62 protein-coding genes, 2 tRNA genes and 1 other RNA gene (2 of these 65 cut by a window edge) are annotated in these 57,671 nt (G+C 43.6%); 52 read left to right on the top strand and 13 right to left on the bottom strand.

The genetic code is table 11. The features are described from left to right. The 20 genes from HY960_02365 to HY960_02270 all read left to right on the top strand — a co-directional run. Nucleotides 1-256, top strand: partial view of a hypothetical protein gene (locus tag HY960_02365; protein ID MBI5214576.1) — the final stretch only. The gene continues 281 nt to the left of window position 1, outside the view; only the last 256 of its 537 coding nucleotides appear in the window; its start codon lies off the left edge, out of view; its stop codon occupies nucleotides 254-256. 57 nt (nucleotides 257-313) lie between these two features. Next, nucleotides 314-877 carry a hypothetical protein gene (locus HY960_02360; protein ID MBI5214575.1) on the top strand — a complete coding sequence of 188 codons (564 nt, stop codon included), beginning with the start codon at nucleotides 314-316 and terminating at the stop codon, nucleotides 875-877. 37 nt (nucleotides 878-914) lie between these two features. Beyond that, complete coding sequence (locus HY960_02355; GenBank protein ID MBI5214574.1) at nucleotides 915-1,952, top strand: hypothetical protein; 1,038 nt, start codon at nucleotides 915-917, stop codon at nucleotides 1,950-1,952. A 215-nt stretch (nucleotides 1,953-2,167) separates the two neighbouring features. Then, on the top strand, nucleotides 2,168-2,608 hold the full coding sequence (locus HY960_02350) for an NADH-quinone oxidoreductase subunit A (protein ID MBI5214573.1): 441 nt from the start codon (nucleotides 2,168-2,170) through the stop codon (nucleotides 2,606-2,608). 4 nt (nucleotides 2,609-2,612) lie between these two features. Continuing rightward, nucleotides 2,613-3,104: an NADH-quinone oxidoreductase subunit NuoB gene (nuoB, locus tag HY960_02345; protein ID MBI5214572.1), complete on the top strand. Its 492-nt coding sequence runs from the start codon at nucleotides 2,613-2,615 to the stop codon at nucleotides 3,102-3,104. A gap of 114 nt (nucleotides 3,105-3,218) precedes the next feature. After that, nucleotides 3,219-3,470 (top strand): hypothetical protein, encoded by a 252-nt coding sequence (locus tag HY960_02340; protein MBI5214571.1) that lies wholly within the window; start codon nucleotides 3,219-3,221, stop codon nucleotides 3,468-3,470. Beyond that, a complete protein-coding gene (locus HY960_02335; GenBank protein MBI5214570.1) occupies nucleotides 3,439-3,663 on the top strand; it encodes a type II toxin-antitoxin system HicA family toxin in 225 nt (74 codons plus the stop codon). Before HY960_02340 ends, HY960_02335 begins: the two co-directional genes overlap by 32 nt. An 11-nt stretch (nucleotides 3,664-3,674) precedes the next feature. Continuing rightward, complete coding sequence (locus HY960_02330; GenBank protein MBI5214569.1) at nucleotides 3,675-4,154, top strand: NADH-quinone oxidoreductase subunit C; 480 nt, start codon at nucleotides 3,675-3,677, stop codon at nucleotides 4,152-4,154. Nucleotides 4,155-4,165: 11 nt separating this feature from the next. Next, the gene (locus HY960_02325; protein MBI5214568.1) at nucleotides 4,166-5,326 is read left to right on the top strand and encodes an NADH-quinone oxidoreductase subunit D; all 1,161 of its coding nucleotides are present in this window, start codon (nucleotides 4,166-4,168) and stop codon (nucleotides 5,324-5,326) included. Beyond that, nucleotides 5,271-6,347, top strand: coding sequence for an NADH-quinone oxidoreductase subunit NuoH (nuoH, locus tag HY960_02320; protein MBI5214567.1), 1,077 nt, complete (start codon nucleotides 5,271-5,273; stop codon nucleotides 6,345-6,347). The genes HY960_02325 and nuoH overlap by 56 nt, the downstream gene beginning before the upstream one ends. A gap of 5 nt (nucleotides 6,348-6,352) precedes the next feature. Continuing rightward, nucleotides 6,353-6,640, top strand: coding sequence for a DUF2442 domain-containing protein (locus HY960_02315; protein MBI5214566.1), 288 nt, complete (start codon nucleotides 6,353-6,355; stop codon nucleotides 6,638-6,640). Then, nucleotides 6,624-6,884, top strand: a complete 261-nt coding sequence (locus HY960_02310) for a DUF4160 domain-containing protein (GenBank protein ID MBI5214565.1) — start codon at nucleotides 6,624-6,626, stop codon at nucleotides 6,882-6,884. The genes HY960_02315 and HY960_02310 overlap by 17 nt, the downstream gene beginning before the upstream one ends. A gap of 3 nt (nucleotides 6,885-6,887) precedes the next feature. Beyond that, a complete protein-coding gene (locus tag HY960_02305; GenBank protein MBI5214564.1) occupies nucleotides 6,888-7,571 on the top strand; it encodes an NADH-quinone oxidoreductase subunit I in 684 nt (227 codons plus the stop codon). Between the two features lies 1 nt (nucleotide 7,572). Continuing rightward, nucleotides 7,573-8,070, top strand: a complete 498-nt coding sequence (locus HY960_02300) for an NADH-quinone oxidoreductase subunit J (GenBank protein MBI5214563.1) — start codon at nucleotides 7,573-7,575, stop codon at nucleotides 8,068-8,070. A gap of 64 nt (nucleotides 8,071-8,134) precedes the next feature. Further along, the gene (nuoK, locus tag HY960_02295; GenBank protein ID MBI5214562.1) at nucleotides 8,135-8,443 is read left to right on the top strand and encodes an NADH-quinone oxidoreductase subunit NuoK; all 309 of its coding nucleotides are present in this window, start codon (nucleotides 8,135-8,137) and stop codon (nucleotides 8,441-8,443) included. A gap of 21 nt (nucleotides 8,444-8,464) precedes the next feature. After that, complete coding sequence (nuoL, locus tag HY960_02290; GenBank protein MBI5214561.1) at nucleotides 8,465-10,720, top strand: NADH-quinone oxidoreductase subunit L; 2,256 nt, start codon at nucleotides 8,465-8,467, stop codon at nucleotides 10,718-10,720. A 1-nt stretch (nucleotide 10,721) separates the two neighbouring features. Continuing rightward, nucleotides 10,722-11,120, top strand: a complete 399-nt coding sequence (locus HY960_02285; protein MBI5214560.1) for a retroviral-like aspartic protease — start codon at nucleotides 10,722-10,724, stop codon at nucleotides 11,118-11,120. A gap of 53 nt (nucleotides 11,121-11,173) precedes the next feature. Then, nucleotides 11,174-12,757: an NADH-quinone oxidoreductase subunit M gene (locus tag HY960_02280; GenBank protein ID MBI5214559.1), complete on the top strand. Its 1,584-nt coding sequence runs from the start codon at nucleotides 11,174-11,176 to the stop codon at nucleotides 12,755-12,757. A gap of 35 nt (nucleotides 12,758-12,792) precedes the next feature. Continuing rightward, complete coding sequence (locus tag HY960_02275; protein MBI5214558.1) at nucleotides 12,793-14,289, top strand: NADH-quinone oxidoreductase subunit N; 1,497 nt, start codon at nucleotides 12,793-12,795, stop codon at nucleotides 14,287-14,289. Between the two features lie 114 nt (nucleotides 14,290-14,403). Continuing rightward, entirely contained in the window at nucleotides 14,404-15,129 is a 726-nt protein-coding gene (locus HY960_02270) for a response regulator transcription factor (protein ID MBI5214557.1), read from the top strand. On the opposite strand, the gene HY960_02265 is transcribed toward HY960_02270, so the two are convergent. After that, on the bottom strand, nucleotides 15,130-15,906 hold the full coding sequence (locus tag HY960_02265; GenBank protein ID MBI5214556.1) for a type III pantothenate kinase: 777 nt from the start codon (nucleotides 15,904-15,906) through the stop codon (nucleotides 15,130-15,132). Next, a complete protein-coding gene (locus HY960_02260; protein ID MBI5214555.1) occupies nucleotides 15,903-16,592 on the bottom strand; it encodes a biotin--[acetyl-CoA-carboxylase] ligase in 690 nt (229 codons plus the stop codon). Before HY960_02260 ends, HY960_02265 begins: the two co-directional genes overlap by 4 nt. Nucleotides 16,593-16,836: 244 nt before the next feature. On the opposite strand from HY960_02260, the gene HY960_02255 reads away from it, so the two are divergent. From HY960_02255 to HY960_02200, 12 genes are all read left to right on the top strand, one after another. Further along, on the top strand, nucleotides 16,837-17,499 hold the full coding sequence (locus tag HY960_02255) for a response regulator (protein ID MBI5214554.1): 663 nt from the start codon (nucleotides 16,837-16,839) through the stop codon (nucleotides 17,497-17,499). A 209-nt stretch (nucleotides 17,500-17,708) separates the two neighbouring features. Beyond that, nucleotides 17,709-18,821, top strand: a complete 1,113-nt coding sequence (locus tag HY960_02250; protein ID MBI5214553.1) for a Nif3-like dinuclear metal center hexameric protein — start codon at nucleotides 17,709-17,711, stop codon at nucleotides 18,819-18,821. An 11-nt stretch (nucleotides 18,822-18,832) separates the two neighbouring features. Continuing rightward, nucleotides 18,833-19,564, top strand: a complete 732-nt coding sequence (locus tag HY960_02245) for a hypothetical protein (protein ID MBI5214552.1) — start codon at nucleotides 18,833-18,835, stop codon at nucleotides 19,562-19,564. Nucleotides 19,565-19,684: 120 nt separating this feature from the next. After that, nucleotides 19,685-20,109, top strand: an RNA gene (gene rnpB, locus HY960_02240) — RNase P RNA component class A. Between the two features lie 95 nt (nucleotides 20,110-20,204). Next, a complete protein-coding gene (gene recJ, locus HY960_02235; protein MBI5214551.1) occupies nucleotides 20,205-21,947 on the top strand; it encodes a single-stranded-DNA-specific exonuclease RecJ in 1,743 nt (580 codons plus the stop codon). A gap of 2 nt (nucleotides 21,948-21,949) precedes the next feature. Next, nucleotides 21,950-22,699, top strand: a complete 750-nt coding sequence (locus HY960_02230; protein MBI5214550.1) for a YebC/PmpR family DNA-binding transcriptional regulator — start codon at nucleotides 21,950-21,952, stop codon at nucleotides 22,697-22,699. A gap of 140 nt (nucleotides 22,700-22,839) precedes the next feature. Continuing rightward, a complete protein-coding gene (gene ruvC, locus HY960_02225; protein ID MBI5214549.1) occupies nucleotides 22,840-23,397 on the top strand; it encodes a crossover junction endodeoxyribonuclease RuvC in 558 nt (185 codons plus the stop codon). After that, nucleotides 23,394-23,993 (top strand): Holliday junction branch migration protein RuvA, encoded by a 600-nt coding sequence (gene ruvA, locus HY960_02220; protein ID MBI5214548.1) that lies wholly within the window; start codon nucleotides 23,394-23,396, stop codon nucleotides 23,991-23,993. The genes ruvC and ruvA overlap by 4 nt, the downstream gene beginning before the upstream one ends. Nucleotides 23,994-24,209: 216 nt before the next feature. Further along, the gene (gene ruvB / locus HY960_02215) at nucleotides 24,210-25,262 is read left to right on the top strand and encodes a Holliday junction branch migration DNA helicase RuvB (GenBank protein MBI5214547.1); all 1,053 of its coding nucleotides are present in this window, start codon (nucleotides 24,210-24,212) and stop codon (nucleotides 25,260-25,262) included. 10 nt (nucleotides 25,263-25,272) lie between these two features. Further along, on the top strand, nucleotides 25,273-25,695 hold the full coding sequence (locus HY960_02210; protein ID MBI5214546.1) for a DNA-binding protein: 423 nt from the start codon (nucleotides 25,273-25,275) through the stop codon (nucleotides 25,693-25,695). A 34-nt stretch (nucleotides 25,696-25,729) separates the two neighbouring features. Continuing rightward, entirely contained in the window at nucleotides 25,730-27,379 is a 1,650-nt protein-coding gene (locus tag HY960_02205; GenBank protein ID MBI5214545.1) for an acetaldehyde dehydrogenase (acetylating), read from the top strand. A 3-nt stretch (nucleotides 27,380-27,382) separates the two neighbouring features. Continuing rightward, nucleotides 27,383-28,012 carry a DNA-3-methyladenine glycosylase gene (locus HY960_02200; GenBank protein ID MBI5214544.1) on the top strand — a complete coding sequence of 210 codons (630 nt, stop codon included), beginning with the start codon at nucleotides 27,383-27,385 and terminating at the stop codon, nucleotides 28,010-28,012. Between the two features lie 92 nt (nucleotides 28,013-28,104). Here HY960_02200 and uvrA read toward each other — a convergent pair whose 3' ends face one another. From uvrA to dnaK, 7 genes are all read right to left on the bottom strand, one after another. Beyond that, nucleotides 28,105-30,978, bottom strand: coding sequence for an excinuclease ABC subunit UvrA (gene uvrA, locus HY960_02195; GenBank protein ID MBI5214543.1), 2,874 nt, complete (start codon nucleotides 30,976-30,978; stop codon nucleotides 28,105-28,107). A gap of 146 nt (nucleotides 30,979-31,124) precedes the next feature. Continuing rightward, on the bottom strand, nucleotides 31,125-31,967 hold the full coding sequence (locus HY960_02190) for a DUF58 domain-containing protein (GenBank protein MBI5214542.1): 843 nt from the start codon (nucleotides 31,965-31,967) through the stop codon (nucleotides 31,125-31,127). Nucleotides 31,968-32,029: 62 nt separating this feature from the next. Then, nucleotides 32,030-32,536: a tetratricopeptide repeat protein gene (locus HY960_02185; protein ID MBI5214541.1), complete on the bottom strand. Its 507-nt coding sequence runs from the start codon at nucleotides 32,534-32,536 to the stop codon at nucleotides 32,030-32,032. 69 nt (nucleotides 32,537-32,605) lie between these two features. Next, entirely contained in the window at nucleotides 32,606-33,940 is a 1,335-nt protein-coding gene (locus tag HY960_02180) for a class I SAM-dependent methyltransferase (protein ID MBI5214540.1), read from the bottom strand. Beyond that, nucleotides 33,937-34,845, bottom strand: a complete 909-nt coding sequence (locus tag HY960_02175; GenBank protein ID MBI5214539.1) for an isoaspartyl peptidase/L-asparaginase — start codon at nucleotides 34,843-34,845, stop codon at nucleotides 33,937-33,939. Before HY960_02175 ends, HY960_02180 begins: the two co-directional genes overlap by 4 nt. Nucleotides 34,846-34,999: 154 nt before the next feature. Next, nucleotides 35,000-37,624 (bottom strand): ATP-dependent chaperone ClpB, encoded by a 2,625-nt coding sequence (gene clpB / locus HY960_02170; protein ID MBI5214538.1) that lies wholly within the window; start codon nucleotides 37,622-37,624, stop codon nucleotides 35,000-35,002. Nucleotides 37,625-37,937: 313 nt separating this feature from the next. Continuing rightward, entirely contained in the window at nucleotides 37,938-39,872 is a 1,935-nt protein-coding gene (gene dnaK, locus HY960_02165) for a molecular chaperone DnaK (protein MBI5214537.1), read from the bottom strand. A 355-nt stretch (nucleotides 39,873-40,227) separates the two neighbouring features. On the opposite strand from dnaK, the gene HY960_02160 reads away from it, so the two are divergent. The 5 genes from HY960_02160 (at nucleotide 40,228) to HY960_02140 (ending at nucleotide 42,797) form a co-directional block, all read left to right on the top strand. Then, complete coding sequence (locus HY960_02160) at nucleotides 40,228-41,391, top strand: pyridoxal phosphate-dependent aminotransferase (GenBank protein MBI5214536.1); 1,164 nt, start codon at nucleotides 40,228-40,230, stop codon at nucleotides 41,389-41,391. 98 nt (nucleotides 41,392-41,489) lie between these two features. Further along, nucleotides 41,490-41,906, top strand: a complete 417-nt coding sequence (locus HY960_02155) for a nucleotidyltransferase substrate binding protein (GenBank protein ID MBI5214535.1) — start codon at nucleotides 41,490-41,492, stop codon at nucleotides 41,904-41,906. 68 nt (nucleotides 41,907-41,974) lie between these two features. Beyond that, nucleotides 41,975-42,223 (top strand): nucleotidyltransferase domain-containing protein, encoded by a 249-nt coding sequence (locus tag HY960_02150; GenBank protein ID MBI5214534.1) that lies wholly within the window; start codon nucleotides 41,975-41,977, stop codon nucleotides 42,221-42,223. A gap of 137 nt (nucleotides 42,224-42,360) precedes the next feature. Beyond that, nucleotides 42,361-42,537, top strand: a complete 177-nt coding sequence (locus HY960_02145; protein MBI5214533.1) for a hypothetical protein — start codon at nucleotides 42,361-42,363, stop codon at nucleotides 42,535-42,537. Further along, on the top strand, nucleotides 42,534-42,797 hold the full coding sequence (locus HY960_02140) for a type II toxin-antitoxin system RelE/ParE family toxin (protein MBI5214532.1): 264 nt from the start codon (nucleotides 42,534-42,536) through the stop codon (nucleotides 42,795-42,797). Before HY960_02145 ends, HY960_02140 begins: the two co-directional genes overlap by 4 nt. A 97-nt stretch (nucleotides 42,798-42,894) precedes the next feature. Here HY960_02140 and HY960_02135 read toward each other — a convergent pair whose 3' ends face one another. Then, nucleotides 42,895-43,269 carry a hypothetical protein gene (locus HY960_02135; protein ID MBI5214531.1) on the bottom strand — a complete coding sequence of 125 codons (375 nt, stop codon included), beginning with the start codon at nucleotides 43,267-43,269 and terminating at the stop codon, nucleotides 42,895-42,897. Between the two features lie 102 nt (nucleotides 43,270-43,371). On the opposite strand from HY960_02135, the gene HY960_02130 reads away from it, so the two are divergent. The 11 genes from HY960_02130 (at nucleotide 43,372) to nuoF (ending at nucleotide 51,680) form a co-directional block, all read left to right on the top strand. Beyond that, nucleotides 43,372-43,605 (top strand): hypothetical protein, encoded by a 234-nt coding sequence (locus HY960_02130; protein ID MBI5214530.1) that lies wholly within the window; start codon nucleotides 43,372-43,374, stop codon nucleotides 43,603-43,605. Nucleotides 43,606-43,887: 282 nt separating this feature from the next. Then, nucleotides 43,888-44,160 (top strand): hypothetical protein, encoded by a 273-nt coding sequence (locus HY960_02125; GenBank protein MBI5214529.1) that lies wholly within the window; start codon nucleotides 43,888-43,890, stop codon nucleotides 44,158-44,160. 105 nt (nucleotides 44,161-44,265) lie between these two features. Further along, on the top strand, nucleotides 44,266-45,228 hold the full coding sequence (locus tag HY960_02120; protein ID MBI5214528.1) for a hypothetical protein: 963 nt from the start codon (nucleotides 44,266-44,268) through the stop codon (nucleotides 45,226-45,228). A 1,017-nt stretch (nucleotides 45,229-46,245) separates the two neighbouring features. Then, nucleotides 46,246-46,677 carry an IS200/IS605 family transposase gene (tnpA, locus tag HY960_02115; protein MBI5214527.1) on the top strand — a complete coding sequence of 144 codons (432 nt, stop codon included), beginning with the start codon at nucleotides 46,246-46,248 and terminating at the stop codon, nucleotides 46,675-46,677. Between the two features lie 71 nt (nucleotides 46,678-46,748). Further along, nucleotides 46,749-46,835: transfer RNA gene (locus HY960_02110), tRNA-Ser, on the top strand. A gap of 100 nt (nucleotides 46,836-46,935) precedes the next feature. Continuing rightward, nucleotides 46,936-47,340: an NADH-quinone oxidoreductase subunit A gene (gene ndhC / locus HY960_02105; GenBank protein MBI5214526.1), complete on the top strand. Its 405-nt coding sequence runs from the start codon at nucleotides 46,936-46,938 to the stop codon at nucleotides 47,338-47,340. Between the two features lie 4 nt (nucleotides 47,341-47,344). Further along, nucleotides 47,345-47,848: an NADH-quinone oxidoreductase subunit B gene (locus tag HY960_02100; GenBank protein ID MBI5214525.1), complete on the top strand. Its 504-nt coding sequence runs from the start codon at nucleotides 47,345-47,347 to the stop codon at nucleotides 47,846-47,848. Then, nucleotides 47,848-48,333, top strand: a complete 486-nt coding sequence (locus HY960_02095) for an NADH-quinone oxidoreductase subunit C (GenBank protein MBI5214524.1) — start codon at nucleotides 47,848-47,850, stop codon at nucleotides 48,331-48,333. The genes HY960_02100 and HY960_02095 overlap by 1 nt, the downstream gene beginning before the upstream one ends. A 161-nt stretch (nucleotides 48,334-48,494) precedes the next feature. Further along, on the top strand, nucleotides 48,495-49,745 hold the full coding sequence (nuoD, locus tag HY960_02090) for an NADH dehydrogenase (quinone) subunit D (GenBank protein ID MBI5214523.1): 1,251 nt from the start codon (nucleotides 48,495-48,497) through the stop codon (nucleotides 49,743-49,745). Nucleotides 49,746-49,817: 72 nt separating this feature from the next. Next, a complete protein-coding gene (nuoE, locus tag HY960_02085) occupies nucleotides 49,818-50,282 on the top strand; it encodes an NADH-quinone oxidoreductase subunit NuoE (GenBank protein MBI5214522.1) in 465 nt (154 codons plus the stop codon). 87 nt (nucleotides 50,283-50,369) lie between these two features. Beyond that, nucleotides 50,370-51,680, top strand: coding sequence for an NADH-quinone oxidoreductase subunit NuoF (gene nuoF / locus HY960_02080; GenBank protein MBI5214521.1), 1,311 nt, complete (start codon nucleotides 50,370-50,372; stop codon nucleotides 51,678-51,680). A gap of 11 nt (nucleotides 51,681-51,691) precedes the next feature. Here the strand turns inward: nuoF and HY960_02075 are convergent, their stop codons facing one another. From HY960_02075 to HY960_02065, 3 genes are all read right to left on the bottom strand, one after another. Then, complete coding sequence (locus HY960_02075) at nucleotides 51,692-51,928, bottom strand: hypothetical protein (protein ID MBI5214520.1); 237 nt, start codon at nucleotides 51,926-51,928, stop codon at nucleotides 51,692-51,694. Nucleotides 51,929-52,021: 93 nt separating this feature from the next. Next, the gene (locus HY960_02070) at nucleotides 52,022-52,459 is read right to left on the bottom strand and encodes a hypothetical protein (protein MBI5214519.1); all 438 of its coding nucleotides are present in this window, start codon (nucleotides 52,457-52,459) and stop codon (nucleotides 52,022-52,024) included. Nucleotides 52,460-52,466: 7 nt separating this feature from the next. Then, nucleotides 52,467-54,971: a SpoIIE family protein phosphatase gene (locus HY960_02065; protein MBI5214518.1), complete on the bottom strand. Its 2,505-nt coding sequence runs from the start codon at nucleotides 54,969-54,971 to the stop codon at nucleotides 52,467-52,469. 142 nt (nucleotides 54,972-55,113) lie between these two features. Between HY960_02065 and HY960_02060 the strand changes: the two genes are divergently transcribed. The 4 genes from HY960_02060 to HY960_02045 all read left to right on the top strand — a co-directional run. Further along, a tRNA-Ala gene (locus HY960_02060) sits at nucleotides 55,114-55,186 on the top strand. 228 nt (nucleotides 55,187-55,414) lie between these two features. Continuing rightward, entirely contained in the window at nucleotides 55,415-55,759 is a 345-nt protein-coding gene (locus HY960_02055) for a carboxymuconolactone decarboxylase family protein (GenBank protein MBI5214517.1), read from the top strand. Beyond that, a complete protein-coding gene (locus tag HY960_02050; GenBank protein MBI5214516.1) occupies nucleotides 55,760-57,127 on the top strand; it encodes a PAS domain S-box protein in 1,368 nt (455 codons plus the stop codon). It begins immediately after the preceding gene. A gap of 195 nt (nucleotides 57,128-57,322) precedes the next feature. Continuing rightward, a protein-coding gene (locus HY960_02045) for an aspartate kinase (protein ID MBI5214515.1) crosses the window boundary here: on the top strand, nucleotides 57,323-57,671 show its 5' end (the start). It continues 1,043 nt past the right edge of the window; the window shows 349 of its 1,392 coding nt (coding positions 1-349); its start codon is at nucleotides 57,323-57,325; its stop codon lies off the right edge, out of view.

Here is a 57,671-nt window from a genome sequence, read left to right as displayed (position 1 = left end):
TGTAGGTCCCACGTTTCGCTCAATTAAGTATTATAATGACATAGACGATTATGATGGATATCGTCGAATTGTTTCTACACCTAAAATGGGAAATTTTACCCTTCTTGTTGATATATATTATGTGTCTGAAATTTATCCTGACCAATTATCGAAGGATGCAACATTTCATAAAAAAATTGTTGTGAGTGTTTCACACCTCAATCTTGCTAAGTCTCTATACTTATCGGATATATCTGTGTACAGGCGGTATTTCTAAATTCATCATGAAAATAAAGGCAATCATAAAAACAAGAGAAAGTCGAAAGGGATAACTATGTCCACCATGTTTGATATTATTGGCTCAGTCATCGCGTTGGGAATCATCACGTTAATGATTACAACGATGAACATTGGCTTGACGAAAGAAACGTACAAAACCAACAACACAATGCAACTTCAGTTTGAAGCAATACAACTTGCACGCATTATTGAATTTGATGTTTATAAAGTTGGATATCGTTCCGGGAAACAAAAAATAATAAATGCCGATTCTATAAGTTTTAAATTCAGAGCAAATTTATTCGATGCAACTGGTGATACGGATGTTGTCGAATACAAAGTAGCGGATCCTGAATTCAAGCCCGAAAAAGGACCAATATACAAGCGATTAATTCGCAAAGTGAACAATGATACACTCGCGATTAACAACAACGTACTGAGATTTACCTTATCGTATTTCACTTCGAAGGATTCACAGTTGTCTGTTCCTGTTTCAGGTGCATGGAAAGATAGTATCAAATCGGTAAAAGTGTATTTAACGCTGGAATCGTTTGATGCACTTGACTCAACGTTTATCGGCGCATTTTATAGTAAATGGATTTATCCAAGAAATTTATGATCAAGATAAATTATTGTTTTTTTGAAAGGAATACAGTATGGGTAAACTTGCTCTCTTAATGGTAATGGCTGTTGGTCTTGCAGTCGGCGTGGTTGGATACACAATTAACGGTTCGAAAATGAGTGTCATTTCTCGAGTTGCAGGATTTCATAAATACACGAGCGCCCGGAATATTGCACACTCTGCAGTGAATATGACACTTCGGGCTTTTGACAGGAATGATACTTCTGTTATTAATCCTCTTGAAAAGGGAAAACAAGTAACAATCAAACGTGCAATGATGGACGGTCAATCTTCGGTAACAATTTCCCTTCCTGCATCGCTTAAACGAGATACACTCGATTTGATAAGTCAATCCACTTTTATGGATAGTGTTTATCGGATGAAACTACGATTACGAAGAACTCCTAAACCATTTCCAATGGTGAACGCATGTGTTGGTTTTGCTTCAGCCGGAATAGTGTACGCAACGGATGGCAAACCACATTCGATTTCAGGCTTGAATTACAACATGGATGGTACGCGTGGAAATACTGCGCTTGATACTAATGGAATTGCAACAAAGACTTCGGCTGATAGTGCAACGGTAGCATTCGATGCCCCATTCATACAAGGTGATCCATACAAAATCAAAGTAGAACCTCCGGACGACCCATCATCGTATGTGGGCGAATATATTAACATGGCTGATTATGTTTTCCCGGATGGAAGTAGCAACAACGGAACGTATGGTACTCCTTCGGCGCCAATCATTGCCTATGCAAAAGGAAATGTTAAGTTGGGTGGAAACGGAAAATTGTATGGTGTTTTAATTGTTAATGGCTCATTGGATTTTAACGGGACATTCAACATCTATGGTCTTGTGCTTTGTTATGGAAGTGATATTGTAATTTCGGTTTCAACTTCTGCCGGTAATCCATCGCTTTATGGTGGTTTAATTATGAGCGGCGCAACCGGAAGTAAGTTTACACTCAAGGGAACTCCTCAAATGTATTATAGTTATGAAGCGTTGGAGATGGCAAAGTATATAGGAAAGATGCAAGCCTACCAGGTGGTGTGGTGGTATTATGAATAAGTAAGAAACAACTATACTCCTTCGAAGCCATGCAACTTACACTTACGGGTTGCATGGCTTTTTCATTTTAATAAAGAGTAATTTGTATGAAAAATTGCTTTGGTTTTCTATTTGATTCTTTCTATATTTGCAACCGCATTTATGAAGTCATGCATCCGTCTTGGTTACAATGACCAAACGTACTCACAATTTTTCTCCAGAATTCCTCATCAATTATGCTAACAGAATTCGGACGAGTTTTTATTTTCTTTATTGTCGGAGCTATCTTTGTTTTAGGTGGACTTGTGTTTGCCTGGATTATCCGACCTCATCGTTGGTATCCGAACAAATTAACAACGTATGAATGTGGCGAAGAAGCCGTTGGTAGCCCATGGGTGAAATTCAACATTCGCTTCTACGTTACCGCTCTTATCTTTTTAATTTTTGATGTTGAAGTCGTGTTTTTATTTCCTTGGGCAGTTGTTTATAAAAACCTCGGTATGTTTGCCTTTGTAGAAATGATGATTTTCCTGTCAATACTCATTGTCGGGTACGCCTATGTTTGGGGAAAAGGCGATTTAGAATGGGATAAACCGGTTCCTGAAATACCAACTTCTCCAAAACAACAACTTACTAAGCAACCAATCGTTTCATTTTCCGAAGAAGTTACCGCTTAATTTTATGGGTTTATTAGATAAACAATTCAACGACAGCAATGTTATCATTACTTCCATGGACAGCTTGCTGAACTGGGCAAGACTTTCTTCTCTCTGGGGAATGCAATTCGGTCTTGCCTGTTGCGCTATTGAAATGATGGCGACAGGCGCTTCACACTACGACCTTGACAGATTCGGAATTTTCTTTCGTGGGACCCCGCGCCAATCAGATGTGATGATTGTCGCCGGAACTGTTACATTGAAAATGGCAAGCCGTATCAAACGGTTGTACGACCAAATGTCGGAGCCGCGCTATGTAATTTCGATGGGAAGTTGTTCCAACTGTGGCGGTCCGTATTGGGAACATGGTTACCATGTTTTAAAAGGTGTAGATAGAATTATTCCGGTTGATGTGTATGTTCCCGGTTGTCCGCCTCGACCTGAAGCCTTAATTGAAGGATTGATGAAACTTCAGGAAAAAATTCGAAAAGAAAGTTTAGCAAAGAAGAGTGCGTAGATGAGTAGGGTCGTGAGAGCAAAAGGGAAAACCCCGATACATTCGTTCAAAAGAATTGAACGAATTTTTCCACCTTTGCTTACTGTGTATATTCTTCAAGATGAAAACCGATTCATGGCTAAGTGTACTGAACTGGATTTAATAACCGAGATGGACGATAAAGAAAAAGCCCTTGATGCAATGTTAGAAGTCATTTCTGAATATGCAAATGATTATAATAAAAGAAAGCAAGTATTTTCTTCGAGTCCGAATCGTGCACATCATCTTCCTTACATTGATGTAATCTCGAAATGCAAATCAAAATGGGATCTACTCGAAATGGTAAACGTAAAGTATGGCCACATACAATTACAAGCAGTTGCGTAAAGCGCTCAGGAAAGCAGGATTTCAAATGATTCGTTCCGAGAAACATGAGACGTGGGAAAAAATTGTCGAGAATGGAGATATTCTTCAAGTGCGTGTAAGCCATAAAGGACATCGCGATATTCCAAAAGGAACATTCTATGAAATGCTCAGACAAATGGGCATTAATGAAATAGAATTTCGTGAATTGATTTAAAACAAATATAAATGACTCCTCAAGAAATTATAGAAAAACTCAAATCAACATTTGGTGAAATCATCACCGATGCGAAAGCAGAAGGTGTTGTTGAGCCGTTTGTAAAAGTCAAAGCGGAATCAATGAAAGATGTGGCGCTTTTTCTTCGCGATGATACAGACTTGCAATTAGATTTTTTAATGTGCCTGAGTGGCATTGATTTGGGGAAGGGCAATCTCGGAGTTGTATATAATCTTGCTTCGATGAACAAAAAGCACAAGATGACAATCAAGGTAGAAGTACCAAGAGACAAAGCAGAAGTTCCATCGGTTGAATCGGTCTGGAAGACGGCGAACTGGCACGAGCGTGAAGCATACGATCTGGTTGGAATTACATTTACCGGTCATCCCGATTTGCGCCGCATACTTCTTCCGACAGATTGGGAAGGACATCCGCTCAGAAAAGATTACAAAGTACCTGAGTATTATCAAGGAATGAAAGTTCCATACTGATTGAGAAATAAATGTTTGAAACCGGAAGCGACATACTGAAAACTTCAACCGGGCGAACACTTCGCTCGGAAGAAATGATTATCAACATGGGACCGCAACACCCGTCAACGCACGGTGTGCTACGGCTTGAGTTGGTGGTTGATGGAGAAATTGTAGTTGATGTAATTCCCCAACTCGGATATTTGCATCGCTGTTTCGAGAAACATTCGGAAGCGATGAACAACTATCAGCAAGTGATTCCCTATTGTGACCGGCTAGATTATCTCGCCTCAATGAATATGGATTGGGCGTACGCTCTAACCGCAGAAAAACTCCTGAACCTCCAGGTTCCGGAGCGAGTGGAATATATTCGCGTTATTATGGCGGAGTTGCAACGTATCGCTTCACACTTAGTTGCGCTTGGAACATACGGCCTGGACATCGGAGCGTTCACACCGTTCCTGTACATGTTCCGCGACCGGGAGTTAATTCTCGATTTGTTTGAAATGACATGTGGAGCGAGATTGCTTTACAATTATATTTGGGTTGGCGGTGTCTCACACGATTTACCCCCCAACTTCATTCAAAAAACAAAAGAATTCTGCACGTACTTCAAACCGCAAATCAAAGAATACAACGACCTTCTTACCTATAACGAAATTTTTATCAAGCGAACAGCAAACGTCGGTGTTCTTCCTGCTGATGTTGCAGTTTCGTACGCCTGTTCCGGTCCGATGCTTCGCGGTTCAGGTGTTGATTTCGATTTGAGACGTGATGACCCCTATGGAATTTACAATCGTTTTCAGTGGGATGTGTGTGTCGGCAAAGGCGAAGTCGGAACAATCGGTGATTGTTGGGATAGATATATCGTTCGCATGAGAGAGATGGAACAGAGTGTCAGGATTATCGAGCAAGCGCTTGAACAAATTTCCGAAGGCGATGTTATGTCGGCAATTCCGAAGCGTATCCGACCGAATGCCGGCGATTGTTATGTGAGAACAGAATCGCCGCGTGGTGAGATTGGTTTTTATCTTGTGAGCGATGGCTCCGGCACTCCGTATCGTGTGAAAGCGCGTTCACCGGCATTTGTCAATCTCAGCGTTTGCCCCGAAATTTGCCGCGGCTATATGATTGCCGATGTTGTGGCAATTCTCGGAAGCATTGATATTGTACTTGGAGAAGTGGACAGGTAACATGGACCAACTCTTAAAAAGTTTTCTCGACAACGAAATTTTAGTCTATACAATCATGGCATTCGTGCCGTTGTTGTGGATTGTTCCGTACGCGCTCTTTGCCGTTTATCTTGAGCGAAAAGTTTCAGCGCACATGCAAGACCGTCTCGGTCCGATGTACACCGGAGGATGGCATGGATGGGCGCAAACTATCGCCGACATTCTGAAACTCATTCAAAAAGAAGACATCGTTCCCGCGGCGGCTGATAAGAAGTTGCATTTACTCGCGCCGTATGTTGTCTTCATCGGTTCGTATGCGGCTTTTGCGACGATTCCTTTCAGCAGTGCCTACATTGGAAGCAACATCAACATCGGGTTGTTTTATGTTATTGCAGTTTCGTCGGTGGTAGTTGCAGGGTTGTTGATGGCGGGTTGGTCATCGAACAACAAGTGGTCGCTGTTCGGTGCGATGCGTTCAGCCGCGCAAATCATCAGTTATGAAATTCCAACGGCGATTGCAATTCTTGTCGTTGTGATGATTGCCGGTTCACTGAATCTGCAGGAAATCAATCAACAACAATCTGGCTGGTTCTGGAATTGGTTTGTCTTTAAATATCCGCCGTTCGTGTTTGTCGCATTCCTGATTTATTTTGTCGCATCGCTTGCTGAAACGAACCGCACGCCGTTCGATATTCCCGAAGCGGAATCCGAACTCGTCGCCGGTTACCACACGGAATACAGCGGAATGAAGTTCGCGCTCTTCTTCCTTGCTGAGTATGCGAACATGTTTGCCGTCTCGGCAATTGCCGCAACATTATTCTTCGGCGGATGGAACAGCCCGTTCGGAGATTTTCTCGGCGGACCGATTTGGGGCGTCTTTTGGTTTTTATCAAAAGGAATGTTCTTTATTTTTCTTCAGATGTGGTTACGATGGACCTTGCCCCGGCTTCGTGTTGACCAACTGATGTACGTCTCATGGAAAGTGTTAATCCCTTGGGCGTTTGTTTGTGTTGTTGGTGTTGGATTGTGGACGTTACTATGAACGAGATGCCAAGACCACTTCAAGTTCGAGCAATGCCAAATTATTATATTTGGTTAGCATACGATGATGGAACTCAAGGTGAAGTTAATCTTTCTCATCTTTCGGGGAAAGGTGTCTTTAACGCATGGCAAAAAGAAGTGGATTTTCAAAACGTCTATATTGACAAAGAAACAGATGCTATTGCTTGGAATGAAACTTTGGAATTGTGTCCGAATTCTCTTTACTTGAAAATAAAGGGGATGACGTTTGAAGAATGGAAAGAAGTGCAATTAGTTCATGCCACAGATTTCTAGATTTTTCGGAATAATTATAACAATGTATTACGATGACCATAACCCACCACATTTTCATGCAAGGTACGGTGAGTATACAGCAGAAATTGGTATTCGAGACTGCTCAGTTATTGAAGGCAATCTTCCGCCACGAGTGCTTGGGCTTGTAACGGAATGGGCTTCGTTACATCGAAATGCGTTAATCGAAAATTGGGAACGACTGAAGAAAGACCAAGAATTATTATCTATTGAGCCGTTAAAGTAGTATATGCAACAATATTTTCGCGACATCTTCGTTTCAGTTTGGACTATCTTGATAGGCATGAAAATTACGTTCATGCACATGTTCAAACCGACGGTAACGATTCAATATCCTGACGTGCGCCGACCAATTCCGGAACGCTCGCGCAATCGTCTCTATGTTAACATGGATGATTGCATAGGCTGTCTGCAATGCGACCTCGCCTGCCCGGTGAATTGCTTCGACATCGAAACAGTAAAATCGCTTCCTACAGAAGACCTTGGTACGACATCAACCGGGCAGAAGAAAAAATTGTGGGTAACGAAATTTACTATTGACATCGGCAAATGCTGTTACTGCGGGCTGTGCACGTATCCATGTCCGACCGAATGTATCAAGATGACAGACGTGTATGAGTTTTCTGAATACAAACGTCATGATTTGATTTACAATTACGTAACGCTCACGCAAGGTGAAATTGCCGATGTGAAAGCAAAAGCAGCAGAGATGGAAAAAGAAGCCGCGGCAAAGAAAGCCGCCGCCGCTGCAGCCGCGAAAGCCGCTCCGCCAGCAGGTGCAACTCCCGTTGCCGCAAAACCTGCAACTCCTGTTGCAACCGCCACCCCGAAACCTGTGACTACTCCAGTACCAACGCCTGTCGAAGTGAAAGCAGAAGCGCCAACTCCTCAACCAACTGAGACAAAAGCATAACATGTACGATCTGATTTTTTATTTCTTTGCAATCATTACGCTTGGTTCAGCCGCAATTGTTGTATTCTCGAAGAACATTATTTACTCGGCGTTCTCGCTCCTCTTCACGTTTTTTGGCGTTGCAGGAATTTATGTTCTGCTCAATGCAGATTTTCTCGCTGTAACTCAGTTGCTGATTTACGTTGGCGGCATTCTCGTTCTATTGTTGTTCGGAGTCATGTTGACAAACAAAGTTATTGATGTAGAACTGAAAACCGGAACGCTACAAACCGTTCCTGCTTCAATGATAGTTGCCGCAACTGCCGGAGTCTTGTGTGGCGTGTTTTACATTACCGATTGGCGGGTTCTCCCATCGTCAATGGAATTTGATGCAACAACTGCCGAACTTGGCAATATGTTCATGACAACATGGCTGTTGCCGTTTGAAATTGCCTCAGTTGTTCTCTTAGTTGCGCTCGTTGGTGCCGCGATGATTGCCCGAAAAGACAAGGCAGTGTAATAATAAATCTCAAAGCACAGAACACAAAACTCAAAACACGAAACTCAAAACACTTTGAATTGAAATGCAAGTTGGCTTAACACATTTTCTCATCGTCAGCGCGATTTTATTTTCGCTCGGATTGTACGGCGTGATTACGCGACGGAACGCAATCCTCGTTCTCATGGGTATCGAATTGATTTTGAACTCGGCGAACATCAACTTCATAGCGTTTTCAAAATACGGCGGGATGAAATTGGACGGACAAGCCGCCGCAGTTTTTGTGATAATTCTTGCCGCCGCGGAAGCCGCCGTTGCACTCGCTATTGTCCTGAACATTTATCAACGATTCAAAACGGTCAACGTTGATGAAATCAGTACGATGAAAGAATAACTTTCAACCGATTGTATTAGCATGAACGAACATTTATTAATCAATCTCTCACTTGCGATTCTGCTCTTGCCGATTGCAAGTTTTGTCATCCAAATTTTCTTTGGAAAGAAAATATCTTTCCTCAGCGATAAATTCGGAACAACGGTTCTGTTTGTTTGCCTTCTGTTTTCGGTTATCGTTCTCTATGGCAAACTACAAATCGAAGAACCGATTGTAACGACATTTCAATGGGTTGATTTTGGTAACGTACCGCTCATCGGTCCGCTCACCATGAATCTCGGATTTACGATTGACAATCTGTCGGCGATTATGCTGGTGGTGGTTACGCTTGTCAGCGCACTCGTGCATTTATTTTCCACTGGTTACATGCACGGAGATGTCCGGTACTCACGATATTTTGCCTATCTGAGTATCTTCACGTTTTCGATGCTCATCATTGTTCTCACGAGTAACTTCTTTTTGATGTATGTCGGCTGGGAACTCGTCGGGTTAAGTTCGTATTTGTTGATTGGACATTGGTACGAAAAGAAATCGGCATCGGATGCAGCAAAGAAGGCATTTGTTGTCAACCGTATCGGCGACATCGGAATGTTCACCGGCATCATGATTTTATACTACACATTCCACACCTTCGGCTTCAAAGAAATATTTGATGCAATCGGTTCAGGTCAAATTCCGATGGGGAGTGAAGCATGGCTGACTGCCGCAGGTGTTTTAATATTCTGCGGTGCGATTGGAAAATCGGCACAATTCCCGTTACATGTTTGGTTGCCTGATGCAATGGAAGGCCCGACGCCGGTCAGCGCACTTATCCACGCCGCAACGATGGTCGCCGCAGGAGTCTATCTCGTCGCACGAACATTTCCGATGATGACTGCCGATGCACTTACAGTCATTGCATACGTTGGCATGATTACGGCGTTCATCTCTGCAACAATTGCTATCGCACAGAACGACATCAAAAAAGTTCTTGCGTACTCGACTGTTTCGCAACTTGGCTTCATGGTTGTCGGACTTGGAGTCGGCGCATATACAGCGGGATTCTTTCATCTTGTAACGCACGCAATGTTCAAAGCAGGATTGTTTCTTGGTTCCGGCTCCGTCATCCATGCAATGCATCATGCCACGCACCACATGCACGACCACCACACCGACCCGCAAGACATGCGCTTCATGGGTGGATTGAAAGACAAGATGCCGATTACGTTCAAAGTGTTCCTAATTTTTACTGCGGCAATTGCAGGCGTTCCCTTGTTCTCCGGATTTTTGAGCAAAGATATGATTCTTGCCGGAACACTAGCGTTCGGTAAGACGACGGGTCACTGGCTCATTCCATTCGTGATGTTCTTTGTCGCAGGACTGACTGCGTTTTATATGATGCGCATGATATTTCTGACATTCTTCGGAAAGCATCAGGATAGTTACCGTATCGAACACATTCATGAATCACCGAAAGTGATGACGATACCGTTAATCGTTTTTGCAACGCTGAGTTTCTGGATTTTCTTTTCGTTCAATCCTTTGGATGGAGCAAGTGGTTGGCTTGCAAAAGCAGTTGAACGACCGGAATCAGTTGTTCCGGCATCAGCCGCAGCAATCGGTCCGCATGAGTTTGAAGAAGAGATGCACCACATGCATTATGTTGCGATGGGATTATCGCTTCTCGTCGCTGCTATCGGAATGTATGCCTCCTATCTGACATATTATCGAAAGAAAATTTCTGCAGATGCGGTTGCCGCGAAAATGCCCGGCTTACACAAGTTTCTCTACAACAAATGGTATTTCGATGAGTTGTACGGTTCCGTCGTCGTTGGTGGAACACTTGGCATTACAAAAGTCCTCAACTGGTTTGACAAAACAATCGTGGACGGAATGGTCAATGGTACGGCGACATGGACAAAAGCAGTCGTCTTCGGGTACCAACAAAACTGGAAAGAAAAACCAATCAACGCGAAAGTATTTATGTTTGGCGGATTGTTTGTCTCGGCAGTTGTTGCAACATACTCGTTCATCTGGTTGATGCCGGTTGATGCCGGATTTATGAATGCTGTCTGGTCCGGACTTGGAGCATTATGTGCAGGATTACTTACACTCTTTATGTTTTGGGGTGGAGCCGGCGGATTTGATAAGTTTGTCGTTGATGGAATGGTGAATGGCGTTGCATACCTCTCCGGATTCTTAGGAATTTTGTTGAGAAAAACTCAAACCGGAAAAGTTCAAACGTATATCATGCTTGCTCTTCTTGGTGTGATAATAATATTTTTTATGATGAAATAAGATGGGCGATATCATCATCAAATATCAAATTCGTTCTCATCCTGAGGAGAAACCGAAAAATGTTCGATGCTATTTCGATACCGGTTCTTCGCGGACATTTGTCAAACATTCGATAGCGTCGCATCTCGTCGGAACACGCGAACTGTCTCATCCGCGAGCGTTTTTTGGTTTCGGGAACGGAAGTTTTATAGCCACCGATATGATTGAGGTTGAGTTCAAGTTACTCAATCTTTGGGTCCCGCACCTCTGTTACGTAGTTCCGGATGAAACACTTGACCCCGATTACGATGTGCTTGTCGGGCATGATTTCATGCAAATTTATGATGTACATTTACTCTTAAAAGATAGAAAAGTGCTGATTCAAAAAAATGCTTTGAAGATGGCACTGCGTATTCGTTAATGATTTTTGATTCAAACAGGAAATAAGTCAACATGCAAATACTTGGTTTAGGAATTCTTTCTTGGATAACATTCTTGCCGGTCGTCGGCATGATTATCATCTTGCTTCTCCCGAAGGAACAGAAAAATGCAATGCGTTGGACAGCCGCGTTCGCCGCGGGATTGCAAGTGCTTCTTGCCGTCGTTATCTACATGACGTTCAATCGAAGCATGGCGGGTGTCAATACGCCGGAAGGATTTCAATTTGTCGAGAAAGCAAATTGGATAGACATTCAATCTGTTTCATGGTTTGGTCGGGTAAGCATTGATTATTTTCTCGGCATTGATGGCATTAGCGTGTTGATGGTGATACTCACGGCGCTCATTTCATTCGTCGCTGTGTTTGCCTCGTGGGGAATAGAAAAATCGGTGAAAGGGTACATGGCGCTCTTGCTTCTCCTCGATACAGGAATGATGGGCGTGTTTGTGTCGCTCGATTTCTTTCTCTTCTACATTTTCTGGGAAATCATGCTTCTCCCGATGTACTTCCTCATTGGTGTCTGGGGCGGACCGAGGAGGGAATATGCGGCGATAAAGTTTTTCCTTTATACATTATTCGGTAGCGTGTTGATGTTGCTCGCAATGTTGGCGCTCTTCTTCAGTGTCACTATGATTGACCCTGCAACCGGCGAAAAGATTCACACCTTTAACATGCTCGCAATGATGAATCCTGCCAATTTCGAACCGGGTTCAATTCTTGCAGGCGCTGGAACGTTTGCGCGGTATCTCGCCTATGTAGCGTTGTTCATCGGTTTTGCAATCAAAGTCCCCATTTTCCCGTTCCATACTTGGTTGCCCGATGCGCACGTCGAAGCGCCGACTGCTATCAGTGTTATTCTTGCAGGCGTATTGTTGAAGATGGGAACGTACGGAATTCTTCGAATCAGTTTCCCGATTTTTCCTGACGCTGCATTATACTTCCAAATACCGTTGGCGATTCTCGGATTCATTAACATTGTGTATGGAGCGCTCTGCGCAATGGCGCAGGAAGATTTCAAAAAATTGATTGCCTATTCAAGTATCAGTCACATGGGAATTGTTATTCTCGGCATGGCGGCGTTGAATACGCAAGGCGTTATTGGCGGAGTGATGCAAATGTTTAATCACGGAACGATTACCGCGATGCTCTTCTTGATTGTTGGCGTTCTCTACGACCGTGCGCATACACGCGGCTTGAATGAGTTCGGCGGCTTGATGAATCAGATGCCAAAATACTCCGGTATAATGGTGATTGCATTCTTTGCCGCACTTGGACTTCCTGGATTGAGCGGATTCATCAGCGAAGCATTTGCGTTCCTCGGCGCATTTCAATCTGAATCAATCAGAACGATTACCATCATCTCGACCGTCGGAATTGTTCTCACCGCGGCGTATATGCTCTGGACATTACAACGCTTGTTCCTCGGTTCGATACCGGAAAAATGGAAAACGCTTCCCGATATTAACGGGCGCGAATTATTCACGTTGATTCCGCTTGCAATCATCGTCATCTTCCTTGGTATCTATCCTGCTCCGATGATAAACTTAATGTCCACGTCAGTGAACGCTCTCGTTGATGTTATCAATAGAGGAGCGACCATGACAATGCTCGGACAATAATTTTTAATTTTTCATTTTGAATTTTTAATTGATACATGCTTCAGCAAATTATCGAAAGCGCGAAATTATTTCAGGCGGAAACTGCTCTCACTGTTACGTTCTGCGTTGCGTTGCTTGTTACTCTGTTTGATAAAAAAGGAACGCTCGTCGGAGGATTTTCATTTTGCGGACTTGCAATCACTGCGTTGTTCTTGGTGAAACAATCCTGTTTGGGCGAGGCATCGACCTTCCATAACATGTACGCTCTCGATGGATTTGCCGCATTTTTCAAGTTCATCATTCTCGGAAGCAGTTTATTCATCACACTCTTTTCGTTCCAATCGGGCGAACTTCTGAAATCGAAACGTGGACTTGGCGAATACTATGCTTTGTTGATTGCGATGACGCTCGGAATGTTTTTGATGGCGAGTTCGAGCAATCTCATCATGATGTATCTCGCACTGGAACTGACAAGCCTCAGTTCGTATATTCTTTCCGGCTTTACCAAAGAAGCGGATGATTCAAGTGAAGCATCACTCAAGTATGTCATTTATGGTGCGTTCTCTTCCGGGATGATGTTGTATGGTATCTCGATGATTTACGGATTGACCGGTTCACTTGATGTGTATGGAATTAATCAGGCATTGCAAGGCGGAACAGTGAGCAGTGTTGCTCTCTTCGTTGCGGGAATTCTCACGCTTGCCGGATTCGGTTACAAAATTTCCGCAGTACCGTTTCACTTCTGGACGCCAGATGTGTACGAAGGCGCGCCGATTACAATTACTGCATTTCTTTCCGTCGCTTCCAAAGCCGCGGGCTTTGCAATGATGATTCGCTTTTTCACCGTTGCATTCCTTGATGCAACAACCGGAAGCATTACGCTCGGAACATGGCAGGCATTGCAAGGATTTGATTGGTACAAACTCGTCGCAATTCTTTCCGTGCTGACGATGACGCTCGGAAATCTTGTTGCACTCTGGCAGACAAATCTTAAACGACTTCTTGCATACTCAAGCATCGCGCACGCAGGCTATATGCTTATGGGTGTTGTCGTGATGAGCAGTGACGGCATCGCATCCATCATGATTTACTTTGTCATCTATCTCTTCATGAACCTCGGAGCCTTTTATGCCATCATGCTCGTTGCCGATAAAATCGGGAGCGAGGACATGAACGATTACAAAGGTCTCGGTCATCGCACTCCATTGATTGGCATTGCGCTGACAATTTTTCTTCTCTCATTAACCGGTATTCCGCCGACAGCGGGATTCATTGGCAAGTTATATCTCTTTGCCGCGCTTGTCAATGCAAAATGGTTCTGGCTTGCCATCGTTGGCGTTCTCAACAGTGTTGTTTCGCTTTATTACTATGTAAAAGTACTGCGGAATATGTTCCTCCGGGAATCCACCGGCTCGAAAGAACCTATCAATTTTTCCCCGTTCCAGATTGCGATGTTGATGATTTTGCTCATTCCGACAGTTTTATTGGGAATTTACTTTACTCCGTTGGTTGAAGTGGCACAGGCATCTGTGAAGATGTTTGGCATACACTAAGAGTTTATCTCAAATCACATCGAAGAAAAAAAGAGAAAAATCTTCCTTTTTTTCCTTGACCTTCTAAGAAAAATTTTTTAGTTTTGGCGCGGGTCAAAACCCGAATAGTTAACAATGCCGAAACGAAATCCACCTCCAGCAGAAAAACATTCGCACCACACGCACAGCACGAAAGTGTTGGTCGTGCAGGAAGATTCACATCTTCTTGATTCGATTGCGCGTCGTCTCAGCGCCCACGGTTTTTCTGTTGATGTTTCAAAAGACGGGGAAGAAGGATACCAACTCGCTCTCACGAGAAAATATCCGATTGTTATCCTTGGAATTTTGTTACCAAAAAAAGATGGTTTGGCAATTATCCGGGATTTACGCCGTCACAAAATTGATTGTATGCTTCTTGTATTATCTTCAAAAAGTATGGTGGAAGATAGAGTAGAGGCGTTACATGCAGGCGCCGATGATTTCATGATGAAGCCGTTTGCGTTTGTTGAACTTCATGCGCGGGTTGAAGCGTTGCTGCGCCGTCATAAAATTGACCTCTCACCGATTCTCCGCGTGGCGGATGTTGAACTTGATACATTTACACGTATTGCGCGGAGAGCAAACAAAAATATTCGTCTTACCGAAAAAGAATTTCTTCTGCTGGAATATTTAATGCGGAATAAAAATCATGTCATGTCGCGCATTGATATTTCCAAACATGTGTGGGGATACGATTTTGTTCCCGAATCAAACATCATCGACGCGTACATCAAGCATCTCCGGAAAATTCTCGACAAAGGATATCCGAAGAGAATTATCTACACAATCCGCGGCGAAGGGTTTATGGTGAAGGAGGAATAATTACCGTGAATGAACCCGCTCAAAAATAATTCGAGCGCCTTCCAACGCAAGATTCGGATCGTGAATCGCGGTGATATGTTTGTTAAAGAGAGGAGTCAACAACGGGGCATACCCGCCGGTGGTAATAATATTATTTACCGTTAAATATTCCATACGAATGCGTCTTGCAAGTTCTACGCTCAACCCAACCATTCCTAAGACAACTCCCGATTGCATACAACTTTCAGTATCATTTCCCAACAGTGAGCGGGGCTTTTCTAATCTAATTAGCGGGAGAAGGGCGGTTTTCTCGCTTAATCCTTCTGCCATCATGGCGAGCCCCGGTGCAATTATTCCGCCGAGATATCCCTGTGTCGTTGACACAAGTTCGAATTTTGTTGCAGTTCCCCAATCAATGACGATTGTTTTTTGTTTATACTTTACCATAGCGGCTACGATATTACAAAATCTATCTGCGCCTAAAAGAGCAGGATTGTTATACTTAATAATCACGCCGACATTGAGGGTTGGTGTAATGACGAGCGGTTGCGTTCGGAATGTTTTGGTCAGAAGAGGTACAATGAGTTTGGTGAGACTTGGGATGACAGAAGCAATTGCAATCCCATCAATGGTAACATTGTTCGTTGCACACGTATCAATGAATTCTGTTATCGAATTATTTACCTCTGGTTTAGAAATTATCCGTGAAGTGTCAAAAACCATTTTATGCACCAGTACCTTAGCGGAGAACAACGCATACTTGATGGTCGAGTTACCAATATCCAGCACAAAAATCATGGTGTACCTTTCTTTGAAATTGTTACATCTCCCGCATAAACTTTCATCAACCCACTGTCAGTCCGAATGACCAACGCGCCATCATCAGCAATATCAGTTGCAATGCCTGTGAGTGTCGAGTTGTTTTGTTGAACGGAAATATGTTGTCCGAGCATTGTGCTATTCTTTTTCCAATCCTGTATGATGGCAGAATAATTTCCGGATTGAAACTGTTCATATCCTTTCTTCAATTCTTCAAACAGGACAGAAAGCAGATGAAGCCGGTCAATTGTTGTGTGCGTATGAAGCGATAACGATGTAGCCGTTGTTTGCAGTTCTTCCGGGAATTCCGTTTGATTGACATTGATGCCGATTCCGACAATCACACACGATGTTCCATTCGAGTCTTTCACAAGTTCAGAAAGGATGCCGCACACTTTTTTCCCGTCAAGGAGAACATCGTTGGGCCACTTGCAGGTTGTCGTCAATCCCGTCACCGATTTACTTGCTCTGACAACCGCTATTCCTGAAAGAAGCGAAAGCAAACCGAATTTCTCCGCGCCGTAGTTGGGTTTCAAGAGGAGGGAGAAGGTCAGGTTCATGTATTTTTGAGAAATCCACGAGCGGGAGAATCTTCCCCTGCCGGCGGTTTGTTCTTCGGCGAGAACAATTGTTCCTTCGTTCACATCATTGATAACGGATTTCAAATACGTGTTCGTTGAATCGACTGTATTGAGAAAAATAATATTGTTCAAGTGTCTGTATCGTAGATATTAATTTGCGTCAAATTAAAGAAGAAAAATGAGAAAGACAACTGAGTTTCAGGAAAATCGAGGATATCAAATGAGAAATTTGAAGCATGGTGAATAATGTTACTTTTCACAATTTTTTTCCAGATTTCTCTTGCAACTTTTCCAGAATTACACTATACTTAGGCACGTAAAGTAAGAAATGGAAGAAAGAAAAATAACAGCCCTTGTCGTTGATGATGACAGCAGTTTTCGAGTGTTAATCAAACACTTGCTTGAGTCGTACAACGCGCAACAGTTCGAAGTGCTTTCGGAAAGTAACGGAGAGTCTGCCCTCAATACGTTGAAGGCGAATCCGAACATCAATTTAGTGTTGATGGATTATTTACTGGGTGAAAATACCGGCATTGATATTCTCAAACGGTTCAGGGAAGAGAATATCACCGTACCGATTATTTTTCTGACGTCAAGCAGGGATTATCGAACGGCAGTCGAAGCATTTAAATACGGCGCAGTAGATTATCTTCTCAAAGATTCTGCTATGGGGATTTCTCTTCCGAAAACAATCTTGAAAGTATTAGAAAGCGCGGAAATCAAACGCCAACGGGAAGAGATTGAAAACCAGAATTTTCTTGCATTAAAGAAAGCAGAGGCGATTCGTGAACTTGTGGTGACTATGTGTCATGAGTTTAATAATCCGTTAGCAATCATAAAAATGAGTACGGCAAGTTTACAGCGTCAAAAATTTCCGGAAATGAATCAACCGTTAATTGATAAACTCAATGCGAAAGTACAACAATTAGAAGTACGGTTAAAGGTGTTGCGCGATGTAAATATCGAAGGTCATGTAGTCGAAAATCCGTAAACGGTATTCTTTTCCTGCGGTACATCAATGCCTTGTTCTTTTGCATATCTATTGAAGATTCTCTATATTTTGCCTGTATGAAAATATCAACTCACTTCATCGTTCTCATGGTTGGTGTCCGAAAAACGATTAAAGGTGAAGTGGGTGAATAGTAAGGTTTTAAAGTACGTCCCGATAATTTCGGGACATTTTTTTTCTATCTACAGGGCATGACAGTACGCGAAATCCACCAAATACTTGAACATCGGGCGCCAAAAGAATTATGCTGGCAAGGGGATAATGTAGGCTTGCAAGTTGGTTCTCCGAAACAGGAAGTGAAGAAAATTCTTCTTACACTCGATGTCACAGAAAAAGTAATTGCCGAGGCGAAGAAGAAACAGGCAAATCTTATTATCAGTCATCACCCGCTAATTTTTACTCCCCTTACATCCCTGACACCGGAACACCGAACTTCAAAATTGGTTCTGATGCTGGCGAAAGCAGATATTGCACTCATTTCCGTTCATACAAATTTAGATTTTACAAGTAACGGTGTAAGCATTGCGCTTGCGAAACGACTGGGACTGGAAAACATCAGGGTATTAGTTCCACAGAACGATGTGTTGAAAAAAATAACGGTGTTCGTTCCGGCAACTCATGTTGAGCCTGTTTTTCGGGCGATGTCGGATGCTGGCGCCGGCGCTATTGGAAATTATGATTCTTGTTCTTTTCAGATACAGGGGACAGGAACATTTCGAGGGCTTGACGGGTCGAAGCCGTTTATCGGTTCTACGGGGAAAACTGAACGTGTTGAAGAACTACGTGTAGAAATGGTAGCGTATTCTTGGAACGTGGCATCGGTGATACGGGCTATGAAAGCAACGCATCCGTATGAGGAAGTCGCGTATGATGTTCATGCACTTGAAAATGAGACACGATATTTTGGAACAGGCGCGATTGGAGATGTAAAGGTTCCTTTCAGGCTGGAAAAGTTTCTGCAACATGTTCAGAAAGAATTAGATGTTCCTGCATTACGATATTCAGGAAACTTACAATCAATAATACGGCGGGTTGCCGTATGCGGTGGAAGCGGTTCGCAACTCGTCTCTAGTGCAATTGCCGCCGGCGCCGATGCGTATGTAACCGCAGATGTGAAGTATCATACATTTCAGGAAGCAGAAGAACGGATTGCTTTGATTGATGCGGGACATTACGAAACCGAGGCTCCGATATTAGAATCGCTTGCCGCTTATTTGAAAGAAAAAAGTTTTACACGAAACGAACAACTACCGGTGACGATATCAAAGACGAACGTCAACCCGGTCAATTATTATAATTCCTAAGGAGAAATACGTTGGAAACACGATTAACACACTTATTTGCTTTACAACAAGTTGATTCTCAGTTGCAGGAAATTCATGAACTGAAAGGTGACCTTCCTCGCATCGTAGCAGAATTGCAAGGCACGTTAGATGGTTCATCGAAAAAACTGAAAGAGTTAACGGAACTTGTGATACAACTGAAAATCGAACGGGACAATACCGATGTCGAATTAATAAGTTGCACGGAAAAAATTGAAAAATATAAACAACAACAACTTCAGGTAAAATCCAATAAACAGTACGATGCGTTGTCGAGAGAAATTGAAACGATGGAATCGCAAATCGAACAAGCAAAGAGCAATTTGGAATCCTTCGAAGGGAAAATACAGGTTTCACAAGCGGATATGGAAATCCTTGGCAAAGAAATCGAAATTACTTCTGCCGAGTTGAGCGAGAAACAGGCGGAATTAGCCGAAGTGAACAAAGAACATGAAATTGAGGAAACCCGGCTTATCCATGAACGCGAAAAAGTTCTTTCCAAAATTAAGAAAGAAGATTTTGACAAATACGAACGAATCAAAAAAGCGAAGAAAGGAACTGCAGTTGTTGCAATCAAACGAAGCGCATGTGGCGGATGTTTTAACCGTGTTCCTCCCCAGAAGATATTAGAACTGCGCAACAATAATTATATCTACATGTGTGAACACTGTGGGCGAATCATCGTTTCTGATGATGTTGTAGAAAAAAGTACATTGTTAGCCTGAGGAGAACAACAAACCGTTCATGCAACGCTCGGTGTTTCAACATGAAGTCGTTTTGAATAAATAAAATTGTAGAGACGAGAGAACGTTTTTTGAAAAGAAGTTACTACGAACAATAATTATGCTTGCAATCGTGCAATCGTCCCGTCCCGCTACAAGGCGGAGCGGGGAGGAAAGTCCGAACTCCACAAGGTAAAGTACCTCCTAACAGAAGGGTATCCCGAATGCAAGTTCGGGGTAACGGAAAGTGTCACAGAAAATATACCGTCCCGTCATGTTCTTGGAACACGACGGGATAAGGGTGAAAAGGCGAGGTAAGAGCTCACCTTCCCGGCAGTAATGTCTGGAGCGACAAACCCTACTTGGAGCAAAACCAAATAAGTCGCATGTTTGAATTGCCTGTTTCAGTTCCTGAGAAATCGGGACCATGCGGCGGGTAGGTTGCTAGATCCCGATTGTGAAATCGGGACAAGAGAAATGATTGCAGTCCCGATACTTGTTTTGCAGGTATCGGGAAACAGAATTCGGCTTACAGATTGCAAGCAATAATTTATCTCATCTACTTTTTGTCGTTGATGAAAAGCAGATTGAATTAATACTAATGAATGTGAAAACGCCCGAACAGGGCAAGGAAAAAAACTGAATGATTAAAAAAGAATACCGGTGGTTACACTCATCAGGAGATGCGTCTATCATCGAACAACTAACGAGGGAAATTAATATTCCTGAATCGCTTGCTTCTGTTTTGATGAACAGAGGCATAACGAGTTATGCGCAAGCACGGGAATTTTTCCGTCCGAAAATAGAAGACCTCCACGACCCGTTCTTAATGGATGGAATGGAAGCCGCTGTTCAAAGAATACTGAAAGCGGTAGAGAAGAAAGAACGAGTTTTAGTGTTCGGAGACTATGACGTTGACGGAACAAATGCCGCTTCGATGATGACATTGTTTCTTCGTGAACTCGGACTTGAAACGACGTATCATATTCCTGATAGAATTGTCGAAGGATATGGCATTTCAAAATTGGGAATTGATAAAGCCGCACAGCAATCGGTGACGCTTATGATTGCCGTTGATTGCGGCATTACCGCAATACAGCAAGTTGAATATGCCGGTTCGCTCGGAATCGAAGTAATTATATGCGACCATCATGAACCGATTGAACAAATTCCCAACGCAGTGGCTGTCCTAGACCCTCTGAAGCCGAGTTGTCAATATCCGTTCAAACATTTGTGCGGCGCAGGCGTTGCGTTCAAAGTCATTCAGGCAATCTGCAAACGGCGCGGTAATGAGAACGCTGCATTTTCCTATCTTGATTTTGTTACGTTGGCAACTGCCGCAGATATTGTTCCGTTGGTCGGTGAAAACAGAATCCTGACAAAAATCGGGTTAACACAACTGAATGAAAACCCGAGAATCGGAATACGGGCGCTGATAGAATCTTCAGGAACACAACTTGGAAAAATCAATACAGGGCAGATTGTGTTTGTCCTCGCGCCGCGAATCAATGCGGTAGGAAGAATGGGGGATGCAACCCGTGCTGTGAATCTACTCACTTCAACAAATGCCGCCGAGGCAATTCAAATTGCACGCGTGTTGGAAGAAGAAAACAGAAATCGCCGCAAGTTGGATGAAGACACATTTCTGCAGGCGCAAACTCTTGCCGAACAAATTCATAATGTAAATCAAGACCCGGTAATTGTGTTGCATCATAATGAATGGCATCCGGGAGTTATCGGAATTGTTGCTTCGCGACTTGTCGAAAAATATTATCGTCCGACTATTATGTTGACAACTGTTGACGGTTTTGCAAAAGGTTCTGCTCGGAGTATTGTCGGGTTCGATATTTACCGGGCATTGAAGAAGGTTGAAGATAAACTTGTTCAGTTCGGCGGACATAAATATGCCGCCGGTTTGATTGTTGCTCTCGACCGTGTGGATGAATTCCGTAAAGCATTTACTGAAGCGGTGAATGAGTTACTCCCGGAAGAAATCCGTACACCGGAAATCAGGATTGATTCAAATATTGCTTTGACAGATATTACACCACGCTTCCTGAAAATACTGAAAGAGTTTGCTCCGTTCGGACCCGGAAACATGAGACCGATTTTTCATACTTCCAAAGTAAATTTGGCTGGTGAACCAAGGATTGTCGGGAATGAACATCTTCGTTTCCGTGTGAAACAGGACAAGCATGTGTTCGATACAATCGGATTCGGTTTAGGTTCAAAGATGGAGAGTGTGAAGAGAAACGGAAGCGGATTGGATATCGTTTTCTCCGTAGATGAATATGAGAAAGTTATTCCCGGTTCCGATTCAACAATGGTCGAAACATTTCCTCAATTAAAAATAAAAGATTTGAAAATCAACCATGAAGTGAGTTGAAAATGTCGGGTCACAATAAATGGGCAAAGATAAAGCGAAAAAAGGGAGCGAACGATGCGAAGCGGGGAAAAATGTTCACACGCTTCATCAAAGAAATCACCATTGCCGCACGTGATGGCGGCGGAAATCCAACCGGCAACCCGCGGTTGAGAATGGCGATTGAAAAAGCGCAGAGTATGAATATGCCGCAGGAAAATATCAAGCGCGCCATTCAGCGCGGCACAGGAGAACTTCCGGGACAATCGTACGAAGAGTGTGTGTACGAAGGATACGGTCCGGGCGGTGTAGCGCTAATTATTGAATCGGTTACGGACAATAAAAACAGAACTGTCTCAGACCTTCGTCATATCCTTGAAAAGAATCATGGCAAACTTGCCGCGGCGAACGCAGTGGGGTGGATGTTTCACAAAAAAGGAATTATTCGGGTTGGTCGAACCACATATAACGAAGACGAATTACTTGGAATCATCCTCGAAGCAGGCGCCGACGACATGCGAACGGATGAAGAGACGTATGAAATTGTTACAGCGCCGGAACAATTTGAAACAGTACGCTCAACGCTTGAATCAAAAGGAATTAAAATTGAGGAAGGGGAAGTGCAATTGATTCCTGAAAACTCTGTGAGGGTGGAAGGAAAAGAGGCAGAACAAGTCCTCAAACTTATGGATGCACTTGAAGACCACGATGATGTTCAACACGTCTATGCTAACTTTGACATGGATGAAAAACTGATGGCATCGCTTAGTGAATAGTTAATTGGTGAATAGTGATTTGAGATTGTAACATGACGAGACAATATCAACTTTCTACTATGAAGAAGTACACACACTGCAACTATTTACAAGTTACCACTCACCACTCACTAATTAACTAATCACCATTTAACAAAACCATGACAATTCTCGGTGTTGACCCCGGCACACTGACAACAGGGTATGGAGTGATTGAAATATCAAGAGGTACAACAAAAGTAATCAAGTGCGACGCGATAAAAAATGACAGTACCGACCCGATGCCGCAACGTCTCAAACGAATTTTTGAAACTCTTTCAGAAGTGATGGATGACTTTGAACCGGATATCGTCGCAATCGAGACAGCGTTTTATGGAAAGAATGCACAATCGGCGTTGAAACTCGGGCATGCGCGTGGCGTCATCATGCTTGCCGCAGTAGAACGAGATATTCCGACACATGAATATTCTCCGAGAGAAATTAAGAAAGCGCTTGTCGGGCATGGTAACGCATCAAAACAGCAAGTTCATTATATGATTACATCAATCCTGAATTTGAAAAAACTCCCCAAGGGGTTCGATACCACTGATGCTCTTGCTGTGGCGATGTGTCATCTCCAACGTTCTCTCCAACCGACACAAAAATATACAAGTTGGAAATCATTCCTGACTGAACACCCTGATAAAATTTCACAACCACAGCAGATGAGAAAACGATGATTGCATTTCTCAAAGGAATACTTGCATCAAAGTCACCCACGGAAATTATTGTTGATGTAAACGGCGTCGGTTATCATGCTCTGATTCCTCTCTCAACATTCGAACAACTTCCGGAGAACAATTCGCCCGTAGAAATGTTAACGTACCTGCATGTCCGTGAAGACATCATGCAATTGTACGGATTTGCCACAGAAGATGAACGTGATTTCTTTCGATTGTTGATGTCGGTGAGCGGCATCGGACCGAAGATGGCGCAAGGAATTCTTTCGGGAATGTCCACTTCGGAACTCCGCTCTGCAATCACTGATGGCAACATCACTTCACTCACTTCAATCTCCGGTGTGGGAAAAAAAACAGCGGAACGCATAGTCATTGAATTACGGGACAAACTTTCAAAATCAGCCGCGCCAAGTTCGACAGTCATTCCTTCAGGGAGACAATTACACATTCGGAATGAAGCCGTGAATGCGCTGATGTCGCTCGGCTTTCAAAAATCAAATGCCGAAAAATCTGTTGCACTGGTAATGAAAGAACTCCACGAACAACATCTTTCAGTAGAAGAAATAATCAAGCACGCACTTCGCACTGCGGGTTAATTAGTTAGTTAGTGATTCGTTAATGAGTGATTAGTGAATGACTATATCTGAATCCTTGAAACACCCAATACGCCTTAGGCGAATGTAAACCAGTAACCAGTAACCTGCAACCTCGAACCACTAACCGGTAACCTCGAACCGTCAACCGCCAACCTTCAACAGTCAACAAAAGGGATTGATTGCTTATCACCCTGAATCTCTTTACATTTGACGCAAATGAAAAGAAAATCCGACCATACAACTCCCGAACTATTAGAAAACGAAGTAGAGTTTGACCAGAAACTTCGTCCGATTCAATTCTCCGATTTTGTCGGACAGGGAAAGGTTGTTGACAATCTCAAAATATTTATCGCTGCGGCAAAGAAGCGAGGTGAAAGTCTTGACCACGTTCTGCTTACAGGTCCACCGGGGCTTGGAAAGACAACGCTTTCGTACATCATCGCAAACGAAATGGGTGTGAATGTCAAAGTTACATCCGGTCCCGCGCTTGATAAACCATATAACCTTGCAGGCATTCTCACCAACCTCAGTCAGGGCGATGTATTATTCATTGATGAAATCCATCGCCTCAATCCGCTTGTTGAAGAATATCTTTACTCGGCGATGGAGGATTTTAAGATTGACATTGTGATAGATAGCGGACCGAATGCGAGAAGCGTACAACTTAATCTCCCTCGATTTACGCTTGTCGGGGCAACAACACGCGCGGGCTTGCTCACCGCGCCACTCCGTTCCCGTTTTGGGGTGACGAATCGCTTGGATTATTATCCGGCAGAAGAACTTGCGACGATTATCAAACGCTCTGCAAATATTCTTAACGTAAAGATTGAAAAGGAAGGTTCATCAGAAATTTCGAGACGTTCGCGTGGTACGCCGCGTATTGCAAATCGTCTGTTGAAACGTTGCCGCGATTTTGCACAGGTCGAAGTGAAACTAGCTCACTTCAACGGTGTCATCACAAAAGAAGTTGCCGACTATGCTCTGCAAAAACTTGAAGTTGACGACCATGGTTTAGACGATATGGACAAACGAATTTTAATCACCATGATTGAAAAATATCAGGGCGGACCGGTTGGATTGAACACACTCTCCGTCGCAGTCGGTGAAGAACCGGGAACGATAGAAGAAGTGTACGAGCCGTATTTAATACAGGAAGGATTTTTAACACGAACACCGAGAGGGAGGGAAGTGACGGAGATGGCGTATAAACATTTTAGTCTCTCAAAGAAAACCGTTTCCTCGATCCAAGAACAATTATTCTCCAAATGACGACTGACAAATGACCAATTACAAAGCCATAAGAACACTCAAGTTTCAACTTCCCAACGGCTCCGACTTATATGAAAGCCTGACTGAAATTGTACAGCGAGAAAGTATCAGACTCGGTCGAATCTCCGGCATTGGTGCAACGACTCACGCTGTTGTTGCTTACTACGACCAACACACGAAGAAATATAACCCGCTTGAATTCTCCGGTGGAATGGAAATCCTCAGTCTCAACGGAAATGTCAGTCTCCGTGATGGAAAACCATTTGTACATGTTCACATTCTTCTCGGCGATGCAGAAGGAAAGGTATTCGGTGGACATCTGCTTCCCGGTACAAAACTCTTTGCCTGCGAAGTAACGATTGATGAGTTTGAAGGAGAAGAATTGGTACGCGGGTTTGATGAGGGGACGGGGTTGTATTTATGGAAGTCATGAAAACTTTAGTAGATTGTTTAGAAATGGAAAAATTATGCCGTTAGATAAAGACCTCCAATCCATCCAAGAAATGCGCGAACTTGTGCAAAAAGCAAAGCAGGCGCAAATCGAATTTCGTGCGTACGACCAAACCCGTGTTGACCGAATCGTGAAAGCAATGGTTGATGCCGGCTTCGAAGCGGCGGAACGACTCGGCAGACTTGCGCATGAAGAAACCGGTTTCGGGAAACCGGAAGACAAGAAAAAGAAAAACGAATTCGGCACGCGGCGCGTTTGGGAATCCATCAAAGATTTGAAAACTGTCGGTGTCATTCGTGAAGATAAGGAAAAGCGCATCATCGAAGTTGCAGAACCGATGGGTGTTGTCGCCGCGCTAATTCCTTCGACCAACCCGACATCAACCGTGATGTTCAAAGCAATCATTTCGGTTAAAGGACGGAATGCGATTGTTGCAAGTCCACACCCGAAAGCCACGAAGTGTACGCTCGAAGCGATGAATGTTATTGCACAGGCAGCAGTTGCCGCAGGCGCGCCGCAAGGATTGATGGCGTGTCTCCCTACTCCGACTCTTGAAGCAACACAAGCGCTGATGAAACACAAACTCGTTTCTGTCATTCTTGCGACGGGAAGCAACGACATGGTGAAGCAGGCATACAGTGCAGGCAAGCCGGCGTATGGCGTGGGCGCGGGAAACGTTCCGGCGTACATTGAGAAGTCGGCAAACATCAAAAAAGCAGTAGCGGATATTGTTACAGGAAAAGTGTTTGACCTTGGTGTTCTTTGTTCGACAGAGGCATCGGTGATTGTTGATTCTTCCATCAAGCAACTTGTGATTGATGAATTCAAACGACACAAATGCTATTTTGTGGAAGGTGATGAGAAAGAAAAATTAGCACGCACAATGTTTGACCCGCGTGGAGCAATCAACCCGGCGATGGTTGGAAAACCAGCAACATACATTGCACACAATGCGGGTATCTCCGTTCCTGCTGATACACAAGTTCTGATTGCAGAACAAATCGGTGTTGGAAGAGAATATCCGCTTTCGCGTGAGAAACTTTCACCCGTACTTTCATTCTACACTGTTGATAACTGGCGCGAAGGATGCGAGCGGTGTATCGAGTTGCTTGAGTTCGGCGGAATGGGACACACGATGGTGATTCACTCTATGGACGAAGACATCATCATGAAGTTTGCGTTGGAAAAACCGGCGAACAGAATTCTCGTCAATACGGTCGGCGCGCTTGGAGCGGTTGGTTATACGAACGAGTTGCTTCCCTCAATGACGCTTGGTCCCGGGACATTCGGCGGCTCTATTATTTCGGAAAATGTTTCTGCGAAGCATCTTATTAACATCAAACGTTTGGCGTTCGAAACTCGCTCACTCAATTCATCAGCCACGACTGAATACAAAGAAACTCAACCGATTCAAACAGAAAAAGAATCAAAACCGACTGTAAAACCTCAATCCGTTGTTTCTTCACCAATTCATGCTTCATCCAAATCTTGGATGGAAGAGATTGAGGAACGCATTCGATTGAAAGCAGGAAATCTTCCTGCGAAGAAAGAACAACCGAAACCTCAACCTGTAGTAACCGCAACGACACAATCAGGTGGAACACTTGGCAGTGGAATTTCGGAGGAAGATGTTGACCGGATTATCAAAGAATTTTCAAAGAGATAATTGTTGGCATCGCTTGTAGGTCGAACTTCAGTTCGACACGGTGGACGAAATAAATTTCGCCCTACAAAACTGTCACGTTCATTTTATCTTCGACCAACACTAACTGTAGCAAAGGATTTACTCGGTAAATATTTCGTTCGTGTTTTACCGGAAGGAAAACTTGTCGGAAAAATTGTAGAGGTTGAAGCGTATCTTCCTGACGATGTTGCAAGTCATTCATATCGTGGTCAGACAAAACGAAATGAGGTGATGTTTTTGAAGGGCGGACATCTCTACGTTTATTTCACGTACGGAATGCACTTCTGTGCGAACGTTGTTACTGAACAAGAAGGAATCGGCGCGGCAGTTCTCATTCGCGGTATTGAACCGCTTCAAGGAATTAAAATCATGGAAAAGAATCGCGGATTGACCGGATTTAATCTAACGAACGGTCCGGCAAAAATTTGTCAGGCATTTTCTTTAGGCAGAAAAGAAAATGGAGTAGACTTATCAGGAAACGAGATTTATATCACCGAAGGGGAAAGCATCCACAATTCACAAGTCAGAATTTCCTCGCGAATCGGAATCACCAACGGCAAAGATAAATTGTGGAGATTTTTTTTGCAAGATGATCCTTGGGTTTCAAAAAAGTAACACAATTTGTCATTCCGCATTTAATGCGGAAACCAATTAGCAAATAGTGATTGGATTCCTGCTGGCGCAGGAATGACGATTACCAATTTGTTTCAAAGTTTCAATGCTTTCTTGAGATAAAACCCTGTATAGGATTCTTTGCATCCGGCAATCTCTTCCGGCGTTCCTACTGCAACAATTCTTCCTCCCGCATCACCGCCCTCCGGTCCCAAATCAATTACCCAATCAGCAGTTTTTATGACATCGAGATTATGTTCAATGACGATGACCGTGTTCCCTTTATCAACTAACTTATTTAATACTGCAAGTAACATCCGGATGTCTTCAAAGTGCAAGCCGGTTGTCGGTTCATCAAGAATATAGAGTGTATTTCCGGTTGCAAGTTTCGAAAGTTCGGTTGAAAGTTTCACACGTTGTGCTTCACCACCGGAAATTGTGGTTGCTTGCTGACCGAGACGAATGTAACCAAGACCGACATCGTGCAACGTTTCCAGCTTTCGTTTGATGCGCGGAATCTCACTGAAAAATTCCAATGCTTCTGTTACGGTCATTTCAAGCACATCAGAAATTGATTTACCTTTGTACAACACCTCAAGCGTTTCCCGATTGTACCGCCTTCCTTTGCAGACTTCACACAACACATAGACATCAGGCAAAAAATTCATTTCGATTTTTCTCAGACCATCGCCTTCACATTCTTCACACCGTCCGCCTTTTACGTTGAAGCTGAACCGTCCGACTTTGTAGCCGCGAATCTTTGCTTCAGGAAGTTGTGCGTACAAATCCCGGATAAGCGTGAACAATCCGGTGTAGGTTGCAGGATTGGAACGAGGCGTTCTTCCAATCGGAGACTGGTCTATGTCAATCACTTTATCAATGTGTTTGATGCCATCAATTGAAGAATATGGCAACGGCACATTCTTCGATTTGTAAAACTTTCTTGAAAGGATGTTGTACAACGTTTCAGTAATTAGCGATGACTTTCCCGAACCGCTTACGCCGGTAATGCAAATGAATGTCCCCAACGGAAAATTCACATCAACAGATTTAAGATTATTTCCTGAACATTGTTTGAGTTGAAGATATTTTCCATTCCCTTTTCTTCGAGTAGCAGGGATTTCAATTTTCTTTTTCCCGAATAAATAATGAGCCGTTAATGAGAGATTATCTTTTCCATCTCCATTCTTTTTTAATTTTGATTTTTGGCTTTTGAATTGTTTTTGGTCCCCTGAGGCAACTAATAATCCACCATGTTCTCCTGCACCCGGTCCCAAATCAATAACGAAGTCCGCGCTTTCAATCATCTCTTTGTCATGTTCGACAACGATGACGGAGTTTCCCAAATCGCGAAGTTGTTTGAGCGAATTTATTAGCTTGATATTATCACGCTGATGAAGTCCGATACTTGGTTCATCAAGAATGTACAACACGCCGACCAATTGCGAGCCGATTTGAGTTGCAAGCCGGATGCGCTGCGACTCTCCTCCCGAAAGCGTTCGGGCAGAACGGTCAAGCGTCAAATAATCCAATCCGACATTCAGTAAAAATTGTAATCGTGTTTGTATTTCATAAATGATTTGATGAGCGATTTCCATTTGTCGCTCGGTGAGTTTCAATTCCTTGAAGAACTTGTTGGCTCTCTGAATTGATTTAGTAACTATTTGGTGAACATTCACCGATTGATGAGTCTTTGCATCAATCAACTTCACAGCCAATCGTTCTTTTTTCAACCGGGCACCGTTGCAAACCGGACACGCAATTCTGCTCATGAATGATTCTACCCACTCACGAATTGTAGTGGTGCTTGCTTCTTCAACATATCGTTCAAGTCCCGCAAGCAAACCGTTGTACCGATGGCGGTATGTTACCGTTCTTCCGGTTGATGAAGTATAAAGGATTTCCAACTTCTCATCACCGGAGCCATACAAAATGATGTCATGAATTTTCTTTGGTAACTTTTTGATGGGTGTGTTGAAATCAAACTTAAACCGCTTTGCTACGGCACGAAGTTGACTCCACAACCATGTCTCTCTCGGTTTTCCGAGCGGTTCGATTCCACCTTCAGCAATCGTGAGTGAATAGTCGGGAATAATCAGGTTAATATCGAATTCCCGTTTTTCACCTAAGCCATTACAATCGGGACAAGCGCCGTACGGTGAATTGAACGAGAAAGAATTCGGTGCGAGTTCTTCGTAACTAATGCCACATCGAACACAAGCGAGAAGTTTACTATATAATTGTTCATCCTTTCCGTCATGCACGATGACGGAACCTTCTCCAAGTTCGAGTGCGGTTTCGATTGACTCTGCAACCCGTGAACGTAAATCTTTCTCCAGAACAATTCTATCAACAACAACTTCGATGTTATGGATTTTGTAACGCTGAACTTGCATTCCTTCGGAGATTTCCTTCGTTTCCCCATCAACCCTAACACGCAGGTAGCCATCTTTCAGAATCTCCTCAAACAATTCCCTGTAATGACCTTTTCTTCCGCGAACAACGGGAGCGAGTATTTGCAACTTCGTCCCCGATTTCATCGCCATGACAGAATCAATAATTTGGTCAACTGATTGTTTTTGCACCGGTTGATTGCAATTGTAACAAAACTGCGTTCCGACACGAGCGAACAACAATCGGAGATAATCATAAATCTCTGTCACCGTTCCGACAGTTGAGCGGGGATTGTGAGAAATAGATTTCTGTTCAATCGAAATGGACGGACTCAATCCTTCGATGTAATCAACATCGGGTCGTTCGAGTCCACCGAGGAATTGCCGCGCGTACGCCGACATTGTTTCCATGTAGCGGCGTTGTCCTTCTGCATAAATTGTATCAAACGCCAAACTCGATTTGCCCGAACCGGATAAGCCGGTAATAACGACGAGTTTTTCACGCGGCATCTCCACATCAATATTTTTAAGATTGTGGACGCGTGCGCCTTTGACGATGAGATTGTTTTGTTGCATGGGTAGGAAGATAGAAAGATAAATTGAGTGGAAGAAATTTAATTCTTCACACTCAATTCAAACGAGAGATTACGAAACGGGAAATAAGTGCAACCGGTTTTTGTGTAAATCCCTCTACATCATGGATGCAATTCATTGAACGAGAACTATCCAAGTTTCATTCGCTTGTTCAGGTATAAAAACAACGCAGTATCAAACGGCATCGAAGTATCGAGCAGAACATAGTCAATGTTGTGTTCACGGCACTCACGCTTATAGGTCTCAAGAAAATTTTTCATTGATTCCTGATAGGCTTTTTGAATGTGCCAGGGTTGCGTTGTCAGTTCTTCGTTCGTTTCCAAATCTTTGAAGACTGCATCGCGACCGAACGCGAAACTTCGCTCCAACGGGTCAAGCACCTGCATGACGATGACTTCGTTTTTCTTGTGCCGGAAATGTTTGAGCGCGCTCATCACCTGGCTTGGCTCATCAAACAAATCACTGAGAATAATTACCAGCCCGCGCCGCTTGATTCGCTCTGCAACTATGTGTAACGATTCTGCCGTACTCGTTTTGTTGCTTGGTTGAATCAATTCCAATTGTTTCAGGATTTGTTTCAGATATGATTTCGTCGCGTGCGGCGGCATGTGCGTTTGCACTTTTTCATCATACACGGTTAACCCGACTGCATCTCGTTGCTGTACCATCAACTGAGCAAGCGCGGCAGTTGTGAACGACGCATATTCCAATTTCGTCATGTTGCCTTCCGACTTGAACGCCATCGAACGACTTGAATCAAGAATCAAATATGCTTTGAGATTCGTCTCTTCCTCAAACTGTTTGATATAGTAGCGGTCAGTCCGTCCGAATATTTTCCAATCAATATGTTTGATTTCATCCCCCGGCATGTACTGACGATGCTCGGCGAACTCGACGCTGAAACCGTGATACGGACTTTTATGCAAGCCCGTGATGAATCCCTCGACCACGAGCCGCGCAACAAGTTCCATGTTGGAAAGTTTTGCGACAACTTCCGGCTGTAAATATTTTCGATATGATTGCTTTGTGTCGGTCACTTTGTTTTCGATTCTTCCGATTGCGCGACCTGAGTTGTCGTGTCGCTGTGAAGAAATTCGCCCGGGTCTTTTCCCATCGTTTGGAGTTCAAACTTTGCAGACGTATAAAGTTCGTGAGTCGGAAACTTCTGCATGAATTCTTCATAGATTGCTTTTGCACTGTCCGGTTTCTTCATGTCATTATTGTAGATGAAGGCAGCGAGGAACATGCAGGTCGGAGCGTCTTTGCTGTTCGGAAAAAGCGTTGAGAATTTCCGGTAGGCGCGAGCGGCTTTTTCAATTTCCCGTAACTCGTTGTTATAAATCAACGCAATGCGATACTGAGAACTTTCAGCATACGCGGTTTCAGTATTATCGTTCACGATTTGTTCGTACCGTTCAAGTGCGAGCGGGAAGTTCTTCTGTTCCTCTGCGGTGCGGGCTTCTTTGTACGTTGCTTCAGGTGAAGGTGAACATCCCCAAAGAACAATGAATGAAAAAAGAAAGAAAAGGTTTTGTTTCATAGAGTATATTCAATGTGTTTGATTATAAATCGGTTAAAATTACAAAGCGACGAACTAACAACCAAACACTCAGGTGTTTCGTTCCATCACTGCAATAAAAAATCCGTCGGTCGGGTAACGATGGGGAAGTAATCTGACAAAATCATCGTTACTTGGTTCGATGCCGAGTTGTTGCAATTGCTCTGTCGGGGAAACGAGCCGAAAATCTTTTCGCTCTTCAAGAAATGTGTTCACAACATCTTCATTTTCTGTTTTGAATAATGAACATGTAGCATACACCAAGCGTCCGTTTTGTTTTACAAAGTCAGCATTGCTTAACAGAATTTCTTTTTGCTTCTGTGGATATGAATCCACCATTGCTTCAGTAAGATGTCGCTTGATGTCAGGGCTTCGACGTATGCGCCCGACACCGCTGCACGGTGCGTCAACAAGAACGAGGTCGGCTTTGTTCGTTAATTCGTTTTTATTGATAGCATCAACCGTGAGCAACTTAATGCTACGAATATGTGAACGAGTTTTCCTGACTTCCAATCCTTCAAGTCGTTTTGCATCAATATCAATCGCGATGAGTTCACCGCTATCGTTCATCATCTCAACCATGTGCATCGTTTTTCCGCCGCCGCCTGCACACGCATCAATTACAAATTGCCCGGGTTTTGCATCAGCGAGCAAAGAAATGAGTTGACTTCCTTCATCCTGAAACTCAAACAAACCTTGCTTGAATGCGGGGGAAGCCTGACGATTAAATCGTTTCGTCGTAATCAATCCGACAGGGGAGAAGTGGGTTGGAGAACTTTCAATCGTTTCATCAAGTAATTGTTGTTGACATTCTTCCCGCGAAACTTTGAGAAGATTGACGCGCAATGTTGCACGAGCGCTTTTATTCAATCCTTGCAACAGTACTTCGGTTTCATTACCGTACTGTTCGAGAAATCGTTTCACCATCCAATCAGGAAACGAGTAGTGTGTTGCCAATCGTTCAACCTGGTCGGGAATATTCAAAACATCGTTTGCATGTTCTTCCAACAATTTGATGTACGATGCTAAATCAATAGAAGGATAATGCGTTCGCCAAAGTTCTTCAAGTCCGATAAGCATGTCGTCCGCAGGATGTTCGAAGACGATTCGGGCATGAGCAACATACGAAGGTAAATACTTGAAATGATTTGATGGGTGAACAATCTCGCCGGAGTGATTCTGAAAAAACGATTGACTCAGAAAATGTACATACCGCCAATCCCGTTGCATCCCGAAGACAGACGCACGGATTCTGAACCGGTCACGCGCTCCCAAGTAATGCCGTTCTTTGAAAAAAATCCAGACAATTTGGTCAACAGGTTTTGAACTCGCTTCGGCAAGTGCACAGACTTCTAAAATATGTCCGACGATGGAAGCAAGTTTCATACGGTGATGATTGGTTCGGTCATTTGTTCCGTCATATAGCCGCGGGCCATGCGCGGCGTGTTGTATGCAACACCGACTTCTCCGCGCTTATTCATCACGATGACTCCGCCGTAGCCGTCAACTTTTCGTTTCAGCAAATCAATTCCTCGTGTTGCGGCATCGGAAACATCGCCGCCATTTTGTTCGAGCATGTCAATCACCGTTTTTGCCATGACAATTTTAATCATCGCTTCGCCCCAACCGGTTGTCGAGACACCGCCGATGTCGTTATCCGCATACGTTCCGCAACCGATGAGCGGAGAGTCACCGACTCGTCCCGGATGTTTATTGAATGTTCCCCCTGTAGAAGTTCCGACACAAATATTTCCATCGTTATCCATTGCAACCGCTCCGACTGTATCGCTTGCCGCCTGTGTCTTCTTGAATGCGTCTTTTGTGCTGAAGTGTCCGCCCGATTGAAAGGCTTTCCATTTGTTCAGTTCGCGCGGCGAAACCATCTCTTTGTAGGAACACAAATTCATTCCATGTTCGAGTGCAAAATCTTCTGCCCCGCTTCCGGCAAGAAGGATATGTTCGCTTTCATCCATTATTTTTCTTGAGAGGGAAATCGGATTACGGATGTGTCTGACTGCGGCAACCGCACCGCACCTTAGTGTCTTCCCGTTCATGATACTTGCATCGAGTTCAATCAAACCATCAGCATTTAAATGAGAACCGAGTCCCGCATCAAACGTTCCGTTGTCTTCGAGACTCTTTACCACTTGTTCGACGGTATCAACCGCGCTGCTTCCTTTCGTAAGCATTTGCCAGCCAAGGGAAAGGGCTTCTTGAACACCGAGTTTATGTGCATCTAACAAATCATGAGGAATGTCCCATGCACCACCGTGGATAATCAGAGAAATCATATTCGTTCTAAATCTTCAAAAATTGCTCCAAAAGGTAAGAAAATTAGGAGGGATAACCAACTCTAATTTTCAGGCATCGCCGGCTTCATATTACAGTTTTCCGTTGTCATTGGAGAAATGATCATTGACGAATACGTGAGTATAACATTTGATGCTATGGCCGTCGGAAAAATTCAATCAACCCGCGTTTATCCAATCCAACTGAAATTGAATCCCCATCACCAAACTCACCCGCAATCAATCGTTCGGAAAGTTTGTTGACGATATGATTTTGAATGACGCGCTTTAGCGGACGTGCACCAAGAGTCGGGTCGTAGCCAAGCTTCGCAAGCCAATCTTTTGCTTCATCGGTAAATTCAAGTTTGATGTTCTTTGCATCAAGCATGGTTTGAACTCGTTTGAGTTGCAAGTTAACGATGAGTCTCAGTTCATCTCTGCCGAGAAGTTTGAAGAGAATAATTTCATCAATGCGATTGAGAAACTCCGGACGGATGGATTGTCGAAGAATCTCGAACAAGTGCACGCGCAACTCTTCATAGATTGATGCAAGCGAATCATTCCCCAAGCCTTGATATTCCATCAACTTCTGCATGATGAGTTGAGAGCCGAGATTCGATGTCATGATGATAATTGTATTCTTGAAGTTGACCGTGCGTCCTTTGCTATCGGTGAGCCGTCCTTCATCGAGAACTTGCAACAGCACATTGAACACTTCAGGATGCGCTTTCTCAATCTCATCAAGCAACACGACGGAATACGGCTTTCGTCTTACCGCTTCTGTCAGTTGCCCGCCTTCTTCGTAACCGACATACCCGGGCGGAGCGCCAATCAAGCGGGAGACAGAAAATTTTTCCATGTACTCGCTCATGTCAATGCGCACGAGAGCGTTTTCATCATTGAATAAAAACTCAGCAAGCGCACGGGCAAGTTCAGTCTTTCCAACGCCCGTGCTTCCGAGAAAAATGAACGAGCCAATCGGTCGTCGTTCATCCTGCAAACCGGCGCGACTTCTCCGAATCGCATCAGCAATTGCGCGCACCGCTTCCTCCTGACCAATCACCCGCTCGTGCAATCTGTCTTCAAGATGCAACAACTTTGTTCGCTCGCTCTCCAACATTCTGCTAACAGGAATGCCTGTCCACTTTGCAACAACTTCTGCAATGTCCTCAGCGTCAACTTCTTCCTTCAGCATCTTTTTATCTTTTTGGATGACGGTCAAGGATGCGCTCGCTTCTTTCACGTTCTTCTCAAGCGATGCAATTACACCGTAACGCAACTCAGCGACTTTTGCCAAATCTCCTTCACGTTCTTTCTTCTCTGCATCGGCTTTTGCATGTTCGATTTCCTCTTTCATTTGCCTGATAGACTGAATCAAGGCTTTTTCATTTTGCCAATGCGCTTTCAGTCCTAAGCGTTGTTGATTGAGTTCAGCAAGTTCTTTGCTGATGTTCTCCAATCGCTCTTTTGATGCTTCATCTTGTTCACGCTTCACAGCTTCACGTTCGATTTCCAATTGCTTGATTCGTCGTTCAACTTCATCCAATTCTTCCGGCATCGAATCAATTTCAATGCGTAACTTGGATGCAGACTCATCAACCAAATCAATTGCTTTGTCAGGAAGGAAGCGGTCGCTGATGTAGCGATGACTTAACTGTGCCGCCGCGACTATCGCTCCATCGGTAATGCGAACGCCATGATGAACTTCATATCGCTCTTTCAATCCACGAAGAATGGAGATTGTATCTTCCACTGTCGGCTCATCAATCAATACCGGTTGGAAGCGACGCTCTAACGCAGAGTCTTTTTCGATGTGCTTTCGGTATTCATCAATCGTTGTTGCGCCGATTGCGCGCAGGTCGCCGCGTGCAAGCGCGGGCTTGAGCATGTTTGCCGCATCCACAGCGCCTTGCGCCGCTCCTGCACCGACAAGCGTATGTAACTCATCAATGAAAAGAATAATCTCACCGTCCGATTCCGTTACTTCTTTGAGAACGGCTTTTAACCGTTCTTCAAACTGTCCGCGGTAACTTGTGCCGGCGACAAGGCTTCCCATATCGAGCGCTATGATTCGCTTTGTCTTGAGATTTTCAGGAACATCTCCCTGAATAATCCGATGGGCGAGTCCTTCAGCGATTGCAGTTTTGCCGACGCCCGGCTCTCCGATGAGAACCGGGTTATTTTTCGTCCGACGTGATAGCACTTGCAACACACGACGTATTTCCTCATCACGACCGATGACCGGGTCAAGTTTTCCGCGCCGTGCAAGTTCGTTCAGGTCTCGTCCGAATCGTTCGAGCGATTGATATTTTTCTTCCGGTGTTTGGTCAGTGACGCGCTGTGTGCCGCGAACTTCTTTCAATGCTTTGTAAATCGTTTCCTTCGTGATACCTTGGTCACGCAACAGTTTTCCTGCTGCGCTCTTTGCCGAAACCAACGCCAACAATAAATGTTCGGTGCTGACGTATTCATCCTTCAGCGATTGTGTTTCCTTCAGCGCCGCCTCAAACAATTCATTCAGCGATTGACCAAGATATTGATTGCCGACTCCGGAACCTGTTACTTTCGGTAACTTCTCCAACGCCTCTGCAATTTTAATCTTGATGTAATCAACATTCGCTCCGAGTTTCCGAAGAATCGGAACGACCAATCCTTCGGTATCCTGCACAAGCGCGGCAAGCACATGTTCCGGCTCGATTGCCTGATTGCCGTAACTCTGTGCAATCTCCTGCGCGTTCTGTACGGCTTCCTGAGATTTGATTGTGAATTTGTTGAAGTTCATTTGTTAGTTTTCTGTTTCCGGTTTTCTGTTGTTCAAATTCACCACTGAAAAACACTGAAACAGACACTGAATAACACTGATTGTTGTTATATCTGTGAATATCTGTGTTAGCATCCGTGACATCTGTGGTGAATCAAAAAGCCGCCCCACACAAGTAGGAGAGAGTACCAATGCAAAGCGGCTTGTTTTATTCATTTACTTTATCACTATCTACAAAAGAAAGGGAGCGGAGGAGTAGCGAGCAGGGGAGAATATTCCCCCTATGCTCTCTACACCCTTTCACCCTTGCCCATGACAGACAGGAATGTCTGTCCTACTTCTTCTCATCCACAACCTCAAACGAAGCATCCTCAACCTTCTTCTCATCGCTTGGCGCTTCGCCGGTTGGTGAACCGTGAGGAGGTGGAGGCGGTTGTTGTCCTGCTTGTTGCTGTTGCGCGGCGGTTGCGTGTTTGTATAACTCAGCTGAGACTTCGTTCCACACGGTATCGTGCGCTTCCATCTTCGCTTTGATGTCGTTGATGTTCCCGCTCTTCAATGCGTTTTCGAGTTCATCGGTTGCAGTTTCTAACTTACCTCGTGTTGCCGAGTCGAGTTTGTCACCGAGTTCTTTCAACTGCTTGCGTGTCTGGAAGATTTTGCTGTCCGCCATGTTCTTCGTTTCGACTTCTTCGCGTTTCTTTTTGTCTTCCGCCGCATGCGCTTCTGCATCGCGCTTCATCTTATCAACTTCTTCTTTGCTCAAGCCGCTCGATGAAGTGATGCGAATGCTCTGCTCTTTGTTCGTGGCTTTGTCTTTTGCCATGACGTGCAACATTCCGTTCGCATCAATATCAAATGTGACTTCGATTTGAGGAACGCCGCGCGGTGCCGGTGGAATTCCATCGAGATGGAACTTGCCGAGCGTCCGGTTATCGTACGCCATCTGTCGCTCGCCCTGCAAAATATGTATCTCTACCGATGGCTGACTATCAGCCGCAGTCGAAAAGATTTCGCTCTTGCGTGTGGGAATGGTAGTGTTTGCCTGAATCATCGGAGTCATGATGTTGCCGAGCGTTTCAATGCCGAGCGTCAACGGAGTTACATCAAGCAGAAGAACATCGGTGACTTCGCCCGCAAGCACGCCCCCCTGAATTGCCGCGCCGATTGCAACGACTTCATCCGGGTTGACGCCTTTATGTCCTTCTTTTCCGAAAATTTCCTTCACAAGTTGTTGCACGCGGGGAACGCGGGTCATTCCGCCGACGAGAATTACTTCATCAATCTGGTCAGCACGTAAGCCCGAATCCTGCATCGCTTTCTGAACAGGAGGGACACAACGTTGAATCAAATCTTCCACCAACTGCTCAAACTTTGCGCGGGTAATATTCAGGTTCAGGTGCTTTGGTCCTTCGGCTGTTGCCGTAATAAACGGGAGATTGATTTCCGTCTGTTGCATTTGCGAAAGTTCCATTTTTGCTTTCTCAGCCGCTTCACGCAAACGCTGGAGCGCCATCGGGTCTTTCCGTAAATCAATTCCTTCCTGCTTTTTGAATTCATCAGCAATAAACTCAAGCACGCGTTGGTCGAAGTTATCGCCACCAAGGTGCGTGTCGCCGTTGGTGGATTTCACTTCAAACACACCATCACCGAGTTCGAGAATGGAAATATCGAACGTACCGCCGCCAAGATCGAACACAGCGACTTTACTATCTTTATGTTTTTTGTCCATGCCGTACGCGAGCGCGGCAGCAGTCGGCTCGTTGATGATTCGGCGAACGTTGAGTCCGGCAATTTCTCCGGCTTCTTTCGTTGCCTGACGTTGCGCATCGTTGAAGTACGCGGGGACGGTAATTACCGCCTCTGAAATTTTCGTGCCGAGATAATCTTCAGCCGTTTGTTTCATCTTCTGTAAGATCATCGCGCTGATTTCCGGCGGTGAATAGACACGGTCGCCAATCTTCACACGCGCGGTGTTGTTCTCGCCCTGCGTAACATTGTACGGCACAAGTTTCATCTCTTCCGTTACTTCGTTGTGGAAGCGACCCATAAATCGCTTAATCGAAAAAACGGTGTTCTGTGAGTTAGTCACCGCCTGACGTTTCGCCGCCTGACCGACTAACCGCTCTCCGCTTTTCGCAAAGCCGACGACAGACGGAGTCGTTCGTGCGCCTTCTGAGTTCGCAATCACGACCGGGTCTTTCCCTTCCATCACGGCAACAACCGAGTTGGTCGTGCCTAAATCAATTCCAATAATTTTGTTTGACATTGTTTGTTCTCTCCTTGTTGATAAAAAAATATGAAAACTATAGGGAGCGTCATGCCGAATTTATTTCAGCATCTACACAGGTGCGCATAGACCCTGAAACAAGTTCAGGGTGACGGTGTACTTTTACCGTAGTTTTCTAAAACTATTAACGCACCCTTAACTGCAACCGGTGTGCCACGAACGAACTTTCATTTTTTGTTTGTTTTGAACAGTCCGTAAACCATGAAAGAAATCGACTGACATCCTGTCTTTTATCGTGCAGTAACTGTCATTTATTCAGCCATTATTGGGACAAAATCTTTGAGATTCATGCGCATTCTTGGTATATTTGCAAAAATTTTTCAAGGAGAAATTGATGATTCCCATAGCAAACAGAATGCGTCGTCTTGGCACGGAGACGGCGTTTGAAGTACTCGCAAAAGCACGTGCGTTAGAAGCCAAAGGTAAACACATAATCCATCTCGAAATCGGTGAACCGGATTTCGACACACCCATCAACATCCGCAACGCGGCGAAGAAAGCGCTCGATGAGTCGTTCACGCATTACGGTCCCGCACCGGGATTGCCGCCTGTTCGTGCGACGATTGCAAATTACATCTCGACAACCCGCGGCATCGAAGTGAAGCCGGAACAAGTTGTTGTCACGCCCGGCGGAAAACCAATCATGTTCTTCACCATCCTCGCTTGCATTGATGAAGGTGATGAAGTGATTTACCCGAATCCGGGATTTCCGATTTACGAATCGGCGATTGAGTTCGTCGGCGGTAAAGCAGTTCCGTTGCAGTTGAAAGAAGAAAAAGATTTCCGTTTCGACATCAACGATTTGAAGCGGCTCATCACCAACAGAACGAAGATGTTGATTATCAACTCGCCGGAGAATCCGACAGGTGGAATTCTGACAAAGGAAGATATACAGGAAATTGCCGCTCTTGCAATCAAGCACGACATTCTTGTTTTGTCTGATGAAATTTACAGTCGGAGTGTGTATGATGGATTTCAGCATTTCAGCATTACCTCGATTCCCGGAATGCAGGAACGAACGGTGTTGCTTGATGGATTTTCAAAAACATACGCGATGACCGGATGGCGGCTTGGCTACGGTGTGATGCCGGAAGAACTTGCAAAGTTGGTGACACAGTTACAAATCAACAGCGTCTCCTGCACGGCAAGTTTTACACAGATTGCCGGAGTCGAAGCGTTGACAGGAAATCAGGATGAAGCAGAAAAGATGGTTGCAGAATTCAAACGCCGCCGAGATGTTATTGTTGACGGATTGAATTCAATTCCCGGTTTCAAATGTTTGAAGCCGCTCGGTGCGTTCTATGTTTTTCCGAATATCACCGGAACGGGACGCGGTTCGAAAGAACTGTCCGAATTCTTGTTGAATGAAGCGGGCGTCGCCTGTCTTTCAGGAACTGCGTTTGGAAAATTCGGAGAAGGATATTTACGCTTCTCTTACGCAAACTCGATTCCGAATATTGAGCAGGCGTTGGAACGAATTCGAAAAGTATTGAAGTAAATTTAACACAGAATGTGCGACTCACTTTATCTTCTACGATATTAATAGTCGGACTTTCAAACGAATGAAGAAGATAGTGAGTCGCACATAAGATGGCAATGAACGAAAATGACATCTGTTGGCAGCAACGCTTTAACAATTTCAAGAAAGGATTGTTGCAACTTCAAAAGTTTATAGACAAAGAAAACCTGAATGAACTTGAAAAGCAGGGATTAATAAAAGCGTTCGAATATACGTTTGAACTTTCCTGGAATGTCATCAAGGATTATTATGAGTTTCAGGGAAGCGAAGGAATTCAGGGAAGCAGAGATGCCTTTCGTCTTGCGTTCAGTCGAAAATTGATTTCAAACGGTGATGCCTGGTTGGACATGGTAGAAAGCAGAATCAAATCGGCACACACATATAATGAAGAAACTGCAGATGAAATTGCAGAGGCAATTCTTCATACATACTATCATTTGTTTGTTGAACTCCAACAGACGATGGAGAACATACGCAACAGCGCGAAGAAATAATTCAATCGTCAAATTCTCATTTCGGATTGACCGAGAGAGTATTGGCACAAATCATTTCCGTGTTTGAGATGTTTCCGCAAATTGAAGAAGTAATCATCTACGGTTCACGGGCAAAAGGAAATTACAGAGAGGGTTCAGACATAGATGTTACTTTGAAGGGGGATAATTTGAATCTCCATGTCGTGAACGACATCAGCAGGAAATTCAGTGAATCGTCAATACCATACAAGGTTGATATTTCTATTTACCGGCAAATCAACGACAAGGATTTACTTGAACACATACAACGTATCGGGAAAGTTTTCTATCGAAGATAAATGTGCGGTGCACTCTTTTTCCAAGTTTAAAGAAATCTGTCTGTTCAGATGATTGTAGAAGGGATAGTGAGTCGCACATGAAATGAAGCGACGATTGGTCAATAACAAAAATATAGAATCAAAATTAAGGTGAATCCATGGAAACTGTAAAAGATAAAGTACGTTCATTGTTAGATACTCTACCGGAGGACTGTACGATGGAAGATATTCAGTACCATCTCTATGTTGTTGAAAAAATTCAACGCGGGATTGAACGCGCTGAAACAGAAGGCACGTTTAGACAAGAAGAAGTTGAACAACGATTTGGTCAATGAACGACAAAAAGGTTGTATGGTCCCCGGAATCTGTTGATGACCTTGATTCAATATCCAAATACATCGCAGTTGATTCAGAAGCGTATGCACAATCAGTGGTGATGAAGATTCTTCGAAAAGCAAGAACTCTTAATGAATTTCCAATGAGCGGAAGAGTTGTTCCCGAATTTAGGAGAGAAGGACTTAGAAAGCAACTAATGAGAACCCCCGAAGGTCTACGAGTCGTAGACCGTCGGGGTTTATCAAATTATCCTGATTGAAATTCTACAATGATACCATCCCTTGCGGATTAATGTGCAAACATAGATGGACTCCACTTGCGAGTGGAGTCCATTTCGCTTTTGTTAAGGTGTTTCCTTAACCGTTTGTTGGCGTAGTTGTAGTGCGGGTAGTCGGAGATTTATACTCCGATTTTTTCTTGTACCCCAACTTTTGTATTTCGTTGGAGTCGCTCCCGTACTGAGCGATGACTTGCTCTGCAACTTCCAACATCCCGTTATGGAATTCCCATTCTTTTGCTGTTGCAATGTCACGTTTCTCGTCTGCAACGCCGTACGCTTGTACTTCTTCCGTTTGCGCCGTTTTCATTGCATCATGAACAGCCTGAATGTCATCCACGCGTGCAGTTGGTTTGCTCGGGGAGTACCCGCTTATCCCTTTCACTGCTTCGAACGCATCAATATCGCGCTGGCGCTGTTTCGGGGATAACCGCTTGACTTCATTTTTCGCCATAGTTTTTCACCACCTTTCTGTACTCAGATTATGCCTCCCCATGATGTCTGCACCCACGAGTTGACATTACGTACAAGGTAATTAACCACAAGGGGAGAATAATTGTTCCGCACGTCGGCCCCTTTCCGTCTTCTTACGGAGGATGGTCGTCCTCAGTCAGAAGATTACCGTCTTCTCAAAGAGGATGGTCATCCTCAGTCAGAAGATTGCTATCTTCTCAAAGAAGATGGTCGTCTTCAGACAGAAGATTGCCATCTTCTCAAGGAAGATGGTCGTCTTCAGACAGAAGATTGCCGTCTTCGGTTCGAGGATGGCGGTCTTTTGTCGAAAATTTGATTGATTTGGCATCATATGAATGATTTTGTTGAAAATACTTCAAAATAAGAGGGAATCATTCCCTGAGTGTAACCGAAGGATAGTAACAGGGGTGTGTTGATTCATTCAATGAGAAGCCGTAGCCGCACTGTTCACGTAGCACATTCAACACAGAAGCGCATCTCCATTGAATTCCGGATAGGTTATCGGCTGGCGATACTTGAATGAAAAAAATGCAGAGTACCGATAATTCCTTCCCCTCCATTTCCATATCATTTTCCATTTCCGTAGATTCATCCCCGTATGAATCGAATTCATTCCAAGGAGAAAATAAAGACCTTAGTCGAAACGTACCGGAAAGAATCGGTAAGCAAAATGAACGAAGCCGAAACCCGTCTCCGGTTCATTGACCCGTTCTTCGAGGCGCTTGGATGGGGAATCCGCAATCCGAATGAAGTGCGGATTGAATCAACACAAGAACTCTTCGAGCATCAAATCAAAGCAACGGATAGAGAGATTGATGAGTTGGTGTATCGGTTGTATGGGGTGACGGAAGATTATATCAATCAAGATTAAGAAGTTATGGAATCGGAAGATTTCTTTAAAAAATTGAGACTGGAAGCAGGACGCTTCATGACATCCAGGAAAAGAATATATCTGGATACAAAATTCTGGATATTCATGCGCCAAGTAGCACAAGGCTTTGCCTCAAAAGAAAAACAGGAAATTTATTCTTTGTTGTCTTACCTCGTTAAAGAAAAGCAAGCAATTTGTCCCTTAAGTTATCATACTTTTAGAGAGCTTTTTAAGCAAACTGACCGAGAATCAAGATTACTAACTGCAGAAATAATGGACAATTTCAGTCAACAGTATTGTTATATCTCTCCAACACAAATAGTTGGTCAAGAACTTGTTATTTTCATTCAAAATGAGCAGGCAAGAATTAAGCAAAAATCTCTGCACGAAAATATTTACTTCGTTTGGACAAAAGTTCCTTTCATTTTAGGGGAATTGTTTCCAACTTGGGATAATGAATCTGAATTTAGTGTTCAAATCCGTAATAAGTTTCTTGAATATTACTCTGATATTTCTTTGAAAGATATTGTTGAAAAACTTTCCATCGGATTACCACACAAAAGTAGCAGTGAACTTATTGAAAAAGTTAATAAAGGAAAAGACGAAAATCAATCTTGGAGTACTTATCATGAAGTTTTTATGCACGAGATTGCTGGAATATTAGATGTTCTCCAAAATGATTTTGAGAAAATGCTGATGTATTATTTTGAGGTTAATACTGGTGAAACTATTTCTATGGAGATTCTTAGAAAACTAAAAGGGGGTAAGATGATAGCTGACCTCATTTATAAAGCGTTTGATAAAAGAAAAATTAGAAAAGAACTTCCTTTCATCAATATTAAAGCAACTATTCATGCACAATATCGATATGATAAATCGCGAAGATTCAAAGAAAACGATATAGAAGATATTGGGCACACAGCTTGGGCGCTTCCTTATTGTCAATACTATTTTACCGAGGACAACTATGCAACTTTAATCAAACAAACAAAAATAGACTTGTATTATTCAACGACTGTTTTGTCTAAGGAAAAAGACATCATTCATGAATTATCAAAACTAATCTAAATTCAAATAGTTCTTTGGTTCAGCGAGGGATAATGAAAACCGTGCGAACGAATTGACGATTATCAATTCGCTGAAGAATATTTTTTGTAGTAACCCCATGCTTCAGCATGGGGTATAACGCAACCACAATTATTGGGCTTCAGCCCACGAACCGGTGGCTAAAGCCACAGTGATTTTTGTTTAGCGTTTCCCCCCACGATAAATCGTGGGGGAAGTAGATTATTTATTTGTCAACCCTCACGATAAATTGTGGGGTTAGTTCAATTCATGTGTTCCGAAAATCGCACCGTTCATACTCCACCCAGCGTCTCCCAAAGGGATCACCTTGTGACCCGCTGTGTGATGAACCCAAATCATAAGTTGGTTCAGCGAGGGATAATGAAAACCGTGTGAATGAATTGGCGATTATCATCTTGCTCAAGAAATTTTTTGTAGTAACCCCATGCTTCAGCATGGGGTGTAACGCACCCACAGTTCTCGGGCTTTAGCCCACGAGCCGGTGGCTAAAGCCACAGTGATTTTTGTTTAGCGTTTCCCCCCACGATAAATCGTGGGGTTAGTAGTTTATTTATTTGTCTAACCTCACGATAAATTGTGGGGTTAGTTCAATTCATGTGTTCCGAAAGTCGCACCGTTCATACTCCACCCAGCGTCTCCCAAAGGGATCACCTTGTGACCCGCTGTGTGATGAATCCAAATCATAAGTTGATTCAGCGAGGGATAAAGAAAACCGTGTGAATGAATTGACGATTATCATCTCGCTTAAGAATTATTTTTAGTAACCCCATGCTTCAGCATGGGGTGTAACGCAAACGCAGTTCTCGGGCTTCAGCCCACGAGCCGGTGGCTAAAGCCACAGTGATTTTTGTTTAGCGTTTTCCCCCACGATAAATCGTGGGGTTAGTAGTTTATTTATTTGTCTAACCTCACGATAAATTGTGGGGTTAATAGTTCATTCGTTTGTCAAACCTCATGATAGAATGTGGGGTTAGTTATCTCATTATAATATAAAAGTGTATGTCATACGTTAAAATATGGATTCATGCTGTTTGGGGTACGAAGAACCGTGAACGCATTTTGTCAAAAGAAATCCGCGAACAACTGTTTCAGCACATCCGAAAGAATGCAAGCGAGAAGAAGATTTATGTTGATACGATCAATGGTGAAATGGAACATGTTCATTGTTTAATCTCGCTGAATGCAGATATGTCAATTGCTAAGGCGATACAGCTCATCAAAGGTGAAGCTTCTCATTGGGCGAACACGAACCAACTGATGAGGAGAAAATTAGAATGGGCGGTTGAATATTTTGCAGTTTCCGTTAGTGAGTCAATGGTCGGGAAAGTGCGGGGGTATATACGAAATCAAGAAGAGCATCATAAGCGAACAAGTTTTAGTGATGAGTTCGATGAATTTATAAAAAAATATGGGTTCGAATATCATGGCTAAAAACAAGTCAAGTAACATCTTGGAAAGGACGGATTTTTTTCTTAAACTTGTGCCGCATTCACATGCACCACGGAAAGATGCAGGAGCGGTTTAACTGGCTCGCCTGGAAAGCGGGTGTACCTTAACGGGTACCGAGAGTTCGAATCTCTCTCTTTCCGCTCAACAACAAATCATTACCTTATCAAATTCTCGGAGGCGTTGCTACTTTTGTATTTCTCTCTCTTTTTGGGTAATTTTGTACCGAAAATTCCTCAATATATGCTCGAACAATATCTCCCTATCGGAATCATGTTACTTATCGGCATCGCCTTCGGGTTGGTGATGGGAAAAGTCAATGAATGGTTCGGTCCGAAAAATTCAAATGAAATAAAACTCTCCACGTATGAAAGCGGTATGCCGCCGGTTCGTTCGGCGCATGAACGCATCTCAGTGAAATTCTACATGGTCGCAATGCTCTTCATCATTTTTGATATTGAAGTTGTGTTTCTCTATCCGTGGGCTGTCAACTTCCGTGAACTCGGTTTGTTCGGGTTTATCGAGATGCTTGTGTTTATCGTGATTTTAATGTTGGGCTTTTTATATGTCTGGAAAAAAGGGGCGCTTGAGTGGACAAGTGAGCGGACAAAAAATAACAGTGCAATCCTGAACGAGAAAGTTCTCTGAGAACATGGCTGACTTTTCTGATTTATTAGTATTTACAAAACTTGATGAACTCATCAAGTTTGCACGGAAGAATTCTCTGTGGCCCATGCCGATGGGAATTTCCTGTTGCGCAATTGAAATGATGGCATTCGCCGGACCCCGATTCGATGTTTCCCGTTTCGGTTCGGAAGCGTTTCGTTTTTCTCCCCGCCAAAGTGATTTAATGATTGTCGCCGGAACGGTGACGTATAAAATGTCGCACGTCGTCCGAAAGATTTATGACCAGATGCCCGACCCGAAATGGGTAATCGCAATGGGCGCTTGCACATCTTCCGGCGGAATGTATCGCTCATACTCGGTTGTGCAGGGGATAGACCAGTTTATCCCGGTTGATGTGTATGTCGCAGGTTGCCCGCCTCGCCCCGATAATTTGCTGAAAGGGTTGATGGAAATTCAAAAGAAAATTGCACGAGGCGAAAAGCCGGGACAAAAAGAAAAGATTTACATCGAGGAGACGTTTCAGGTCTGATGAACCAACGCATTGTTGAAAAACTACAATCTCATTTTGCCGATTCGATTGTTTCGGTGAATGAGTTTCGCGAAGAACTTACCATTGTTATTAAGAAAAATGATATTGTGAAGGTCTGTCAATTCCTTCGTGATGATGACGAACTGAAATTCGATTCTCTTCGTGATGTCTGCGGCGCAGATTATTACCGTCCGGAAGGGCGGTTCGAGGTTGTCTATAATCTCTACTCGCTGAAAAATAAATTTCGCATGAGACTCAAAGTCCGCGTAGAAGAAGAGAACGTACACGTTCCAAGCGTTACGTGTGTATGGCAATCGGCAGACTGGGCAGAGCGCGAAGCGTACGACATGTTCGGTATCATCTTCGATAACCATCCCGACTTACGGCGCATTTATATGCCCGAAGGATTTGAGTATCATCCTCTTCGAAAAGAATTTCCGCTCATGGGAATTCCGGGGTCACTACCGTTACCAAGAAAAAATTGATTACTGGGGATTAATTGTCAATAGTGAATGGTCAATTGTCAATAGCCAATAATTATCAGTCATATTGCAACTCCTTCAAACCTGAAACCCCAAATCCGTAACCGCGAACCAAAACTACAAACAAGAAACTAAAAACTCTTTTCGAGACAGAGCAATAAGTAATGAACATCCCCATCACCGAATCTCAACTAAAAATTCTTCGTGCGCTTGAGAATCAGGACACGACAATAACATTCGACGACCCGCTCGAATCGGATATGGTGTTGAACATGGGACCGCAACATCCCGCAACGCATGGTGTGCTTCGTTTGATTATCCGGCTCGATGGAGAAACTGTCGTTGCGGCAGTTCCTGAACTTGGTTACTTACATCGCGGCTACGAGAAACTCGCGGAAAATATGTCGTTCCACGAGTTCATTCCTCACACAGACCGGCTCGATTATCTTTCAACGCTTGCAAATAACGTAGCGTATGTTCTTGCCGTAGAAAAATTGGCAGGCATCGAAGCGCCGAGACGCGCGCAATTCATTCGTGTTATCTGCGCTGAACTTGCTCGCTTGACTTCGCATCTCGTAGCGCTCGGAACGATGGTGATGGATACAGGGGCGGTGACAATTTTGCTTTGGGCATGGCGCGAACGTGAGAAGATTCAGGACATTCAGGATGAACTGACAGGTGTTCGCTTCACAACAAGTTTTACTCGTGTCGGCGGATTGGCTCAGGATATGAGCGATGCTTCGCTTTCGATGATTAAGGATTTCATCCAACAGTTTCCTGAGAAATTAATCGAGTGTGAGAAGTTAGTTCTCAAGAATCGCATCTTCATACAGCGGTGCGAAGGGATTGGCGTTATTTCGAAAGAAGATGCAATAAGTCTTGGGTGGACAGGACCGAATCTTCGTGGGAGCGGCGTTGACCATGACCTGCGTCGAGATAATCCGTATCTCGTTTACAACGAACTTGATTTCCATGTCCCTGTTTATAATGACGGAGACACGCTTGCCCGCTTCTATGTTCGGTTGCAGGAAATGCGCGAGAGTGTGAAAATCATCCAACAGTGTTTGGAGAAAATGCCGCAAGGACCGATTCACGCATCGAACCCGAAGAAAGTTCTTCCGAGAAAAGAAAACATTTATGGCAAGATGGAAGAACTGATTCATGATTTCATGATTGTGAATTTCGGAATCAATCCTCCGGTCGGAGAAGTCTATCATGCAATCGAAGCCTCGAAGGGTGAACTCGGATTTTACATTGTCAGCAAAGGAGAAGGTGTTCCGTGGCGATTGAAAATCCGCTCTCCATCATTTGTTAATCTGCAAGCGATGCCGCTTCTCGTCAAAGGTCATCTCATCTCCGATGTCGTTGCAATCATCGGAAGCATTGACCCGGTGATGGGAGAGGCTGATAAGTGATAGTGAAAAGTTCAAAATTAAAAGTTACAAAATAACACTTTTAATTTTTCACTTTTAATTTTTAATTGATTTATGTTAAGCGAAGAAAATCTTAAAAAAATCGAAGCGTTGAAACCGCGGTTTCAAACGACACAAGCATTAACACTTCCCGTCCTGTGGATGATTCAACAACAACACGGTTGGATTTCCTCCGAAGCGATGCAATATGTTGCGCAGTTGTTAAATGTGCCGGTGAGTCATGTCTATGGCGTGGTTACGTTTTACACGATGTACAACCAAAAGCCGGTCGGGAAATATCATTTACAAGTCTGCACAAATGTTTCCTGCATGTTGAACGGCGGAGGAGAGTTGCGTGACCATGTTTGTAAACGACTTGGAGTGAAACTCGGGGAAACAACATCTGACAACCGTTTTACCGTCACGGAGGTTGAATGTCTCGGTTCGTGCGGCACCGCTCCGATGATGCAAGTGAATGATGACTATTTCGAGAATCTTTCGCTTGAACAGGTAGATGAATTATTGGAGAAACTAAATTGAATCTGGTTAGCGGTTACTGGTTTGTGTTTTGAAAAATAATGAAAATGGTAGGACAGACATTCCAGTCTGTTTCTCCTCAACATGAAAATGAACATGACAGAATTTGAAAAAATAATCCTTACTGAAATTCCCAATCTTCACAAGATTGATGTCTATGAACAACACGGGGGATATTCCGCGCTCCGAAAAGTGCTGGGAATGACTCCCGATGCAGTCATTGATGAAGTGAAGAAATCAAACCTGCGCGGTCGGGGCGGCGCGTGTTTTCCTGCCGGGTTGAAGTGGTCGTTCATGCCGAAAGTTTCTTCGAAGCCAAAATATCTCTGCGCAAACGGAGATGAAAGCGAACCGGGAACATTCAAGGACAGACAAATCTTCGAATACAATCCACATGTGTTTATCGAAGGCGCATTGATTGAGGCGTATGCCATTGGCGCGCAAATGGTGTATGTTTACATCCGCGGCGAATATAAAAAGTGGATTGACCTGCTTCAGGTTGCAATTGATGATGCGTATCAGAAAGGATACATCGGACAGAACATCCTCGGTTCAGGATTCACTACTCATATACAAGTTTATCGTGGTGCAGGCGCGTACATTTGCGGCGAAGAATCTTCTCTGATGAATTCAGTTGAAGGTGGTCGCGGTTACCCGCGAGTGAAGCCGCCGTTTCCTGCACAATCAGGAATGTGGGGTTGTCCGACAACCATCAACAATATTGAAACAATCAGTAACGTTCCTGCGATTATCAATCGCGGGTGGGAATGGTACTCGAAGATTGGCGCACCGAAACATCCTGGTCCGTTATTGTATGGAATTAGTGGGCACGTGAATAAGCCGGGAGTGTTTGAGTTGCCAACCGGAGTTCTTCTCACAGATTTGATTTACAATTACTGCGGTGGAGTGAAAAACGGAAAGAACATCAAAGCAGTTATTCCCGGCGGCTCATCAACGATGTGGTTGCGAGGCGAAGAACTTGAAGGAGTTCGGATGGATGCGGACTCGCTCAAAGCAGTCGGCACTTCGATTGGAACTGCAGGTGTGATTGTGATGGATGAAGATACGGATGTCATTAAAGTTCTGACACGCATTGCACATTTCTATCACCATGAATCGTGCGGACAATGTACGCCCTGCCGCGAAGGAACAGGGTGGATGGAGAAAATTCTCAGGAGATTTCTCGCAGGTGAAGGAACTCTGCAGGATATTGATTTGCTTCTCGATGTTGCGAACAACATTGAAGGAAATACAATCTGCGCTCTCGGCGATGCCGCCGCATGGCCCGTGCAAAGTGTGATTAAAAAATTCAGAGGTGAGTTTGAGAAGAGGGCGAAGAAATCACCAAGCGTTACGCGATATGTGAAGCCGCCGCATTTGGTGGAAGTGACTGCGGTTTAGGGTTTTGTTAATTATACCTGCCTGTTAAAAGTTCTGCTATTCCGAATTTCATGGATGATTTCATCGGCGGTTTCTGTTGATTCCCAAGCGCCATAGGCTTCATAGAAGATCGTATTTCTATCTCTGTTGTATTTCTTGACAGAAAGAGTAAGTTTAGAAATTAGTTCAAGTTTATTGGATGGACTGAGGTTTTCAAGCAAACGCAAGTAACCGTCAATGAGAGTTGTATTGATGTCAATTGCTTTCATTACACCTTTGTATGGAAATTTTACATTGATTCATTTTTTTTGAATCTGTTTCTAAGATAAAAGTATTCACCGGATGAAAAAAATAATCGCGTTCTAATTATTATGTGCCCCCTCCGCAATCCATCTTCGCAACCCGCGCTTCTGGTTATCGTTCAACGGTTGACGATACAATGGCATTTGCTGTCCGTTCGTTCCTTCAACACGCCAGATTAATTTACTGTTTTCCGGGTCGCCGGGAGTGACAATATCAATTCGGTTCATCATGTTTTGGTATGAGTCAAGACTGAAACCTTGTCGGTCAAGAAATGTATCGGGTCCGTGGCATCCGGCAAAGGCACAAGCACGGTCAAATAACGGCTGAACATGCTTACCATAACTCACGTTTGTTTCCGGGAAAACAATCTCGTTCACTTTTTCTTCTGTTGTGTCGTCTTCACAGGCGAGGTTTATTAAACTCCATGAAAAGAGAAGGGAAAGAGCAAGGAAACTTGTAATTTTTCCCTGAGTAAAAATATCTATTAGACGTTTCATTTTTTTATCAATTATACTTTACAACTACAAACGTAATATCATCGTGCTGTTCTGCCGAACCTTGGAAGTGTTGAACAGAACGCATCAACTCATCTTGAAGTTCCGAGGCAGAGCGCTTGCGGTTTGTTTCTACCAAGTTACAAATTGTATCTTCACCGAACAACACTTGTTGTTCGTTCATTGCTTCAGAAAGTCCGTCGGAATAAAAGAAGAACAATGAATCTGCCTCAAGCGGACGTTTCACTTCTTCCAGACTTTGTTCGAAAATCGGTCCTCGTTCCAAGCCAAGCCCGATTCCTTTGGAACTGAGATAATCAAACTTACCGTTTGTGCCGATGATTGCCTTATTGTGTCCTGCGCGGCAAATTTGCACGGTGTTGTTTTCCAAATCAAACAATGCAAGCACCATCGTGATAAACGATTTACGCTCAATTCCTTCATACAGCCGTCGGTTGACATGAATGAGCATATCACGCGGCGACTCGTACATGTGCGATGCAAGTTGTATCATCCCTTGGATCTTTGACATGTACAATGCGGCAGACATTCCTTTGCCGGAAACATCGGCAACGACAACGAGAAGTTTTTTCGGACCGAGTTGAATGTAATCGAAGTAATCGCCTCCGACAGAAAGCGCCGGAAGTGAAAGTCCTGAAATATCGAGCCGTTCGATTTTCGGGCTTCGTTTTGGAAGAAGACTTTGCTGAATCTTTCTCGCGATTTCAAGTTGCTCTTCCATTTTTTGTTTTTCAAGTTCAGAAAGATGAAGACGTCCGTTTTCAATCGCTATCGCCGCCTGACTTGCAACAGTCGAGAGCAAATCAATATCTTCTTGTGAATAGACTTTACCCGACATTTTTGGTCCAACATTGATAGTTCCAATCAATCTATCTTGCAAAAACATCGGAACTGAAAGGACGACACCTGAGTGTAGTATTTTCTCTTTATCTTCATCCGAAAGAGGAACTGAATCGGGTTCTTCTGCCAATAATCCGAATGACTGCGGATGTTTTGTTTTCTTTAGTAACTCGATGAGGCCGTTCTGGCTTTGAATGAACTTCGAGTATTGCTCAGGAATATTTTTGGAGACAGAGGAACATCCTTCTTTTTCATCACATAAGACGACGGAAATCTTCTCGACGTGCATCGTCGTTGAGATTCGATTAACAATTGAGTTCAGGATTTGTTCAAGGTTCATCAGTCGCGGGAGTTCCTGGCTGAATTCAAGCAACGCCTTTTGATAGTTGTAACGCTCCTGATAAAACTTTCTATCCACTAACGCTTGTGTTCGTTTTTTGACCGGTTCAAACACCAACGCAATGGAAATCAGAGCGAGTGCGTTGACGAGTTTGTTTTCCTCCGTTCCCATGAAATAAGTTAATAGACTTCCAACGCCAAACACGATAAAGAGATAAATGGAAGCAAGCGCGGCAGTGACCGTTCCATAAATCAAACTTCGTTTGATAATCAAATCAATGTCCATAAGGCGATAATGGAAAATACTGTAGCCAAATGCAATCGGAACGTTGATGATGAGGATTCCCGGAATAAACATCGCGGGATTGAGGAAAATCAAAAACACATTGACCCGACCGATAATAAAAATGTAGAGGAATGAGGCAATCCCGACGATGGCGGAAAAGAGAATCGGGCGGAGTTCTTTTCGTTTTGATTTATCTACACGGGTGAAATAACTGTGAGCGAAAATCAACAAGCCACCGACATAAAATATATACGGAAAAAGGAATGGTATGAACGCTAATGGATTATTTTGTCCTTGAATAAAGAAGATGCTGATAATCGAAGCAATACTTACAATGTACATTGTCCAATGAATCCATCGTTTTTGAAATTCTTTTCTTTGGACGGGGAAGTAGAAGAAGAATCGTAAAAAGAGCGGTGGCGCGATGATGCGTGCTAATCCGGCAGATAACCCGATGATTGCAGTTTTCGTCCAATGACTTCCGGCAGGAATATCAGGAAAGACTAACGCAAAGAATAACATCGAAGCAAGACTGTAGTTTGCAAACATACGTTGGATTGCGCCTTGTGGTTTGGTGAGCACAACAACATATCCGACAATAAGGAATCCCAGTCCGAGAAAGAAGTTTGCAAAATAAACAATGTTAAATACTTTGAAAATCTGTACTTGAGTTTCAACACGTCCTGTTGTTCGACCGACAAGGTACGTTGCAAAATCTCCTGAAGGGACTTCATTAATTACTGTCTGCATGTTCAGCGCAGAGTTTCCATAGCCCTTCCCATTTATTGCAATCAGCGTGTCACCGTTTTTTATTCCCGCTTTATCAGTGACTCCGCCGGGGACCACATCGGTAATAAGTAAATAGTCTGAATCTTTAATATTTCTCCACGCACACTGGTCGTTGCCGGTAGCATTATAGACCATAATGGAAAGGCAATTCCACACACTCACGGAAAGAACAAGAACCACAAGTATGGTATAGTAAATGCGTCTTCCGCGTGGCGAAAGGGATGATAAAGGATTCTTCATATGTTGTCAAAATAAGAAAGGCGATTTCAAAATCAAAGGAATTTGTTTGTAGATAAAAGTAAACTTTGTATATTCTCAAGCCAAAATATGCAAAATTAAACAACTAATTTTTCCTTTTGCATTTTGAATTTTTCATTTATACGGGGCCGTAGCTCAGCTGGGAGAGCGCCTGAATGGCATTCAGGAGGTCGTGGGTTCGATCCCCATCGGCTCCACTACAAGAAAAATTATTCCTTGGATTTATAGAGAACGTCCCGCTACGGCGGGAAGGTCATGGGCTCTCTCCCCATCGGCTCTACCTAAAAAAGGAAATAATATTTTTCTCTTCATTGAAGAGTGACCCGCTAAGGCGGAAAAGCCGTGAAGTTTTCGGCTACACATTTACTAAGACCATCGGTTTTTACTGATGGTCTTTTTCTTTATCATTAACTTTTAGATTTACTATGGGTGAACGAGTAGAACAATTTAATGCATTCCGTTCGAAAATGAACGAACGGATTTTGAAGGAGGACAACCGCGCAATCAAACGTTTCTTCGGTGTAGATACATTGACATACGAAGAAGGGAAACTCGACATCAAAACAAAAGAGATGCTCGGACTTGTCGCATCGATGGTTCTCCGTTGCGACGATTGTATTTCCTATCATATTCAACGTTGCAAAGAAGAGGGCGTAACGAACGATGAACTTTTTGAAGTGTTCAGTGTCGCGCTCGTCGTCGGAGGTTCAATAGTGATTCCGCATTTGCGGAGAGCCGTCGCATTCCTTGATGAACTTGACGTGAAGTAAATGAACAGCCTCCCCAAGCTGAGTGCGTCGTTGCGGGAACAATTGCTTCTCAGTCTCATTCATTCCACACTCGATTTTTGTTTCGTTACTAATGCGAAACGAACAATTCAATTTGTTAATCCAACTGTTCTGTCAAGAACGGGATTTCAGGAGGATGAATTGCTGGGCAAAAAAGATACAATGCTCTTAAGAAAAGAACACCGAGCCGCGTACACCTCACACGTGTTCAAACATCTAACGGAAACAGGCGAATGGCTGGGCGAACTTTCATTCATTACAAAGCAACATGAGACATTACAATTGATCGCGGCGGTCAGTGCAATGTATGATACGAATGGTAAGTTCGCGGGAAGTATTGTTGTCGGGCATGACATCAAACAAGAAACAATCGCAGAGCAACGCTCATGGAAATCCGATTCGCAGTTGCAGCAGATTTTTAATGCGATGAAGGATGCTGTGTTACTTCTCGATAGGAAAGGGAGAATTGTTATGACGAATGAAGCATTCTGCCGAATGTTCGGTTGCCAGCAAGAAGAATGTGTGGGTATGCAACTGAGCAATTCGTGGCTTGATACATCGGAGCAAAAACATTTGAAGCAGGCATTCAAAATTGTGGAGCGGGAAGGAACGCTTGCCAATTATTTATTGACAGGAACAAAGAGTGATAACGCAAAAATTATTTTGAGTTGTTCTTTTTCTCAGTTGAAAAAAAATACGGGAACAAAAGTTACCTATATCGTTTCGCTCCGAGATGTGACGAACGTTCATTACTCGGATGAACTAAGCAAAACAAATGAACGCTTGGATAGACTCACATCGGAGGTTCACCTAAAAACATCAATGCTTGAGGCGTTGAATGAGATTCACCGTCTCGTACTGAAAAATGCATCGGTTGAAAAAATATTTCGTGCGATTATTGAGAACATAAGAAAAATACTTGTTCACGACCTGGCAGGAATTTATGTATTTCATCCCGACACAAAAGAGTTTGTTCCACATACCATGTCGAAGCAAACAGAATTTTCAAAACTCCTTGCTCAGCTTCCTTTACGATTGGGGGAAGGAATCATCGGCACGGTAGCGAAATCCGGGAAGATGATTCTGGTGAATAATGCGCAAAATGATCCTCGCTCGAAATATCCTCCCGGCATGAAACCGGAAAAAGAGCATTTTATCGCCGCGCCGTTGAAAGACAAAGATTCATTGTATGGAATATTGGTTGTTGCGCGCCACCGAAATCCTGAATTTATCGAGGAGGAAGCACAACTCTTAAAATCCTTTGCTGATGCTACCACAATAGCCCTGGAAAATGTACGCCTCGTACGTCAGACTTGGAGTGAATCAGTGAAGAAACGACTTAGTAAATGAAGTGACGGGCTACGAATACACTTGTAGAAAAAAAGAATCGCTACCAAAGAAACAGTATGGATATTTTTGACTTTTTAGGATTGAATGTGTTACTCGTCGGAGGTGTATTACTTTTTATTATCATCTATCTCATCTTTCTGGTGAAGAAGAAACGAACCGGTTTATTTACACACAAAAAAAAATGAGTACCTCTTTATGATTGTTATGAAGTTCGGTGGGACTTCCACTCAGGATGCAAAAGCGCAATCTAATGTTGCATCAATAATTCACAACCATGTACACCTGTCCCCTGTTGTTGTTATCTCCGCTATTGCAAAGGGAACGAATTATTTAGAACGAGCAGGAAAATTTGCAGAGCAAGGTAATTCTGAAGAAGCAATTGCACTTCTCACGGAATTGTTCGCGCGACACTACCAGATTCTCGAAACAAATGTTCAAGACTCTACTCGGAAAAAAGGAGTGCTGGATGTCATCCAGCATTCATTCAATGAATTGAAAGAACTTGTACGCGGTGTCTCGATTCTCCGCGAACTTACGCCTCGAA

Source organism: Ignavibacteriota bacterium (assembly GCA_016212665.1).
GTDB lineage: Bacteria > Bacteroidota > Ignavibacteria > UBA10030 > SZUA-254 > FW602-bin19.
This window is presented reverse-complemented; position numbering and strand designations above follow the sequence as displayed.

Bases quoted from the DNA above. Each gene is read 5' to 3' on its own strand.
- dnaK (MBI5214537.1), bottom strand. From the start codon at position 39,872: ATGTCAAACAAAATTATTGGAATTGATTTAGGCACGACCAACTCGGTT.
- recJ (MBI5214551.1), top strand. From the start codon at position 20,205: ATGATTAAAAAAGAATACCGGTGGTTACACTCATCAGGAGATGCGTCT.
- HY960_02330 (MBI5214569.1), top strand. From the start codon at position 3,675: ATGACTCCTCAAGAAATTATAGAAAAACTCAAATCAACATTTGGTGAA.
- tnpA (MBI5214527.1), top strand. From the start codon at position 46,246: ATGTCATACGTTAAAATATGGATTCATGCTGTTTGGGGTACGAAGAAC.
- clpB (MBI5214538.1), bottom strand. From the start codon at position 37,624: ATGAACTTCAACAAATTCACAATCAAATCTCAGGAAGCCGTACAGAAC.
- HY960_02175 (MBI5214539.1), bottom strand. From the start codon at position 34,845: ATGATTTCTCTGATTATCCACGGTGGTGCATGGGACATTCCTCATGAT.
- HY960_02335 (MBI5214570.1), top strand. From the start codon at position 3,439: ATGGCCACATACAATTACAAGCAGTTGCGTAAAGCGCTCAGGAAAGCA.
- HY960_02210 (MBI5214546.1), top strand. From the start codon at position 25,273: ATGACCAATTACAAAGCCATAAGAACACTCAAGTTTCAACTTCCCAAC.
- HY960_02285 (MBI5214560.1), top strand. From the start codon at position 10,722: ATGGGCGATATCATCATCAAATATCAAATTCGTTCTCATCCTGAGGAG.
- ndhC (MBI5214526.1), top strand. From the start codon at position 46,936: ATGCTCGAACAATATCTCCCTATCGGAATCATGTTACTTATCGGCATC.
- nuoL (MBI5214561.1), top strand. From the start codon at position 8,465: ATGAACGAACATTTATTAATCAATCTCTCACTTGCGATTCTGCTCTTG.
- HY960_02190 (MBI5214542.1), bottom strand. From the start codon at position 31,967: ATGGAACTTGTTGCGCGGCTCGTGGTCGAGGGATTCATCACGGGCTTG.
- HY960_02265 (MBI5214556.1), bottom strand. From the start codon at position 15,906: ATGATTTTTGTGCTGGATATTGGTAACTCGACCATCAAGTATGCGTTG.
- HY960_02255 (MBI5214554.1), top strand. From the start codon at position 16,837: ATGGAAGAAAGAAAAATAACAGCCCTTGTCGTTGATGATGACAGCAGT.
- HY960_02135 (MBI5214531.1), bottom strand. From the start codon at position 43,269: ATGGCGAAAAATGAAGTCAAGCGGTTATCCCCGAAACAGCGCCAGCGC.
- nuoK (MBI5214562.1), top strand. From the start codon at position 8,135: ATGCAAGTTGGCTTAACACATTTTCTCATCGTCAGCGCGATTTTATTT.
- HY960_02120 (MBI5214528.1), top strand. From the start codon at position 44,266: ATGCGCCAAGTAGCACAAGGCTTTGCCTCAAAAGAAAAACAGGAAATT.
- HY960_02055 (MBI5214517.1), top strand. From the start codon at position 55,415: ATGGGTGAACGAGTAGAACAATTTAATGCATTCCGTTCGAAAATGAAC.
- nuoE (MBI5214522.1), top strand. From the start codon at position 49,818: ATGTTAAGCGAAGAAAATCTTAAAAAAATCGAAGCGTTGAAACCGCGG.
- HY960_02310 (MBI5214565.1), top strand. From the start codon at position 6,624: ATGCCACAGATTTCTAGATTTTTCGGAATAATTATAACAATGTATTAC.
- HY960_02350 (MBI5214573.1), top strand. From the start codon at position 2,168: ATGCTAACAGAATTCGGACGAGTTTTTATTTTCTTTATTGTCGGAGCT.
- ruvB (MBI5214547.1), top strand. From the start codon at position 24,210: ATGAAAAGAAAATCCGACCATACAACTCCCGAACTATTAGAAAACGAA.
- HY960_02160 (MBI5214536.1), top strand. From the start codon at position 40,228: ATGATTCCCATAGCAAACAGAATGCGTCGTCTTGGCACGGAGACGGCG.
- HY960_02230 (MBI5214550.1), top strand. From the start codon at position 21,950: ATGTCGGGTCACAATAAATGGGCAAAGATAAAGCGAAAAAAGGGAGCG.
- HY960_02150 (MBI5214534.1), top strand. From the start codon at position 41,975: ATGTTTCCGCAAATTGAAGAAGTAATCATCTACGGTTCACGGGCAAAA.
- HY960_02185 (MBI5214541.1), bottom strand. From the start codon at position 32,536: ATGAAACAAAACCTTTTCTTTCTTTTTTCATTCATTGTTCTTTGGGGA.
- nuoF (MBI5214521.1), top strand. From the start codon at position 50,370: ATGAACATGACAGAATTTGAAAAAATAATCCTTACTGAAATTCCCAAT.
- nuoB (MBI5214572.1), top strand. From the start codon at position 2,613: ATGGGTTTATTAGATAAACAATTCAACGACAGCAATGTTATCATTACT.
- HY960_02340 (MBI5214571.1), top strand. From the start codon at position 3,219: ATGGCTAAGTGTACTGAACTGGATTTAATAACCGAGATGGACGATAAA.
- HY960_02075 (MBI5214520.1), bottom strand. From the start codon at position 51,928: ATGAAAGCAATTGACATCAATACAACTCTCATTGACGGTTACTTGCGT.
- HY960_02250 (MBI5214553.1), top strand. From the start codon at position 17,709: ATGACAGTACGCGAAATCCACCAAATACTTGAACATCGGGCGCCAAAA.
- HY960_02145 (MBI5214533.1), top strand. From the start codon at position 42,361: ATGGAAACTGTAAAAGATAAAGTACGTTCATTGTTAGATACTCTACCG.
- nuoD (MBI5214523.1), top strand. From the start codon at position 48,495: ATGAACATCCCCATCACCGAATCTCAACTAAAAATTCTTCGTGCGCTT.
- HY960_02070 (MBI5214519.1), bottom strand. From the start codon at position 52,459: ATGAAACGTCTAATAGATATTTTTACTCAGGGAAAAATTACAAGTTTC.
- nuoH (MBI5214567.1), top strand. From the start codon at position 5,271: ATGTTGTGGCAATTCTCGGAAGCATTGATATTGTACTTGGAGAAGTGG.
- HY960_02315 (MBI5214566.1), top strand. From the start codon at position 6,353: ATGCCAAGACCACTTCAAGTTCGAGCAATGCCAAATTATTATATTTGG.
- HY960_02205 (MBI5214545.1), top strand. From the start codon at position 25,730: ATGCCGTTAGATAAAGACCTCCAATCCATCCAAGAAATGCGCGAACTT.
- HY960_02100 (MBI5214525.1), top strand. From the start codon at position 47,345: ATGGCTGACTTTTCTGATTTATTAGTATTTACAAAACTTGATGAACTC.
- HY960_02050 (MBI5214516.1), top strand. From the start codon at position 55,760: ATGAACAGCCTCCCCAAGCTGAGTGCGTCGTTGCGGGAACAATTGCTT.
- HY960_02140 (MBI5214532.1), top strand. From the start codon at position 42,534: ATGAACGACAAAAAGGTTGTATGGTCCCCGGAATCTGTTGATGACCTT.
- HY960_02180 (MBI5214540.1), bottom strand. From the start codon at position 33,940: ATGAAACTTGCTTCCATCGTCGGACATATTTTAGAAGTCTGTGCACTT.
- HY960_02270 (MBI5214557.1), top strand. From the start codon at position 14,404: ATGCCGAAACGAAATCCACCTCCAGCAGAAAAACATTCGCACCACACG.
- HY960_02275 (MBI5214558.1), top strand. From the start codon at position 12,793: ATGCTTCAGCAAATTATCGAAAGCGCGAAATTATTTCAGGCGGAAACT.
- ruvA (MBI5214548.1), top strand. From the start codon at position 23,394: ATGATTGCATTTCTCAAAGGAATACTTGCATCAAAGTCACCCACGGAA.
- HY960_02125 (MBI5214529.1), top strand. From the start codon at position 43,888: ATGAATCGAATTCATTCCAAGGAGAAAATAAAGACCTTAGTCGAAACG.
- ruvC (MBI5214549.1), top strand. From the start codon at position 22,840: ATGACAATTCTCGGTGTTGACCCCGGCACACTGACAACAGGGTATGGA.
- HY960_02095 (MBI5214524.1), top strand. From the start codon at position 47,848: ATGAACCAACGCATTGTTGAAAAACTACAATCTCATTTTGCCGATTCG.
- HY960_02155 (MBI5214535.1), top strand. From the start codon at position 41,490: ATGAACGAAAATGACATCTGTTGGCAGCAACGCTTTAACAATTTCAAG.
- HY960_02305 (MBI5214564.1), top strand. From the start codon at position 6,888: ATGCAACAATATTTTCGCGACATCTTCGTTTCAGTTTGGACTATCTTG.
- HY960_02360 (MBI5214575.1), top strand. From the start codon at position 314: ATGTCCACCATGTTTGATATTATTGGCTCAGTCATCGCGTTGGGAATC.
- HY960_02065 (MBI5214518.1), bottom strand. From the start codon at position 54,971: ATGAAGAATCCTTTATCATCCCTTTCGCCACGCGGAAGACGCATTTAC.
- HY960_02355 (MBI5214574.1), top strand. From the start codon at position 915: ATGGGTAAACTTGCTCTCTTAATGGTAATGGCTGTTGGTCTTGCAGTC.
- uvrA (MBI5214543.1), bottom strand. From the start codon at position 30,978: ATGCAACAAAACAATCTCATCGTCAAAGGCGCACGCGTCCACAATCTT.
- HY960_02325 (MBI5214568.1), top strand. From the start codon at position 4,166: ATGTTTGAAACCGGAAGCGACATACTGAAAACTTCAACCGGGCGAACA.
- HY960_02300 (MBI5214563.1), top strand. From the start codon at position 7,573: ATGTACGATCTGATTTTTTATTTCTTTGCAATCATTACGCTTGGTTCA.